Genomic DNA, 57,671 nt, shown 5'->3' on the forward strand with positions numbered 1-57,671 from the left:
CTAGTTTTTTTAAAAGCTCGTTATCTTCATAGCTTTTTTCTAATTCCCGCCATTTAGCTCTTAAAAGATATATAGTTTCTATATCCATAGCTTGTGATAATCTATGTTGAGTAATTTGAGCTAATTCTTTAATTTTTTTGTCTTTGCTTATACCAAGCTGATGTATGATAAGCTCAAGCAATGCATATACATCTTCATATTTTCTACTAACTTGCCTATTAAGCCTAGAAACTAGATACATTAAAAACTCATCAATCGTACGGATACTTTTTCTTTTTAATTCTTGTCTATAAGAATCATCTAATAAATTAGTATATTTTTCTATTCTAGTCTTGTTAAAACTTGCCACTCCAGCTTTTTTAGCACATTCTTCAAAAACTTCACTATAATTTTCAGGAGTTGGATATAGCTTGCGTTCTTTTAATTTTATTAATGTTTCTTTAGCAATTTCACTAATATGACTTGCCATTTTATCTATAACCCCTAATAGCTATAATAGAAACAAATTCATCAAATGCTTCGCTTGAAGCGTTTTTAATTGCTTCAAATCTAGCTTGATCACTAATGATAGAGTTTGGATTAATATCAAAATTATAACTTCCTCTTGTATTTATAATTTCTTCTTTTCCATTTTTATAACGCAAAATAAATTCCAAATAAAGCTGTGCTTTATAATTAATTACATAACCATTTTTATCATAGACCATAGGATGAAAATCTAGTTTTTTCATTGTAACAATAATAGAACTATCTGCATTATACTCATCTGTTATTTTCCTACCAAGCTTGTTAAGCATTGTTTCTCTTAAAATATCTGTGATATATACACTATTTTCAGGATCTTGCTTGCTAATGTTAATTTTTAAAAATACATTTTCGCCCAAAACCTTACTTGCCATCTGCGAAGATGGAATATATCCACAAGCTATGATGAAAAACGCAAAAAAAGATACTAAATATTTTTTCATTTAATCACCAAATTTACCAATTTATTATCAATGTAAATTTCTTTTACTATAGTCTTTCCTTCTAGCCATTTACAAACACTTTCTTTTGCCAAATTTAAAACTTGTTCTTTGTTAGCATCTGAAGATATTTCTATTTGTGCTCTTTTTTTACCATTGACACTAATAGCTATAGTAAAACTATCTTTAACAAAAACTTCATCTTTTAATTTTAGCACTTTAAAATTCTCACACTTAAACAAATATTCACTAAGTTCAAAACACACATGAGGGATAATTGGTTCTAAAATATTTAAAATAATATAAAAAGCCTCTCTTGAAACTTCTTTATGACTTATAGCATTTAAGGCATTTAAAGCTTCCATACATGCAGCTATCAAAGTATTAAAAGCAAAACTTTCTTCATAAACTTCAAAAGATTTTTTCAAAGCTTCATATACTTTTAATCTAGCATATTTTTCTTCTTTATTTAAGCTTTGGTGGTCAATTTCTTTTAATTCTCCACTTTCTAAACTCATAGCCTTTTCATAAAGCCTATTGATAAATTTAAACGCACCCTCTAGTGCACTATCGTTCCATTCAAGTTCTTTAGCAGGTGGTGCTGCAAAAAGTATAAACAATCTTGCACTATCTGCCCCATATTTTTCTATAATATAATCAGGATCAACCACATTCCCCTTAGACTTACTCATCTTAGCACCATCTTTAGTGACCATTCCTTGGGTTAAAAGTCTATTAAAAGGTTCATCGTCTTTTAAATACCCCAAATCTCTAAGTGCTTTTTGGAAAAATCTAGCATAAAGTAAATGTAAAATTGCATGTTCAATCCCGCCAATATATTCATCAACATTCATCCAATAATTTACACTTTTTTCATCTATTGCTTTTTCTTTCCAAGTTTTATCATTACTTGCAAAACGCGCAAAATACCAAGAACTTTCAAAGAAAGTATCTAAAGTATCACTTTCTTTTTGTGCATTTTTTCCACATTTTGGACAAATACATTCTTTCCATATCTCATGCTTATCAAGTGGATTTCCCTCTCCATTTATCACCACATCTTCAGGCAAAGTAATAGGTAAATTTTCTATTTTTTGAGGAACTATGCCACAAGAGTTACACTTAATCATTGGTATAGGGGCACCCCAATACCTTTGTCTAGAAACACCCCAATCACGAATTTTAAAATTTGTAATCCTTTTACCAATTCCTAAAGATTCAAATTTTAAACTAATTTTTTCTCTAGCTTCATCACATTCTAGTTGATCAAATTCACCGCTATTAACCAAAACACCTTCTTTTAAAGTATAACATTGTGTATCATTTTCATCTTTATAAACTACTTTTTTTATAGCTAAACTATAAGTTTTTGCAAACTCATAATCTCTTTCATCATGAGCAGGCACGCTCATAATAGCACCGCTACCATAATCACTTAAAACAAAATTTGCTATCCATAAAGGAATTTTCTCACCATTTAATGGATGAATTGCATAAAGATTTAAAAAATATCCTTCTTTACTAGCAACTTGTCTTTGGCGTGGTGTTTGATTTTGTATGTTTTGAATTTTTGTTATAACATCTTGATCTAGCAATTTTTTATCAATTAATTCATTTACTATTTCATGATCAGGTGCTAAAGCTATATATGATACCCCATAAATAGTCTCAGCTCTTGTAGTAAATACATTAATTTTTTTTGCACTTACTTTATCATTTTCTTCTAAATCAAAATCAAAGCTAAGTCCTATACTTTTACCAATCCAATTTTCTTGCATAGTTAAAACTTGACTTGGCCACTTTCCTTCTAGTTTTTTAAGATCTTGTAATAACTCATCTGCATAAGCAGTGATTTTAACATAATATCCTGGCATTTTTTTTCTAACAACTTCATGTCCACAACGCCAACATTTACCATCTTCAACTTGCTCATTTGCTAAAACAGTTTTATCATTCTCACACCAATTAACTTCAGCTTCTTTTGTGTAAATCAAATCTTTTTCATACATTTTGATAAAAAATTCTTGCTCAAATTTAGTATATAAAGGATCAGAAGTAGCAAACATTCTTTTTTTAGAAAAAGAAAAACCTAAAGATGCAAGTTCATTTTGCATATAATCAATGTTTTCATAAGTCCATTTTTTAGGATGGATACCATGTTTAATTGCAGCATTTTCAGCAGGCATACCAAAACTATCAAAACCTATAGGATGTAAGACATTAAAACCTTTTTTTCTATAATATCTAGCCATAGCATCGCCTATGCTATAATTTCTCACATGTCCCATATGAATTCTACCGCTTGGATATGGAAACATAGATAAAATATATTTTTTAGGTAAAGAAAAATCATCTTTTGGTTCAAAATACTCTTTATCTTGCCAAATTTTTTGCCATTTTTTTTCTATTTTACCTGCTTCATATGCCATTTTTTGCTCCTAATTTTCTTCTTGATTTTTCACTGAATCTACTATAACTAAAATCATTGAAAAAATATTAGCTATTAAGGCTCCTATAGCTAAAGTATAAACCATCACATTGGCACTAGGATTAATTTGGATTAAAACAAAAGCTGGAATTAAATGCAAATCAGCAACCAAAGAACTTGCAAATAATTCTGCTGCTAAGAAATTTCTAACTCCAATTTTTAATAAAGTAGAAACTAAATTCACACAAGCTGCAACAAACAACGCAACTTCATTTTGATCATATAAAAAACCTGCGGTTGTTGTTAAACTCATTAAAGCAAAAAATATATATATAACCTTACCCCAGTTCATTTTTACACCGTTCCTTTTTCATACATGGATCTTAATTTTTCTTTTTCTTGTTTCTTTTTTAATTTTTCTAATTCTTTTTGACGATAGTTCATAACACTAAATTTAAACCATAAAAGTGCTGGACTTGCCACAAATATAGAACTTGCAGTACCTGCTACAATACCTACTATCATTGTTAATGCAAAACCTTCTATCATAGATCCACCAAAGAAATAAAGCACAACAACAGTGATTAAAGTTAAACCTGTAGTTAAAGTAGTTCTTGATAAGGTTGCCGAGACAGATTCGTTAATAATTAAATCAAGCTTTGAATTTTTGCTTGTTTTAACACCTTCTCTAATTCTATCAAAAATAATAATTGTATCATTTAAAGAATACCCAAGCACAGTTAAAACAGCCGCTAAAATATCTAAATTTACATCTATTTCAAATAAAGCAATAGCACCTAAAGTGATAACTATATCATGAATTTCACACACAATAGAAGCCATAGCAAAACGCCATTCAAATCTTACTGCCAAATAAATCAAAATAGCAATTAAAGAAATTCCTACTGCCATAAGTCCTTTATTACGCAGCTCATCTCCTACTTTTGGACCTACCACATCCACACGACGCACTTCAAATTTACCTGTATCTTTTAATAAATTCGCAACACTTTGTCCAATATCACTTCCTAAACTATCACTACTTCCTGAAAAACGAACAATCACTTCATTTGCACTACCAAACTCAGTTACACTAGCACCTTTTAAATTTTCATTGACAGCTAAAGCTTTACGAATTTCAGCTAAAGGAGCCTTTTGCTCATATTGAAGTTGCACTAAGGTTCCACCGGTAAAATCAATACCAAAATTTAAACCTTTGGTAAAAAGGATAAAAATAGAACCAAAAAATAAAATAAAAGATAAAGAGATGGCTGCAAATCTCATTCTCATAAAATCATAAACATGTTTTTGACTAAAAAATTGCATCAAGGTCTCCTATATCCAAACCATAATCTTGTATTATTACTTTTTTCCATACGATTCATAAACATTTCAAACATACCATGCGTTCCCACAATGGCAGTAATCATTGAAACTAAAATTCCTATACTTAAAGTTACTGCAAAACCTTTTACTGCACCTGTTCCATAAGCATAAAGAACTATTGAAGTAATAAGTGAAGTAATATTTGAATCCAAAATTGCACTCATTGCGTGTTTATAACCACTTTCGACACTTTGTCTTATACTAGCACCTTCTCGCAATAATTCTCTAATTCTTTCATTAATAATAACATTTGCATCAACTGCCATACCTACAGTTAAGACAAGTCCTGCCATACCTGGTAAAGTTAATGTGGCTCCAAACATAGCCATTACAGCAATGATTACTAAAATATTTGCAACCAAAGCAATATTGGCAAAAATTCCTGCTATACCATAATATATCACCATAAAAGCAATAACCAATATAGAAGCACCTGCTAAAGCTATCATACTCATTTTAATACTATCAGCACCTAAAGATGGACCAACACTTCTTTTTTCAAGCATTTTAACTGGCGCCAAAAGCGCTCCACTTCTTAGAGCAATAGCCACATCATGAGCTTCTTCAACACTAAAACTACCGCTAATTTGACCACTACCTCCGCCTATTCTTTCATTGATTCTTGGAGCTGAATATACTTTATTATCTAAAACTATAGCTAAGCGTTTTCCTACATTATTTCCTGTGTAATCTCCAAATTTTTTCGCACCTTCTGAATTTAAAGTAAAATTAATCACTGGAAGATTATTACTTTGTGCAAAACCTACTTTAGCATCTGTTAGCATAGAACCATCAAGAATAGGTATGGATTTTACAAGATATTTAATTTGAGGATTTTTAGCATCTTCTAAAATCAAATCTCCGTATTCAGCCGCTTGGCTTGGAGTAAGATTATTTACTTGATCCATTCTAACATCATCAACTTCCATTAATTGCAAATGCGCAGCTTTTGCAATAAGCTCTCTAGCTCTAGCCTCATCTGCGGCAGTTTTTATACCTGGAAGTTCCACAAGAATTTTATCTTCACCAGATCTTGCAACATTTGGCTCTGCAAGACCAAATTGATCAAGTCTATTTCTAATAGTTTCTACAGCTTGCAAAATAGCTTGTTCATGAGTTTGTTTGATTTCTTCTTGGGTTAAAGAAAGCATGTAGTGTAAATTTTCATGTGTAATAGCTAAACCTTTAATATCTTTTAATAATAAATCGACTTTAGCCATATCATTTTCATCTAATAAGGTAAATTCAATACTAGTATCATTTACTTTGATTTTATCGACAATAATATCTTCTTTATTAATTGAATAACTAAGAGAAGAAGCTATAGATTTAACCTTTGATTTAACAGCCTCTTCCACTTCTACACCCAATAACATATGCAAACCGCCTTGCAAGTCAAGCCCTAAATTGATCTTAGCACCACTTTGGGTTTGCATAAAAGAAGGTATAGAAAAAACAAGTCCTATAAGAAAAACTACAAAGAAAATAATACTTCTGTAAGTAATTTTTCCACTACGCATCAATTTTCTTTGCTATAAAATCTCTAGAAATTTTTACAACTACATTTTCATCGTTAAGCTTAACTTTGATAAAATCTTCTTCTGGTTTTACCACCTCGCAAATTATCCCACCATTTGTGATGATTTTATCTCCTTTTTCTAAAGATAAAACCATTAATTTATGGTCTTTTGCTTGTTTTTGTTGTGGTCTAATAACCAAAAAATAAAAAATCGCAAAAAGCACAATGAGAGGCAACAATGAAGTCCAAATATTTCCGTTTTCTGCCATTTCTTCCCCTTTTTTTTAAATTCATAAATTCTAATTCTACCATTTTTAAAATAATAAAAGCCTTTTTTTCTGCACTTTTATTATCAAATTTTATTTATTTTTCTTTTTTTGAAAATTTATTTTTTGAATTTATATCACCTTTTTTAAGTATTTATGGTTTAGTTTTACTATTAAGAAACAAAAGCATAATTGGATATTTTTATACTGGATTTTTTATAGGAATTTTGTGGTTTTGGTGGATAGGTCTATCTTCAATTTACTTTAATCTAGTTTATTTAATCCCTTTAGAAATTTTATTAATTGGTGTTATTTATGGAATTTTATTTTTAATATGTTTTTTTCTTAAATATGATTTTTTAAGACTTTGTGGAATTTTCTTGCTTAGTTTTGTTCATCCTTTTGGCTTTGATTGGTTAAATTGGGGTGTTTTAAGTGTATATGGGATCTTTGATGCAAGTTATCAAGGTATTATAACTATGTTTTTAATTGCTTATTTTTATTATGAAAAATATATTTCAAGATATTACAAAATAGCAATCATTCTAATTCTTATTCTAATCGGCGTACAATACAATCAAAAACAACCACAAACACTAAATTTAGACTATAAATTAATCCAAACTACTATCTCTCAAGATCAAAAATTTATACAAGAAAATTTACAAGCCCATTCTAAAGAAATTTTTTATCAAATAAATCAAGCTATAAAAGAAGATAAAGAAGTGATTGTTTTTCCAGAAACTGCCTTTGCATTTGCCCTAAATAAAGCACCAAGCTATTTACAAAGTCTAAAAGAACTATCAAAACAAATTATTATCATCACGGGCGCTATTAGTGCCGCGCCTAATCATCTTTATAATAGCACTTATGTTTTCAATAATGGAAAAATAGAAGTTTTCAACAAACATTATCTTGTGCCTTTTGGAGAAGAAATTCCTATATTTAAAAACTTTTTTAAAAAATACCTTTTAAACATTGATGAATTTTCAAAAGGAAAGGAATTAAATCAATACAATCTAAACAATCAACTCATCACCAATGCTATTTGTTTTGAAGCCACCAAAGAAAAACTTTACAAACACTCAAAAATCATCATAGCTATTTCGAATAATGCTTGGTTTAATTTTTCAAGTGAATACAAATTACAAAATTTTCTAATGCGTTTTTATGCAAATAATTACAATGTCAGTATATATCATGCGGTTAATGGAAAAGAAAATGCAGTAATAAAATCTAAAGAAATGTTGGTTGTGAAAATAAAAGAAAAATTTTTAAAGAAAAATGAAGCTTAAAAGCTTCATTTTATAGTGTTTTAAATTCATCAACCGCATCTAATTTTTCCCAAGGATAATCAGCCTGCCCCACTTGACCACGAGCAGCTACATCAGCATACATAAAAGTATCTTTACTAGGTTTATCAAGATTAAATTTATTTTTAATCCAATTTGGTGTCAAAGGGAAAGTTTTCATTACAAAATCACTTAAAATATCATCATTTAATCTTGTATTTGTTCCCATACAATCCACACTCACAGAAGTTGGCTTGGCCACACCTATAGCATAGGAAAGTTGTACTATACATTTTTTAGCAAGACCTGCTGCTACTATATTTTTTGCAAGCCATCTTGCAGCATAAAGTCCGCTCCTATCTACTTTTGTGTAATCTTTAGAAGATTGTGCACCACCGCCTATTGGAGCATAACCTCCAAAACTATCCACTATAAGCTTTCTTCCTGTTAAACCACTATCGTGTAACGAGCTATGATTTACATATTTTCCAGTAGGATTAATCAAAATTCTTGTTTTTTCTGGACAAAAAAGTTCTTTTGGCAAATTTGAATCTAAAATTAATTCCATCACTAAAGCTCTTAAATCTTCAATCTTCATATTTTCAACACAAGGAGCTGAAACTACAATAGTATGAATTCTTTGTGGTTTGCAATTTTCAAAATTTTCTTTATTTGTATAATCAATTGTAACTTGAGTTTTAATATCTACCCCAAGTTTATCGGGATTGTTTTTTGCAAACTCATAAACTTTATCACAAAGCATTCTCGCATAAGAAATAGCAGCCGGCATATATTCTTTTGCTTCATTACTTGCAAAACCAAACATTATCCCTTGATCACCTGCTCCAATTTCTCCATCTTCTTGATCAACACCTTGATTAATATCAGGACTTTGTTCATTTAAAAACACCAATACATCCAAATCATCAGGATGTAAGCATTGTTTTTTGTTAAAATGGGGATGTCCATCATAACCAATGTCTGCTAGAGCCTTTTTTACGATATTTTCATAATCTTGTTTTTCTAGCTTATGTTTTGATTTAATCTCACCACCAATTACTACTTTATTTCCTGCTACAAAAACCTCGCTAGCAACTCTTGAATCTTTATCATGAGTTAAAAACTCATCTACTATACTATCAGCTATAATATCAGCACATTTATCAGGATGTCCTGCACTTACAACTTCAGAAGTAAATAAATACATAATCTTTACATTCCTTAATTAATAAAATATTTATAGTATCTTATCACAAGCTAGCTTAAAAATCAAAAAGCTTATTTAAGCTTTACTTTGTTAGAATAAATTAAAATTTAATCACTACAAAAAAGGTAAAAAATGAATATATTTTCTTGTGCAATTAAACGCTATAAAGATGGAAATCTTATTTTGCAAATTTGCATAGGTATTATTTTAGGAATTTTAATAGGTGTATTTTCTAAAGACTTAGCTATTTTTGCAAATATCTTTGGTGCTTTATTTACAGGTGCATTAAAAGCTATAGCACCAATTTTAGTTTTTATTTTGGTATTAACAACTATATGCACAAAAGAATTTAACCACGGAAGTGAAAAAATCAAACATATTATTTTTTTATATATATTTGGAACTTTTTTAGCTTCTTTAAGTGCGGTTACCATAAGTTTTATTTTTCCTATAGAGCTTGTATTAACCGATATTGAAAAAGCTTCTTCTACAAGCCCAACACATATAGGTGAAGTATTTAAAACATTATTATTTCAAATAGTTGATAATCCCATTCATGCTTTATCTTCAGGAAATTATTTAAGTATTTTAGCTTGGGCTATAGGTGGAGGTTTTGCTCTAAGACATTGTTCAAATGATGCAAAACAACTTTTTACTGATATCAATGAAGGTGTTTTAAAAATTGTTAAATTCATAGTCAAACTTGCTCCTTTTGGAATTTTTGGACTTGTAGCAAATTCAGTTGCTCAAACAGGAGCAGCAGGGCTTTTAAGCTATATGAAATTATTGATAATTTTAGTTTTAACTATGTTTTTTGTAGCATTTGTAATTAACGCTTTAATCGTATTTGCATATACAAAAAAAAATCCCTATCCTTTAATTTTTATATGTTTAAAACATAGTGCTGTTTTTGCATTTTTCACAAGAAGTTCTGCTGCAAATATCCCTGTAAATATGGCTCTTTGTTCTAAGTTAAATATCAATAATAATCTATATAGTATTTCCATTCCGCTAGGAGCCACAATTAATATGGCAGGAGCAGCTGTAACTATAGCTATACTAAGTCTTGCAGCAGCTCATACGGTAGGTATTGAAATAAATTTTTTACAAGCTATGCTTTTAAGTGTTTTAGCTGCCTTTGCAGCTTGTGGAGCCAGTGGTGTTGCTGGAGGTTCACTTTTACTCATTCCTTTAGCTTGCTCTTTGTTTAATATTGATTATGATATAGCTATGCAGGTAGTTGCGGTTGGTTTTATCATAGGAGTTATCCAAGATAGTGTTGAAACTGCATTAAATAGCTCTACCGATGTTTTATTTAGTGCAATTTGTTCAGATAATGAGCTTAATTTAAAAATTTAAGGAGGACTTATGAGGCATTTAATTACTACGAAAGATTTTAGCAATGATGAAATTTTGGCTTTATTTAAAGAAGCAAAAGAATTTTTAGATGAAAAACCACGCACATTTTTAGAAGGAAAAAGTGTTACAACTATATTTTTCGAAAATTCAACTCGCACTCAATCAAGCTTTGAGACAGCTGCAAGAAGACTAGGTGCTAGAGTTTTAAAACTAGATGTTTCAAGAAGTAGCTCTAGCAAAGGCGAAACACTTTTTGATACTGCTGCAAATTTAGATGCGATGGCACCAAATGCTATTGTAGTCAGACATAAAAATTCAGGCGTTCCTCATACTTTAGCAAATTATACTCATTGTCCTATAGTTAATGGAGGTGATGGTAAACATGCTCATCCTACTCAAGCTTTACTTGATCTTTTTACTATAATGGAGCATTTTGACTATAATATTAAAGGTAAAAAAATAGCAATAGTAGGAGATATTAAAAACTCACGCGTTGCTGCTTCAAATTTAGAATTATTACCTCGTTTTGGTATAGATATTACCCTAGTAGCCCCACCTCATTTTATGCCAAATTATCCTATTAATAAAACAAATAAATTAAAAGAAGTTATTGAAGATATAGATATCATTATGAGCCTTAGAACGCAAACCGAAAGACACAATATACCAACCTATGCATCGCTTAAAGATTATGCAAATGATTTTTGTATTAGCAAAAACTTAATTAAAGATAAAAATCTCATCATCTTGCATCCTGGCCCTGTCCATAGAAATATTGATATTAGTGATGAAGTAATGGCTGATAAAAGATGCAAGGTTTTAACCCAAGTTAAAAACGGCGTTGCTATTAGAATGGCTGTATTAAAAAAACTCATTTTAGAAAGTTAAACCATGCAAAATTGGAATTTAAGTGTATTATTTAAAGATGAACAAGATTTAAATCTTTTTTTACAAAAAACTCAAAAAAAAGCTTATGAATTTAAAAAACAATATGAAAATAATCTTCATAGTTTAGACAATGAACAATTTTTACAAGCTTTAAAAGGCTATGAGGAGTTAATCTTAAAACTTTCTCACATACTAACTTATGTATATTTAAACTTTGCTCAAGATACTACCAAAGGTGCTTTTTATGCAAAATATGAAAATTTAAGCAAAAAGATAGAAGAAAATCTTTTATTTTTTGAGCTTGAATTTTGTGAGCTTGAAGAAAATAAAAGTAAAAGTTTTATAAAATTTTGCAAAGATTATGAGTTTTATCTAAACAATCTTATCAAACATAAAAAACACAATCTTTCTAAAAAAGAAGAAAGAGTTATACTTATTTTATCAAGCACAGGTTCTAATGCTTTTGCAAGATTGTTTGATGAAACTTTTAGTACTTTAAAATTTAATCTCGAAGGACAAAAGCTAAGCGAAGAAGAAATTCTAAGCAAACTTTATGATAAAGATAGAAGTATTAGAAAAAAAGCTTCAAAATGTTTTAGCAAAACTTTAAAAAAACAAAACAAGCTTTTAGTATATATTTTCAATATGATTAAAAGTGAGCTTGCTAGCATTTGCGAGTTAAGATCCTATGAAGATCCAGAAACTCCAAGACATATAAGAAATCAAATTTCTAAAAAAAGCGTCAATGCCTTAATTAATGCTAGTGAAAATAGTTTTGATATAGTCTCTAAATTTTATAATGCAAAGAAAAAAATTCTAGGCTATAAAAAGTTAAAAGATTATGATCGTTATGCGCCCATTGGCAAAGAAATGCAAGTTGATTTTAATGAGGCAAAAAATATAGTTTTAAAAGCTTTTGAAAAATTTTCTAAAGACTTTTATATGATAGCAAAAGAAGCTTTTGAGAACAATTGGATTGATGTTTATCCTAAAGAATTTAAACAAAATGGTGCTTTCTCTCATTCAAGTACTCCACTAAGTCATCCTTTCATACTTTTAAACTACACTAATCAAAGACGCGATCTTTTTACTCTAGCACATGAGTTAGGACATACTATACACCAAAAGCTTTCTTATAAAGTAAGTTTTTTAAATCAAGATACACCTTTAACCACAGCTGAAACTGCTTCGGTATTTGCTGAAATGTTAATTTTTGATTATATTAAAGAAAATTTAGACAAAGAAGAACTTTTGTCTTTATATGCTGCAAAAATTGAAGATATTTTTGCTACTCTTTATAGACAAATTAATTTTACTACTTTTGAGCGTAGATTTCACGCTAAAAAAGAAGAATTAAGTGCTCAAGAAATAAGTGAAATTTGGCTTGAAGAATCAAGAAAAATGTTTCAAGATAGTGTAGCTTTAACCAAAAATTATGCTCTTTGGTATTCTTATATTCCACATTTTATACATTCTCCATTTTATTGTTATGCTTATGCTTATGCACAACTTTTAGTTTTAGCACTTTATGGATTATACAAAAGTGGCAAATGTCCTAATTTTACTCAAATTTACATTGAGTTTTTAAGTAGTGGTGGAAGCAAAAGCCCAAAAGAACTTGTAGCTATGTTTGGTTTTGATATAGAAAATGATGAGTTTTGGAATATAGGCTTAAAGCAAGTTAGAATATTAGTTAATGAATTTTTAAGGCTAAGCAATGATTGATAAAATTTTAAATAATAAAAGTTTTATAAGTTTAATGCAAAAAAGTATTTATGAATGTTTGCAAATTTTAATCCAAGAAGATGTTGAATTTAACATTATAGTCAATACCAAATTTGTTACACTTGAACCTCCTTTGCCACCAGAATTAGATGTAGTAAGCAAAAATCCTTACTGCATTTTTGCACTTGGAGGCTATACTTTTAAATCTATAGTTTTAACAAATGAACATATGGAATTTCATGCGGGTTTTGGTCCTGATGATTTTGCAACTTTTGTTAGAGTAGATTTAGGCGCAATTACTCAAATTCAAGTTGAAGATAATATCATTTTTGTAAATTTTTCAAACTATTTTAAAAAGCAAAATGATCAAAAATTAAAAGAAAAATCCATGAACGCTTTTTTAAATAATCCTAATAACAAAGACTTGCTAAAAAGATGAGTTTTTTTGAAGATTTAAACGATAGCCAAAAAGAAGCTATTATGCACATTGATGGGGCTATGCTTATACTAGCAGGTGCAGGCAGTGGAAAAACTAAAACCATTACCACTAGACTTGCTTATTTGATTGATCATGTGGGCATTCCTGCGCAAAATACCCTTACACTAACCTTTACAAACAAAGCTGCTAATGTAATGAAGACAAGAGCCTTGGCTCTTTTACAAAATCAAAGTTTGCATAATCCGCTTTTATGTACTTTTCACAAATTTGGCTTATTGTTTTTAAGATTATATAGTGAAAGAATTTCAAGGGCAAATAATTTTGTCATTATTGATACAGATGATAAAAAGAAAATTTTAAAAGATTTAGCTAGTGAAAATTTAAAAAGCTCATTAGCTAGTATCGGAGCTTATATTTCAAATTTTAAAAATCAAAGTAAAAGTGCTGAAGAAATTCGCAAAGAATTAGACTTTTTAAAAGATGAAAAAAATAAAAATTATGAAGAAATCATTCATATTTATGAGCAATATGAACATTTTTTAAAGCAAAATAATTTTATGGATTTTGATGATTTACTAATGCTTACTAATAAAATTTTAGAAGATGAAAATTTTGCCAAAGAGCAAAGCCAAAAATATAATTACATTACAGTAGATGAGTATCAAGATACTAATACTTTGCAATATCAAATTCTAAAAAAACTTTGCTCAGCTCATGAAAATATCTGCGTAGTGGGTGATGATGATCAAAGCATTTATGGATGGCGTGGGGCTAAGATAGAAAATATCTTAAATTTTAAAGAGCAATTTCATAATGTAAAACTAGTCAAACTAGAGCAAAATTACCGCTCAACAAGCGCTATTTTGCAAGCTGCAAATGAACTTATAGAGCATAATAGAAAAAGATTAGGAAAAACTTTAATCTGCACCAAAGATAAGGGTGAAGAAATAACAATTTTACAAAATGATGATGAAAAAATTGAAAGTTTTAAGGTTGCTAGAGAGGTTTCAAAGCTTTTAAATTCAGGAATTAATCCTGGTGAAATAGCCATACTTTATAGAGTAAATGCACTATCTCGCGCTCTTGAAGAAGCTTTTAGTAAAGAAAAAATTCCTTTTAAGTTACTAAGCGGAATTCGTTTTTATGAAAGAGCTGAAATTAAAGATATTATTTCATATTTAAGATTGCTTTCAAATTTAAATGATGATTATTCTTTTAAACGCATCATTAATCGTCCTAAAAGAAATTTTGGCAACGCGAGTTTAGAAAAATTAGAAAACTACGCTAAAGAAAACCATTTATCTTTATTTGAAAGCTTATGTGTTTTACAAGGAAGTGGATTTTTTAGCAAAAAAACAGATAATGAAATAGAAAAATTTATATTAAGTATGCATAAAATCAAAGAAAAAAATAATTTACTTGCAATGATTTTAGCTTTAGAAGATGAGTTTAAAATAAAAGAATTCTATAAAGACAATCCAGAAGGCGAAGATAAGCTTTTAAACATAGATGAACTTTATGCAAATTTAAAAGATAAAATTTCCCATGGAAACTATAATAGTTTAGACGATATTTTGAATGAAATTTCATTATTAAACGAACAAGATGGACTTGATAAAGAAAGTATTTGCATTATGAGTATTCACGCTAGCAAAGGACTTGAATTTGATCATGTTTTTATTATAGGCTTAGAAGAAGGATTTTTTCCATTAACTAGCGACACAAGCAATATAGAAGAAGAACGCAGACTTGCTTATGTAGCTATTACAAGAGCAAAGAAAAAGCTTTATTTAAGTTATGCAAATTCTAGATTTTATAAAGGGAGTCGCACAAGATTAGAAAAAAGTAGATTTTTTGGCGAAAGCAATGTAATGAAAAAAGAACTAACACTAGATTATCAAAGAAATTCTTACAAAAAAGGGGATTTAATTAAACATAAAATTTTTGGTATAGGCAGGGTTACTAGTGTAAGTAAAATAGGAAATGAAGAAAAACTCACCATTAATTTTGGAGGCATAGAGAGAATGATAATGTCAAGTTTTGTGGAAAAAGCTATATGAATAAACTCTTTGTAGCTTACAAACCAAGCGGTATGAGTTCTAATACTTTCCTAAGCAAACTCAAAAAAAAATATAAAAATAAAAAAGCAGGTTTTTCAGGAACACTTGATCCTTTTGCAAAAGGAGTTTTGTTAATAGCATTTGGACAATATACAAAATTATTCCGTTTTTTTGATAAAAATCCAAAAATTTACAAAGCAACACTTTGGTTTGGTGTGCATTCTTTAAGCCTTGATAATCAAAATATCAAAGAAATTACTCTCACATATACTTTTGATAAAGAAAAACTAGAACAAATCAAAAATGAGCTTTTAGGAAAAATTACCTACACACCACCCGCATATTGTGCAAAAAAAATAGATGGCATAAGATCTTATGAATTAGCTAAAAAAGGATATGAAGTAAATTTAAAGCCATGCATTATGGAAGTTTTTTATACCAAAATTTTACACTATAATCATCCATTTTTAACTATAGAAATTGCAGTAAGCGAAGGCTCTTACATACGCTCATATTGTGAATTATTTGCTAGAAAACTTGGTATTAATGCAACTTTAAGCTCACTAGAGCGTTTAAGCGAGGGAAAGTTTTTTTATGAAAACGAAAAAAAATTAAATCCTTTAGCTTTTTTAAATATTAAAAAAAATACGATAAAATATCCCTATAAATTATACAATGGACAAAAAATATTTTTGGACGATTTAGAATTCCAAGAAGAAGGTAGCTATATTTTAGAAGAAAAAGATTTTTTTTCTATCATTTCTATCCAAGATAATCAAGTGCAATATTATTTAAACAAGGTATTAAAATGTTAATTTTATCAAGAAAAGAAAATGAAAGTATAAAAATCGGAGATGATATAGAAATAAAAGTAGTTCAAACGGGTAAAGGTTATGCTAAAATAGGTATTGAAGCCCCAAAGTCTTTGATGATACTACGCAAAGAACTTATCGAGCAAGTAAAAAGTGAAAATTTACATGCAATTAGCGATGAAACGATAAAACTTGATGATCTGAGTAAAAAGCTTAAAAAATGAAAGCTTACGCAAAAGCTAATATTTTTTTAAAAATCACAGGGATTGATTCAAGATCTTATCATTTACTACAATCGCGTTTTGTTTTATTAAAAAATATTTTTGATGAATTAGAATTTAGCAGTGAAAAAACTAAAGATGGTTTTGAAATTATAGGAAATTTTACACAAGATACCATCATACACAAAACTTATAAAGAATTAGAAATTTTAGGATTTTCAAATGAGTTAAATGAGTTTTTTAAAAACAAAAGCTTAAAACTTATTAAAAATATCCCTATAGGCGGAGGGCTTGGGGGAAGCAGTACCGATGCAGTGGCGTTTTTGCTTATGATAAATGAGACTTTAAATTTAAAATTATCAAAAAAGCAACTTGAGCAAATTTGCCAAAAACTTGGCTCTGATTTAATCTTTTTTTTAAGTGGATATGGTAGTGCAAATGTTAGCGGTTGTGGTGAAATAGTTGAAAATTTTGAAGATGATTTTAATGAATTAAAATTTATTTTTCCAAATTTTGAATGCTCAAGCGCTAAAGTTTATCAAGCATTTGATAGGAGTAAATACGATTTACAAGCTAATATAAAATTAGCCAAAACACTCAAAACACTCAAAATAAGCGAAATTTTAGAGTTCAAAAATACTGATTTAAACGACTTATTTGTTCCTTGTGTAAAAATTTATCCTAAAATGCAAACTTTTCTTGATGAGGCTTATTTTTTAAGTGGAAGTGGAAGTGGAGTTTTTAAGGTTTAATAATGAAAAAAACTATCGTAAAAAATAAAAAAGCTTTTTTTGATTATGAAATTTTAGAAAAATTTGAAGCGGGTATTGTTTTAAAAGGCTCTGAAGTAGTAGCACTAAGAGCTTTTAGAGCTAACTTAAAAGATTCTTTTATTCGTATTATCAAGGGTGAAATTTTCTTGCTTAATGCTCATATTTCTCATCTTAGTACAACGCATTCTTTTTACAAGCATGATGAAAAGGGTGCTAGAAAACTTTTAATGCATAAAAAACAAATCGATAAACTTTTTGGAAAAATCAGTATCCAAGGTTTTACTATAGTTCCTTTAGAATTTTATTTTAATGAAAAAAATAAAGTTAAAGTTTTAATAGCACTTGCTAAAGGTAAAAATTTACATGATAAAAGAGAAAGTTTAAAGAAAAAACAAGCAGATCTCGAAGCAAGAGCTGCTATAAAAAATCATTTTTAAAGGAAAATTATGAAAAAAACTACTTATTTATTTTTAACTTTTATTTTTGCACTTTTTATTAGCGCTTGTTCTAGTGAAGAAAAAATCGAAAATGATTTTATTTTTGCAGAATACAAAATGGGTGATGAAATCCTTTTAAAAAGCATAAATGGTGGAGAAAAGACATTAATTAGAACTCAAAATGGTTTTATTGTAAAAGGAGAAGAAAATAAAATTTTAATGTTTGATTTTTTTGGAACCTTTTGCACCCCGTGTCAAGAAGAAGCACCACATCTTACTAATTTATGGCAAAAAAATAAAGAAAATTTTACAATCATAGGGCTTAGTCATTTTGAAAATGTCAGCGATCAAGCTGTAAAAGATTTTGCAATAAAATATGGCGCATATTATTTTCTAAGTAATTCCAAAGAAAATGATAGGATTGTAGCACAAGCATTAAAAGATATTAATTATCAAAATATGGAACAATTGCCTTTTAAAGTGGTTTTGAAAAATGGAATTTATCAAGACTTAACAGATTTTTGGAATAAGGATTCAAAAAATTATGTGAAATATTATCTTGGAAAAATTTCTATCCAAACTATGCAAGAAGATATTGCTAGGATAATCAATGAATCTAAAAAATGAAATTTTAGAACAACAAAAATTAGCAGAACCCAAAATGTTTAAAGTTTTGCTTTTAAATGATGATATAACCACTATGGACTTTGTAATAGAAGTTTTAATGAATATATTTCATCATGATTTTGAAAAAGCAAGTATGATAATGCTTGAAATTCACCACCAAGGAAGTGGTGTTTGTGGCGTATATACAGAAGAAATTGCACTTAGCAAAAAACAACAAGTTGATATAGCTGCAAAAAACAATAATTTTCCACTCCAAACAAGGATAGAAGAACAATGAAATATAAAGAATTGATTGATTCGTTTATACCAAATGCAAGACATTTAAGCTTTATCAATCATCACGAATTTATCACTTGCGAACATTTACTTTTTGCATTAGTTAAACTAAGCAATGATTTTAAAAATTTACTTGAAGAAATCGGAGATGGAGATTTACAAGGCTTTGAAAACGATCTAAAAAACTATCTAGCAAAAAATAATGAGATTTTAAAAAAAGAAATAGAACCTATTTTTTCTGTAATCTTAGAAAATATATTACACAAATTAAATGCAAAAAAACAAACAAGTGTAGTTGATTTCATCATTGCACTTTGCAAAGAAGAAAAAGCTTATTCTTGCAATATTTTAAAAAAACATTTAATCGAAGAAGAAAAATTACAAGAATTACTACAAAGTGCAGAATTTGAAAATCTAAAAACCCACACTACCGAGCTAGTTGAACTTGCAAAAAAAGGTAAAATAGATCCTGTTATAGGTAGAAGATTTGAATTAGAAAGAATGATGCAAATTTTAAGCAGACGCAAAAAAAACAATCCTATCTTAGTAGGCGAACCAGGAGTTGGAAAAAGTGCGGTTATAGAAGGATTAGCATTAGCTATAGCAGAAGAAAAAGTTCCTAAACATTTAAAAAATTCAAAAATTTATAGTCTTGATATGGCAAGTTTGCTCTCTGGTACAAAATATAGAGGCGATTTTGAAAAAAGACTAAAAGATATTATTAAAGAGTTAGAAAATATCCCTAATGCTATTTTGTTTATAGATGAAATTCACACCATAGTAGGAACTGGTGCAAGCAATGAAAGCCATGCAGATATGTCAAATTTATTAAAACCTGCATTAAGCAATGGAAATATAAAATGCATAGGTGCAACTACTTTTATAGAGTATAAAAATACTTTTGATAAAAACAAAGCTTTAAGTAGAAGATTTGCTAAAATTGACATAGATGAACCAAGCGAAGAAGAATGTTTTTTAATCTTGCAAGGTCTAAAAAGTAAATATGAAAATTTTCATAAAATCAAACTAAATGATGAAATTTTACAAACGAGTATAAAACTTGCAAAACAATTTTTACATGATAAATTCTTACCAGATAGCGCGATTGATTTAATTGATGAACTAGGTGCAAGTTTTGCTTTAGAAGATAAAAAAAGTAAAAAAATAGTAAAAATAAAAGATTTAGAAAACACTTTAGCTAGAATGACACATTCTCATAAAATTTACGAAAGCGATCAGAGTAAAATTTTAAAAAATCTCGAACTAAACTTAAAGCAAAATATATTTGGTCAAGATGAAGCCATCAAAGCCTTGTGTTCTACCTTAAAACAAAGTTATGCAGGATTAAAAGGCAAAAATACCCCAAAAGGTGTGTTTTTATTTACTGGTTCAAGCGGCGTTGGTAAAACTGAACTTGCTAAAAATTTAGCACAAATTTTAAATTTAAATCTTGAAAGATTTGATATGAGTGAGTACTCGCAAAAACATGATGTTAGTAAGCTTATAGGAACTTCTGCTGGTTTTGTGGGTTATGAAGATGGCGGATTGTTAAGTAATAGCATTAGAAAAAATCCTTTTAGTGTAGTTTTATTTGATGAAATAGAAAAAGCTCATCCAGATTTAACTAATACATTTTTACAAATTTTTGACAATGCAAGCTTAACAGATAATAGTGGTCTAAAAGCTGATTTTAAAAATACTATCATCATTATGACTTCTAATTTAGGTTTAAAAGAAAGTAATGAACTTGGTTTTTTAAGTAACGATAAAGAAAAAAGTAACAAAGCTATAAAAGACTTCTTTGCACCTGAATTTATCAATCGTATAGATAAAATCATACATTTTAATAACTTAAATCAAGACATTTTAGAACAAATTGTTCAAAAAGAACTTGATTTAATCGCTACAAATTTAAATAATATCACCATAGAAGCAGATAAAAAAGTAAAAGAATTTCTTGCCAAAAAAACTAATAATAATGAATTTGGAGTGAGATTACTAAAACGAATTATCTCAGAAGAAATTGGTGAAAAATTAAGTGATGAGATTTTATTTGGAAAATTAAAAAATGGTGGCAAACTTAAACTAAAACTTTCTAAAAATGAAAAAATCGAATTTATATTCTAAGCTCTTAAAAAGCCCTGATGATGCACCTGTTTTTATCAGTGAAAAACTAGAGGTAGATTTTATACCTTATGCATATAGCTTAGGGCTTTTTCCATGGACAAGCAATCCTGTTACTTGGTGGTGCCCTTCTCCTAGAATGGTTCTTTTTCCAGAAGAAGTTCATATACAAAAAAGCATAAAAAAAGCTTTAAAAACTTATGAAATAAAGCTTGATTTTAATTTTAGCTCTATTATAAAACTTTGTGCTTTAAGAAAAAAAACTTGGATAAGTCAAGAATTTATACAAGTTTATACAAAGCTTTTTGAGCAAAATTTAGCTCATAGTGTTGAAATTTATGAAAACGATACGCTAATTGGCGGTTTATATGGACTCATTATAGGAAAAATGTTTTTTGGTGAAAGTATGATAAGTCTTAGAAAAGATACCTCAAAAATAGCATTAATAAAACTTTGCGAACTTTTAAAACCTTATGATTTTTTAATAGATTGTCAAGTACCTAATGAGCATTTAAAATTTATGGGTGCAAAAGAGATGTCAAAAAAAGATTTTTTAACTATATTAGAAAAGAGAATTTCTCTTGAAAGTGGCTTTGAAAATTTTAAAAATTTACTATAAAAAGATATACTTATAAATACACAAAAATACAAAATTACATAAATATTTTTGGAATAGTTTTTGCTTTTATTTTACAAAAGCTTTATTTTAAAGGAAAAATTATGATAAGCCCTTTTAAGTCAAAAGAACTTATTGTTGATGCTTTAGCAGGAAGAAACCTAAGAAGTCAAATGATTAATTCTAACCTTGCAAATGTTGATACTCCTTTTTATAAAGCAAGAGATATAGAATTTGAAACTGCTTTAGTAAATAGAGCAAATGAAATTTTCAAAAAAAAAGATACCAAAGAACTTGAGTTAGCAAGCACCAATGCAAATCATCAAAAACCATGGAAATTTCCAGATCCAAATAAATCGACTATTTATTTAAGAGATGGACATTTGGCAAGAAATGATGCAAACACGGTAGATCTTGATGTAGAAACTACTGAAATGAGCAAAAATACTATGATGATTACAGCTTTAGATGGTGTTTTAAGAAGACAAAGTAATATTTTTTCAACCATCATTGAAACAAGTTCTAAGTTAGGCTAGGAGAAAAATAATGGCTTATTTAAGTGATTTTGATATTAGTGGATATGGACTTAGCGCACAACGCTTTAGAATGAATGTAATTAGCTCAAACATAGCTAATGCAAACACCACAAGAACAGCAGAAGGTGGACCTTATAGAAGAAGAGAAGTGATTTTTAAAGCAACTGATTTTAATGAGTTATTAAATAAACAAATAGCTAAAGATAATAATTTTTTAGAATACGAGAACCCTTTAAACGATCCAGCTTCACAAAAAGATGCAAAACCTGCTATAATGAGCGTAGTGGTTGATAAAGTAGTAAGAGATGATAAAGATTTTCGTATGAAGTTTGATCCATCTCATCCTGATGCAAATGAGCAAGGTTATGTTGCATTCCCGAATATAAATCCTGTCATCGAAATGGCTGATTTAATAGAAGCAACAAGAGCTTATCAAGCAAATGTTAGTGCTTTTACAAGCACTAAAACTATAGCGCAAAGTGCGATAGATTTACTAAGAGGTTAATAATGAATACTATAAATAGTTTAAATCAACTCAATAATGTTAATAACAAAAACAATAATGCAAATAATACTAGCATAGGTAATGAGTTTTCAAGCTTATTGAAAAATTCTATTAATAATCTTAATAAAACTCAAGAAACCGCTGAAGCTGCTATGGTAGATATTGCTACAGGTGAAGTTAAAGACTTGCACCAAGCTGCAATAGCTATTAGCAAAGCAGAATCTAGTATGAAATTTATGCTTGAAGTTAGAAATAAGGCTATAAACGCATACAAAGAAATTTCAAGAACTCAAATTTAATATATGCTTTCAAACGCCATTAGAAATAGAGTTTCAAAAGTAGCTTTTGCTTTTTGTATGGCTTTATTTTTTATGGCTTTATTTTTACTTTCCACTTTTTTTCTTACTTCTAAACGCCATATACCAAACACCCAAAAAGAACAATACTATTCTGCTCTAAGAGGAAATATCATAACAAGCGATAATTTTACCATTACTTCAAGTAGGCAAATTTATAGAGCTGAAATAGATTTAAGAAGTTTAAATCCAGATAAAAAAGAATTGTTTTTAAAACTCTTTCAAATTTATAGTGGTATAAATGATGAAGAAATGCAAGATATTAAAAAAAGAATGGCTATCAAAAAGAAAAGAGGGTATAGTTTTATTTTATTGCAAAATATAAACTCTAAAGATGCAAGTTATTTAAAAGAATTAGCTAAAAAGCTTTACACACAAGGTTTTTTTAAATCTTTCACCAACAACAACGGCAGAGTAGAAACAAGAGGGCTTGACATCATAGAACACAAAGAAGATCGTGTATATATGCCTAAAGATTCACTTACGCCTATTATAGGTTATACAAGAACCTATATGGATGAACAAAGTGAAATTTTTAAAAATGTTGGTATTAAAGGCTTAGAAAAATACTACAATGAGTGTTTAAATCCTTTGCAAAATGCAAAAATTCAAGGTTTAAGAGATATAGGTGGAAATATTATCTTAAATTTGCACTCTTATGAGCAACGCAAAATAGATGGTTGTGATTTATATCTAAATATATCATTAAAACTTCAAAAAAATTTAGAAAAAGCCATTGATAAAAGAAATGAAGATTTAAAAGCTAATGAAATCATCGTGGCTGTAATGGAAAGCAAGAGCGGGAAAATCTTAGCACTTGCTAGCTCAAGAAGATATGATCCACAAAATCGTGGAAAAGATCTTTCTGTGCTTAATGCAAGTGCTATAGAATACGGCTATGAAGCGGGTTCTGTTATCAAGCCTTTTATATTCACTACTGCTTTAATGCTTGATAAAATCAAAGTCAATGAGATTATCGATACGCAAGGTGGACAATACAAACTTGGGCGTTTTACTATACGCGATGATCACAAGAAAAATAAAATGAGCATGGAAGAAGTCATAACCTATTCTTCAAATGTTGGTATGATTAAAATAGCCCAAAGACTTAGCAATCTTGAAATCATTTCAGGACTTAGAATTTTTCGTTTTGGAGAAAAAAGCGGAATAGATCTTCCTTATGAACAAAAAGGGGAAATACCAAACCCAAAAAGACTAAGAGAAGTTGAAAAATCCGTTTTAAGCTATGGATATGGTTTAAAAACTACTTTTATGCAACTTTTAGCTGCTTATAATGTTTTTAATAACGAGGGTTATTATATAACCCCACAAATTGCAAATAAAATATACCAAGATGGACGCTTGGTAAGTCTTGATGATGAATCAAAAAAAGAAAAAATTCTTTCAAGCAAAGCAGCTAAAGAAATGCAACAAATTTTAATCAATGTTATAGAAAAAGGAACTGGTAAAAAAGCACAAACTCAAGGCATAATCATAGGTGGTAAAACAGGTACAGCAAGAATTGCCGAAAGAAAAGGCTATACATCAAATCGCTACAATGCTTCATTTTTTGGCTTTGCAAATGATGAGAAAAATAACTACACCATAGGGGTTTTAGTAAGAAATCCTACCAAATCTTATAGTTATTATGCTGCACAAAGTGCTTTACCTATGTTTAAAGATACGGTAAATATACTGATTAAAGAAAACTATCTAAAACCTATCGCAAATACCAAATAAATAATTCAACTCCCCAGAGCTTACTTAATACACCCAATACACTTGTAAAAATACTAAAAAGTAAAAAAAGAATGATTTTAAATTTATTTTCTTTAAATAAAATTAGTAAAAATCCCACACACCCACCATTTTACCTCCCTAGAGCTTGCTTAACTTAACGAGTTTGCTTAATAAGGAGTTTATGTTTTTCACAAAAAGCTTTTAGGCTATTGTAGCTTAATCATTCTCTATTTATTATAAAGAATGATTGTTTTGTTACTTATAATTTGTTTTAAGCAAACTCTAGGCAAATAAAATCACACTAGCTAAATAGCTAGTGTGTATATTACCACCATAAACCTAGTTTTAAAAACATAGTATGAGAGGTAGTATTATCAAATGTAAATGCTCCTGCATAATTTAGTGATAAATCAGCATTATTAGCTATATTATAAGAAAGTCCTAATTGACCAAAGCCATAATACTTAGAAGTTTGTACTTCTGTAGTAAAATGATTAGCACCTAATCTTAAATTACCTTTAGCATCTTCATAAAGATTTACTATAGCACCTATAGTTACATTTGATCTTAATTTATCACTCCAAGGTTTATACCATTTTAAAGCAGCACTTGCATCTATAAAGTTAAATTGTTCTGCTAAATAATGCTCTCTTAGACCATCTATATGTTTTAAGCTAAAGTTTTTATTACTCATACCATAATAACTCAAACCAATTTCAGGAGTTATTCTAGCTATTTCTAAGGTATTATAATAATTAGCACCTACTTTTACATCTATCCCATAACCATAAGTTTGAGTATCACTTTCTATAGTAGCAGGTATATTTTTATAAGTTTTTTCTATGTCTGTTGTAGTATAATCAAATCTTGTACTAGCACTAATATAGTATTGATCTATACCATCTCTTGCTAATACTCCATAATAAGTTAAACCACCATAATAAGTTTTATCATCAAATTTTAATCTTTGAGTGGCTTGTTCTTTAGAAGCATCTTCATAACCTAAATAAAAACCTATAGTACCATAATCATTTGGTAATTCTCTTAAAGAACCACCTATTAAACCTGTAGTATTAGCACTTAATTGTCCTACACTATTTCCTATCTTAATAGATGAATGATTATAATAAGGAATTAAGAAAGAATGGTTTTTTGCATTTGGATTTTTATTTGGTATAAATATATCTTCTAATTCAGCTAATAAATCAGCATCATTACCATAAGCTTCACCTTTTTTAGATAATTCCATATCTAATACTTGAGAAAATTCTGTTTGGAAGTTTTTAGCTGTAGTATCTCTTAATATATTAGAAATATTTATATTTCTTAATCTAGCTGAATATACCATAGATTTAGCTAGAGTTTTACCACTTAATTCTGATACATTAACATTAGCTATATATCGACCTTCACCTAAACCTAAAAAGTCATAAATTCCTGATAAGCTATGTATGTTATTAGCATTTACACCTGCATTATTGTTTATTTTATCACCTATTACTTTACCATTTTCATCAATAAAGAAAGTATTAGCATCATAGATTGTATTTAATTTTAACTTACTTGTATTTACATAGATTTTATCTGCACTAATACCACCTATATTATTTCCACCTACTATAATGGCATTTTCTAATCTATTTGCTATATCTTCTTGAGTAGTTCCTTTGTATTCTAAATCATTAAAATACCAACCATCTATACTAACTTTACCATTGTCATTGTTTTCTATATGGTAGCCATTGTTATTTTTACCTATAAAGCCTCCATGCCAAGAAGCTTGAGTAGAACCATTTCCAGAATGAATGTGTCCATTACTAAGGATTAAAGTTCCACTATTGGTAATACCACCATGAATATTACCTGTATTAAATATATCTATATAACCACTATTATTAATACCACCATATATATGAATATCTTTATCAGTATTAGGATTGTTAATATCTCCTGAAGAATTGATAAGTTTTTCTATAGTGCCACTATTATTAATACCATAAGTAATATCTTGAGTAGCTAAAGGACTAGCTTCATTACCTATAATGCCTGTATTTACTATAGTGCCTATAGTGCCTTTTTTATATCATCTTTAGTTATTTTATTAAAGGTATTATTTATACCTGTTATAGTTCCTGCATTGTTAATAGCAGCTATAGAGCCAGTATTTTCTAAGCCTTGTTCCATAATAGCATTGTTATTATTTATAATAGCTTGCATTTGACTATTGTTTTCAAATTTGCTTAATAAATTACCATTATTATCAAAGGCATTTATAGAACTAGTTTCATCTTTAGTTATTTCCATAGTGCCTTCATTTTTTACTAAATCTACTATGGAATTGTTTTTTAAATCTAAATCAGTTTTAGCATTTTTATTGTTTGTAATAGAGCCTATTTTACTTTCATTATTTAATTTAATACCACCATTACCTATAATGCCTGAATTTTCTATAGAGCCTATAGTACTTTTATCAAGACTTATTCCTTTTTCTATAGTTCCATTATTTAAAATACTATTAATGTGAGATTGTTCTTTTAAGTCTATAGAGCCTTGAATATTTTTTTGATTGTTTATAGAGCTAATATAAGATTTATTATTTAAAGATATATTACCACCTATGGTGTTTTTATTATAAACACTTCCATAAATGAAAGATTTATCTAAAGAGATATTACCTTTGATAGTTCCTTCATTAAGTATAGCTGTGCCACTTTCATCATATTTTAGGCATCTTTTTCTTGTTTTAGGCTAGCTATGGTTGCGCCATTTTTTAAGTCAATAACATTACCATTATTTACAGAAGTTCCATTATTATTTACACCTATGGTTCCTTTATTATGTATGCCTGCTTTACCACCTGCTATGAGAGCATTAGGACCATCTAATTGAATATAGTTTTTGACTTCTTGTTTAGCTCCATTTACATATATACCTGCACCATTTTTACCTAAAATAGTGCCTTTGTTAGTAATCGTTTCTATATAAGAAATTAAACTTTTATTGTTACCAAATTCTTGTATATTTATGCCATTTTTACCACCTATGATAGAACCTTCGTTGTTGATATTCTTTACTCTACCAATTTGCCCCCACTGAGCATATGTCATAATCCCATCAGTATTACCATATATCAAACCATTGTTTTTGTTATTAATTGTTTCAATACCTTTTTTATTAGTAGAATAAACTTTTATCCCAATTCCTTTTTCACTTGTAATGGTTCCAGAGTTTGATATTGTTATAATGTCTGCACCATTATCAGTATCAATACCCGCATTATTCCCAGAAATCACTCCAGAATTTTCTATAAGTTTTGTATTATTAGTAATAAAAATTCCTCTATTACCACTATTAACAGCGCCTTTATTTATAATAGTATCTATAGCTCCTCCACCCCATAAACCTATCTCAATACCACCATTAATCACACCATTTTTATCATTGGTAATGCTTGAAATCTTCCCTCCGATTACATTTATTTTCCCATTAATAGTGCCATGATTCATTAAATTTTGAATTACACTATTCTTATGATCAATAACTACGCCCCCTATAGTTCCCTTATTATCTATAGTTTTTATCGAGCCTTGATTTTGAACTTTAATTGCACTAATAAACCCACTATTATCCAAAGTTTCAATTACATTGTTGCTACCATTAACACTTATACCATTACCTTTACCAGTTATAATTCCACTATTGGTAAGATTGTTTATAGTATTATTACTACCTTTAATTTCAATTCCATTAAAAGTACCACTATTGATACTTCCACTATTAGTTATAGTAATATTATTATTGTTATTTCCTTCTACACTAATACCATTACCACTTTGATTATTTGTATTTGTAGAATCAATAGTTCCACTATTATTAATATTTACATTAGTAGCGCTGCCATTAATTAAAACTCCACTACCATATTTATTATTATTAGTTATACTTCCCTTATCTGTAATGGTTAAAGTTCCACCATTATTACCACTTATAGTTACTCCATTATTTTGAGTGGTTTCTATAGTACAAATTGTTCCACTACAACCACCACCACTAATATCTCTTGATATATTGCTTCTAGCATTAGCAATAGTTATACTACCATTAGAAACTTTATCATTAATAGTTGTAATACTAGCATTAGCACAGGTAGCTAAAAAAGATATAGTTGCTAAAGATAAAAAAGTTTTTTTAGTAAAAGAAAGATTATTATGTGTAATATGTTTGTTTAAAACAAACGAATTAAAAGAATTAGTTAAAGATGAAGTTTGGTTTGATTTAGAATCAATACCCCCCCCCGTGAAATAAGACATATAAACTCCTTAATTAATAAATGAATTTAAAATAAAATCGAAATTATAATATCATTTATTAAATAAGTATTAAATATATCTTTTATATAGTGAAAGACTATATAGTCAATATGGGGGGGGGTATTGGTTTAGGTTTGGTTTAAAATAAACTCTACAAATTCATCACTATCGTTAGGACAAGCAATAAGCTCATAATCGCTTTTTGCTAAGTGTCTGTACTCTATTCCAAGCTCAAAAATCGTTTCAGAACAATCTATGCAAAAAGATATAGGATAAATCAAAGCTTTTTCATCTAAATTTACTAAAATATCACTTGTATTTGGTTCAAGCCATTTTACCGGACCTAGCTTTGATTGATATGCTAGTAAAATTTGATCAAATTCATTTTTAAGTTTTTCTTTTAAAATGCTTACATGTTCTTGTATATGCTTTTCATATAAATCGCCTTTTTTGATTATGGAAAGTGGCAAAGAATGTGCGGAAAAAATCAAAGTTTTATAATCATATTCTTTCTTTTTTTCTAAAATATGCTTGATAATCATTTCATTGTAAAGTTCATTTTTATAAAAAATATCAATGATCTTTATTTTAGCTGGATTTTGATTTTTTTTGAGTTCATTTTGTACTACTTCTAAAGAAGTGGTTACTGTTGTTTTAGAATGATGAGGATACAAAGGAAATAAAATTATCTCATCATTTTTTTTAAAGCTGTATTTTGCAAAAACTTCATTAGCAAAAGGCGGAACATATAAACTGATAAAATCAAATTTACATTCTCTGGTTTTAGAATTTAATTTATCACACAAACTTTGTGTGATTTCAGTAAGAGGAGATTTTCCACCCATTCTTTCATAGTTTTGTTTCATAACTTTTAGTCTTGATTTTCTTATCATAAAGGCTACAAATTTTCTTAAAAAAACATTTTTTATCCCTAAAATATAAGGATCATTAAACATATTTTTTAAAAAAACTTCACACTCATCAAGCTCATTTACCCCGCCCATATTTAAAAAAAAGACATATTTCATTACTCAAGTACCTTCTAAAATTTCTTGGACTCTTAAGGCATCTTCAATGCTAGCTAAATTTTTGCAAACCCCTTTTTGCAAAAGCTCAAAAAATGCTTCATGTTCAGCAAATAAAGGGGAATTTTCATATAAATTTGAAATTTTTTGCATATTAATGAAAAGTTCAAAATTTTTAAGATCAAGCTCATAGGTATGATTTTTACCTAAAATTTTAATATTTCTAATAATATGTTTTGCATTCCAACTATCATGGATATTTACTAAAATATTTTCTAGCTTTAAGCTTATCATTACCTCATCTTCAAATTTGTCATGATAATAAGCTTTGTTTATATTTGCTTTTGAAATTTGTTTTTGACTTAAAAATCTTACCAAATCAATATCATGCACACTAAGATCACTCAAAACCCCAACATCATTAATCCTTTGAGGGTAAGGTGAAATCCTTTGTATATTGATACTGATTATCTCATCTTTTTTGAGCTTTTCTTTTAGAGTTAAAACTGCAGGATTAAATCTCTCACAAAACCCTACCCCTACTCTGACTTTATTTTCTCTAGCTTTTTGTTCTAAAGTTAAAATTTCATCTAAATTTAAAGCTAGAGGTTTTTCAATTAAGACATTTTTCACCTTAGAAAAAAGTTTTAAAGCTATTTCTAAATGCGTACATGTAGGTGTAGCTATGATAACCCCATCTAGCTTTTGCTCTAAAAAACTTTCGAAATTTTTATGTAAAAAATGGTTAAAATTATCCTTGCAAAAAGGATCATAAAGATGAATTTCTTTTACTTTTAAATTACGCTCAAGTTCTCTTAAATGGTTTTTACCCATTTTACCAAGGCCTATAAGCCCTATCTTCATTTAAAAGCCTCAATCACTCTTATCTGGTGTTCTTCTTTTAAAAATGCACTCATAGGTAAGGACAAAATTTCATCACTTAAAAGCTCTGTGTTTGGTAAATCACCTCTCTTATAAGCAAGATAATCAAAAGCTTCTTGTAAATGAAGCCCTAAAGGATAATGCACTGCAGTAGGTATGCCTTGCTCTTGTAATTTTTGCATAAATTTTTCCCTATTTTTTACACGCACGCTATATTGAGCCTGGGCACTCACAAAATCATTTTTTCTTGGCGGTAAAATACAATTTTTTAAATTTTCATCATAAATTTTAGCTATTTGTTCTCTTTTGCTAATCTCTTTATCTAAATATTTTAATTTCACATTTAAAACAGCTGCTTGTATAGTATCAAGCCTCCCATTTATACCTATATATTTGTGTTTATACCTTTGAATTTGTCCATGATTTAAATAAATTTTTATTTTTTGTGCTAGTTCATCATCTTGAGTAAAAATCGCCCCACCATCTCCATAAGCACCTAAAGGTTTAGATGGAAAAAAGCTTGTGCAAGATATATCGGCTATAGCACATGATTTTACGCCTTTTTGACTAGCACCAAAACTTTGTGCGCCATCTTCTATCAAAGCAATGTTGTGATTTTTACAAAGTTCTTTTAAAGCAAACATATCAGGCATAAGACCAAAAATACTCACAGCAATTACTGCTTTAGTTTTAGGTGTGATAGCTTTTTGAATTTTTTGCAAATCAAGATTATAGTCTTTAAAATCAATATCCACAAAAACAGGCTTAGCACCTATCAAAGCCACCATTTCAGCTGTAGCTATAAAAGTAAAACTTGGCACTACAACCTCATCATCTTTACCTACTCCTAAAGCCATCAAAGCTAAAAAAAGCGCACTTGTACCACTTGAACAACCCATAGCATGTTTTATACCTACATATTTGGCTAAATTTGATTCAAATTCTTCAAGCTTTACACCACCTATAAAAGAAGAATTTTGTATAACTTCACTTATGGCTTCATCAATTTCTATTTTATAAGCATTATATTGAGCATTTAAGTCTATAAAAGGAATTTTCATCTTAGTAACCTTGTAAATTAAAATTGTGATTATAAGATAGTTTTACTTAATTTAAAGTATTTTTGGTATTATTTTAAGCAAAAAAATCAGCTAGGAAAACCTATGGATATAAGAAAAGAATATTTAGAATTTTTTAAATCAAAAGGACACGAAATTACACCTTCAAGTCCTTTGGTTCCTGATGATGCGAGTTTGCTTTTTACTAATGCGGGTATGGTGCCTTTTAAAAGCATATTTACAGGTGAGATACCACGCCCAAACCCTCCTCGCAAAACAAGTTGCCAAACTTGTATAAGAGCTGGTGGTAAGCATAATGACTTAGATAATGTAGGCTACACAGCACGCCATCACACATTTTTTGAAATGCTTGGGAATTTTAGTTTTGGAGATTACTTTAAAGAAGAAGCTATTGCTTATGCTTGGGAATTTGTAACTGAAATTTTAAAACTTCCTAAAGATAGACTTTATGTAACCGTCCATGAAAATGACGATGAGGCTTATAAGCTGTGGCAAAAACATATAGAAAAAGAAAGAATTTATAAATTTGGTGATAAAGATAATTTTTGGCAAATGGGCGATACTGGACCATGTGGGCCTTGTAGTGAAATTTTTTACGATCAAGGAAGTGAGCATTTTAATTCTAGTGAAGATTATATGGGTGGTGATGGAGATAGGTTTTTAGAAATTTGGAATCTAGTTTTTATGCAGTATGAAAGAAGCACAGATGGCACACTAAGTCCTTTACCAAAGCCAAGCATTGATACAGGTATGGGACTTGAAAGAGTTAGTGCTATAAAAGAAGGAAAATTTAGTAATTTTGATAGTTCTTTATTTATGCCTATCATAGAAAAAATAGCAAAACTTTGTGGTAAAACTTATACCTATGAAAGTGGAGCTAGCTTTAGAGTAATAGCTGATCATATAAGATCGAGTGTATTTTTACTAGCTCAAGGGGTTGGCTTTGATAAAGAAGGTAGAGGTTATGTTTTAAGAAGAATTTTACGCCGTGCATTAAGACATGGGTATTTACTAGGATTTAAAAAACCTTTTATGTATGAGCTTGTAGATGTGGTTTGTGAATTAATGGGCGAACATTATACCTACTTAAACGAAAAAAAAGAATTTATTAAAGAGCAAATCAAACTAGAAGAAGAAAGATTTTTAAGTACTATTGAAAATGGCATAGAAATTTTTAACGAAGAGCTTAAAAACACTAAAGATATTTTTAGCGGTGAAGTAGCTTTTAAGCTTTATGATACCTATGGTTTTCCACTTGATTTAACTGCTGATATGCTAAGAGAAAAAAATATCAGTGTAGATGAGGCTAAATTTAATACTTTAATGCAAGAACAAAAAGATAGAGCCAAAGCTTCTTGGAAAGGAAGCGGAGATAAGGCAATTAGTGGGGATTTTAAAATTTTACTTGAAAAATTTGGCAAAAATACCTTTAGTGGATATGAAAACTATAAAGAAAAAACTAAAATTCTAGCAATTTTAGATGAAAATTTTAAAACTATACCTGAAGCTAAAAATGGAAAAATAGTATGGCTAATGCTTGAAAAAACTCCATTTTATGCAACAAGTGGTGGGCAAAGTGCTGATATAGGATTTATCAACGAGAGTGAAGTTTTAGATACGCAAAAATTCTTTGATATTAATCTAAGCCAGGTTAAACTAAAACAAGATATAAAAACCAACGATGAAATTATAGCTTATATAGATACAAAAAAAAGAGAGCAAATCGCAAGACACCATAGTGCAACACATTTATTGCATCATGCTCTAAGAGAAATTCTTGGCTCGCATATAAGTCAAGCAGGCTCTTTAGTAGAATACAATAAACTAAGATTTGATTTTACTCATCCAAAAGCCCTAAACAAAGAAGAATTAAACAAAATAGAAACTTTAGTAAATACTTACATTATGGAAGCAAATGAAGCTAAGATTGAAATTTTAGATTTAGAAGAAGCTAAAAAAAGCGGTGCTATAGCTTTATTTAGTGAAAAATATCAAGATAAGGTAAGAGTTTTAACACTAGGAGCTAGCAAAGAACTTTGCGGTGGAACTCATGTAAAAAATAGTTCAGAGATTGGCAGTTTTTACATAGTAAAAGAAAGCGGTGTTAGTGCTGGAGTTAGAAGAATAGAAGCAGTAGTTAGCAAAGCTGCTCTTGATTATGTTAATGAAAATCTAAAAGAACTTAATCAAGCTAAAGAAGAATTAAAAACTCATGATATTTTAAGCTATGTTGCAAAATTAAAAAATGAAATCACAAATTTAAAAAATGAGTTAAAAAACTCCAGCAAAGCAGACTTAAATTCAAAAGAACTCAACGGAACTATCTATTGTGTGCAAAAAATAGATAGTGGCGATATAAAAACTATGATTGATGAGTTTAAAAACAAATCTAACAAGGCAGTGATTTTGCTTTTACAAGAAAAAGAAGGCAAAATCACCATAGCAGCAGGAGTAAAAGAAGCTCCATTAAAAGCAGGAAATTTAGTAAAAGAAATTGCTCAAATCTTAGGTGGAAATGGTGGTGGAAGAGATGATTTTGCTACTGCAGGTGGTAAAGACATAAGCAAAATAGATCAAGCATTAAATCATGCTAAAAAAATCATAGAAGAAAGTCTTGCTTAATGCTTTATCTAGCTTCAAGTTCGCCATCACGAGCTACTTTACTAAAAGAAGCAAACATAGCTTTTAAACAAATTATAATCAACTATGATGAAAACTTGGTTAAAAAAGAAAAACCTAGCTCTTATGTGCAAAAAATCGTTTTAGAAAAAGAAAAGCAGTTTTTTGCGCAATATCCTAATTTTAAAAATGTTTTACTTGCTGATAGTATAGTTTGTGTTGAAAATGAAATTCTAACAAAAGCTAAAGATGATGAAGAAGCATTTAGAATGTTAAATATGCAAAATGGAAAAAACATTAGTGTTTTAAGTGCTATGATTTTAATTTTAGAGAATAAAAAAATTTACAATCTCAGCAAGTGTGATTTAATCTTAGATAAATTTAACTCAAAAGATATGCAAGAATACATAGATTCAAAACTTTATAAAGGCAAAGCTGGAGCAGTAATGTGTGAGGGATTTCATAAAAAATACATCAAAAAAATCATAGGCCACCAAAGCACTGCTTTTGGGCTTAACATAGAACTTTTGAAAGCTTTCTTATGATGAAGATATTAAAAATATTTTTTTCTTTTTGTATAGTTTGTGCGATAGGGATTTTTATCTTTATTGCTTATTTGTTTTCAGATTCAGATCTAAATCAATATACTTTTAAGGATTATAAACCACCTTTAACCACACAAATTTTTGATAAAAATGGAAAGCTTATAGCAAATGTTTTTGAACAACATCGCTTTTATGCACCTTATGAAGAACTTCCACCAAGGCTTATAGAAGCTTTGGTAGCTATAGAAGATACGAGTTTTTTTGAGCATAATGGGGTTAATGTAGATGCTATTTTTAGAGCAGCTATTAAAATCATAAGAAGCGGTGGAAAAACTATGGAAGGAGCTTCTACTCTTACACAACAATTTATCAAAAACACCGAACTTACTCCAGAAAGAACACTAAATAGAAAATTTAAAGAAGCTTTACTTGCTTATAAATTAGAAAATACATTAAGCAAAGAACAAATTTTAGAAAGATATTTAAACTTTATCTTCTTTGGTCATGGGTATTATGGAGTTAAAACTGCTGCACTTGGGTATTTTAGAAAAAATTTAGATGAACTTAGTTTAAAAGAAATAGCTATTTTAGTAGGTATGCCAAAAGCTCCAAGCACTTATGATCCAACTAGACATTTAGATCTTTCTTTAGCAAGAGCAAATAGTGTTATACAAAGAATGTATAATCTTGGCTGGATTTCTAATGAAGAATATCAAAATGCTTTAAAAGAAGTTCCAAAAGTTTATGATGATACTCTAACGCAAAATACAGCCCCTTATGTAACTCAAGAAGTTTTAAAACAATTAAGTGGTATAAAAGATCTAAAAACAGGTGGATACAAAATAGAACTTAGCATTGATCTTGATGTGCAAAATATCGCAAAAGATGCTTTAAAATTTGGTTATGATGAAATTATAAAAAGAGATAAAGATGCAAATTTAAGCACATTAAATGGAGCTATGATAGTAGCAAATCATCAAAATGGTGATATTTTAGCCTTAGTTGGTGGGGTAAATTACACAAAAAGTAATTTTAATCGTGCTACACAAAGCTTAAGACAACCTGGAAGTTCTTTTAAACCATTCTTATATCAAATAGCCATTGATTTAGGCTACTCGCCTATGAGTAAAATCGCTGACATATCTAGAATTTTTGAAAGTACTAAAGAAGATGAAAAAGATTGGAAACCAAAAAATTTTGGTGGAAAATTTTTAGGAATTATTAGCTTAAAAGAAGCTCTAACTGGCTCAAGAAACCTAGCTACTATAAATCTAGCACTTGCTTTAGGACTTGATGTAATCCATGATAAACTTCAATTTATGGGATTTAAAAATATCCCTATAGATTTATCTATAGTTTTGGGTAGTTTTGGAATTTCTATTTATGACTATGCTAAACTTTACACTGTTTTTGGAAATTATGGAATTCAGAAAGATTTAATATTAATTAAAAAAGTAATTAATAAGGATGGAAAAACTTTAGTAGAATTTAAATCTGGAGAGAGAAAAATTAGCGAACCCGCACAAGCTTTTTTGGTTAATGATATGATGCAAAATGTCGTTCAAAAAGGAACTGGACGCAATGCCAGGGTTGAAGGAATAGAAATAGCTGGCAAAACAGGAACTTCCAATAAAAGCATAGATGCTTGGTTTTGCGGATTAACCCCAGAAATTGAAGCTATTATTTGGTATGGAAATGATGATAATAAACCTATGAAGCAAATCGAAGGCGGAGCAAGAACTGCTGCACCAGTATTTAAGGAATTTTTAACAAAATATTTAGAACTTTATCCTGATAGTGCAAGAAAATTTAATATCCCTAAAGGAGTTTATCAAGGAATTTATGAAAAACAAAAAGAATATTATACCAATACTTCACCTTTTCCAAAAAATAATCCCAGCCTTTCTGAAAATAATGAGATAATTTTTTAAAATATTTTTTATAAAATAATAAAAATTATCCTTTTATTTTCCTTTATATGTTTTAATATCAAAAATCATAATAAAGGAAATTTTATGAATATAACTCATGAAGATTTATACAAAAAAAGACGCCATTTTTTAAAATTAGGCGCTGGAGCATTAGTTAGTTCAGCTCTAGTTCAATCTGAATTAATGGCGCTAAATTTTTTTCCTGATACAAACAATGAAAAATTAAAACTTAGTGATGAAAATATTGCAACTAATTATGTTAATTTTTACGAATTTTCAACAGATAAAAAAAGAGCTGTAGAGCTTGCTAAAAATTTCAATACAAAGGGTTGGAAAATAGAAGTCAGTGGAGAAATCGAAGAGCCTTTAACTTTAACTATGGAAGATTTACTATCTTTTCCTTTAGAAGAAAGGATTTATAGATTTCGTTGTGTTGAAACTTGGTCTATGGTAGTGCCTTGGATAGGTTTTGAACTTCGTGCTTTAATAGAAAAATGCAAAGTTAAAAGTGATGCTAAATTTATAAAATTTACTACTCTTTTTGATAAAAATCAATTTGCCGATCAAGCTTCATTCTTTCCAACTCTTGATTATCCTTATGTAGAAGGTTTGAGAATGGATGAAGCTATGCATCCGCTAACACTTATGGCAGTGGGTATGTATAAAAAGCCTTTACTTGGACAAAATGGAGCGCCAATTCGCCTAGTAGTTCCATGGAAATATGGCTTTAAAAGCATAAAATCTATCGTGAAAATAGAATTCACTAAAGAACAGCCAAAAACCACCTGGGAGCTTGCAAATCCTAGAGAATATGGTTTTTATGCAAATGTAAATCCAAATGTTTCACATCCTAGATGGTCTCAAGCAAATGAGCGTCCTTTGGGAGATTTTTTCACCAAACCTACACAAATGTTTAATGGCTATGAGAAAGAAGTAGCATATTTATATAAAGATATGGATTTAAAGGTCAATTTTTAATGAGTAAAAAAATTTACAATATTGGCGGATTTTTAGCTTTTACTTTAAGTATTATTTTCAGCATTTATCAAATCACACAAGAGTTTGATATTGTAAAATCTGTGTATTTTTATAGTGGTATATTTGGCTTAATCTTTTTTGGATTAAGTCTGTTTTTTTCACTTTTAAAATATAAACACACAAAAGATTATCCTAAATTTTTAGGTTTTTATGCATTTTTTTGGGCCTTGATTCATTTTTTAAATTATTTTGCTTTTGGAAAAAATTTAGACTTAATGCTTTTTTTTAAAGATACTTTTAGTAAAAATTTAGAATTTAGTGGTTTTATAAGCTTTTTTATACTCACGCTAATGTTTATAAGCTCTTTTAAATTTTTTACAAAACTCAGTAAAATTAGAAAACTAGGCTATATCTGCTTTTTGATGACTTCTTGGCATTATTTTTTATCTGCAAAAGTTCCGCAAATTCCACATATTTTTGTTTTAAGTATTGCTATAATTTTTTTATCTTTAAAACTATGGAAAAATTATAAAAAGAGAAAAAAGGTAACTTATTATTAAATTTTATAGCATATAAAAGTTAATTTAAGAATAAAAGTATAAAAGCTTCCTTAAAATAAGAGTTAATATATCTTATTTTAAGGACAATCATGCAAAGAAGAGACTTTTTAAATGGAATGGCTTTAACTATACTTGCAGGAATGACTCCTTTGCAAGTTTTATATGGTAAAGAAGCTAAGATCGAAGACTTCACTAAAGAATACTACCCACCTAAATGGCTTGGACTAAGAGGAAGCAATAATGCAAGCTATGAATTTGCACATATGTTAAGAGATGGTGAAAAATTTGACTTTAGTGCTATTAAACCTAAACAAGAATATGACTTAGTTATAGTTGGAGCTGGTATTAGTGGATTAGCAGCTGCCTGTTTTTATCAAAATAAATTTGGAAAAGATAAAAAAATTTTAATTCTTGATAATCATGATGATTTTGGCGGACATGCTAGAAGAAATGAAATAGAACTAGAAGATGGAATTATTTTAAGCTATGGGGGTAGTGAAACTTTTCAATCTCCCAAAGCATTATATTCTAAAGAAGTAGTAGGATTGTTATCTTCTTTAGGAGTAGATATTGATGAATTAGCTAAACGCTTTGATATAAATTTTTACCCTGATTTAAAACTTAGTAGAGGTGTGTATTTTTCTAAAGCTGAATTTGGAGTAGATAAAGTTGTAAATGGAAATCCTAGAAAAGTAATTTGTGATGATATTCCAGAAGAAAAGAACAATGGCAAAAGTATAGAAGATTTTATAAAAGATTTTCCGCTAAATGAAAAAGACAAAAAAGATTTAATCGCTTTATTCAAAAGCGAAAAAGATTATCTAAAAGGTATGAATAAAAAACAAAGAGATGAGTATATAGCCAAGACAAGCTATAAAAAATTTTTAGAAGAAAAGGTTAAACTCTCACCTCAAGCTATAAAATTCTTTGAAGGTATGACAGATGACTTTTTAGCGTTGGGAATTGATGCTGTTTCTTGTGAAGATGCTAGAATTTCTTTTTTACCTGGATTTGATAAACTAGGTCTTGATCCTATTGAAGGTGACGCACTAGCTGAAATGGAAGAACCATATATCCACCACTGTGCTGATGGAAATGCAACTGTTGCTAGATTGATGGTTAAAAGATTGATTCCTGAAGTATCTAAAAAAGGCAAAGACATGGATGATATTACTTTAGCCCATTTTGATTATTCTAAACTCGATCTTGCTAAAAACAAAGTTCGCTTAAGATTAAATAGCACAGTAATAAATGTAGAAAATATAAAAGATGGAGCTTTAATAACTTATGTTAATAAAGGCAAAAATTATAGAATAAAAGCAAAAAAAGTAGTAATGGCAAATTACAATAGTATGATTCCATATATCATACCAAGTTTGCCACAAGAACAAAAAGATGCTTTGAGTAAAAATGTAAAAACATCGCTTTTACACACTAAAGTCATTATAAGCAATTGGGAACCATTTATAAAACTTGGTGTTCATGAAATTTACTCACCTAAAATGCCTTATGCTAGAACAAAACTTGATTATCCTGTGGATATGGGAGGCTATCATCACCCAAGAGATCCTAAAAAGCCTATTTGCGTTCATATGGTTTGCTCTCCTTTGGCTTTTGCAAATATTCAAGGAATTGATCTTGATGGAATGGATGCAAGAGATAGAGCTAGAGTGGGTAGAAATTTATTATTTACCATGAGTTTTGAAGAGCACGAAAAAATCATTCGTGATCAACTTCAAGGTATGTTAGGCTCAGCTGGATTTAATCACGAAAAAGATATTAAAGCTATAGTTGTAAATCGTTGGGGGCATTGTTATTCATATACTGAAAATAGTCTTTTTGATGATAGAGAAGAAGCTCAAAAAACAATAGAACTTGCAAGAAAACCTTTTGGAAATATCGTTATAGCAAATTCAGACTCTGATTGGTCAGCCTATATGCATTCAGCAATTGATCAAGCATATCGTGCCATTAATGAATTATAATATCAAACTCCTTTTTAGGAGTTTGATAAATCAATCATCATTTTTGATACCAATATAAATTAAAGCTAAAAGCATATAATTTACTAATCTAGTAGCATCAGGCAAGCCATTCCAAATTTTACTCATCAACATATTAAACAATTCTACAGCCACAATTTTAAAACCAAAGCAAGCAGTGATAAGTTGATGTAATAATTTTAAATTTTGGCTTCATAGGAAACTTTTTAAATCTCAATCTCTAGCTTTAAACATATCTAAAACACCTTTTATAGCTAACACGCTATGAAAGTTAAAATATAAGCTATATGATATATAATAGTGAAGTAATAGCCCTTAAAGCATTTGCATAAATAAGCAAGTAGCGTCCATACTCATACGCTTTTAACCAAGAATTTAATTCTAGTCTATAACATTTTCAAAAACAATAATGATCTGCTAAAGAAACAACATTTTATAAAATTATGATTTTGAAAACCTAATCATATTAATCATAGAAAAACAATTACAATCAACTAGAATCAATTCTCTATCCTAAATAATTTTATATTTGTTGTTATAATTTATTAATTACTTAAAACCTTAACAATCTTAAAGAATTTAATACAACTGTTATCGAACTAAAACACATTACTAAAGCTGCCAAATGCGGACTAAGAGTTATAAATGGCACAAAACCTGCTGCAATAGGAATACACAATATATTATAAATGAAAGCCCAAAAAAGATTAAGTTTGATGATATCTTTGGCTCTTTTAGAAAGCTCAAAACAATAAGATATTAAAGATAAATCATCTTTTATCAAAATCAAATCTCCACTCTTTTTAGCAAGCTCACTTGCTTTGGAAAAACTTATACTAGCACTAGCTAAATTCAAAGCAGGCGCATCATTAATACCATCTCCTACAAAAAGAACTTTTTCTTTTTTTGTTTTTTCTTTTATAAATTCAAGCTTTTGTTCAGGCTTTAATCCAAAATAATACTCATCAATATTTAACTCTTTTGCAATTTTTGAAACACTTTTTTCATTATCTCCGCTTAAAATAATGCTTTTTACACCTTTTTGTTTTAAATTTGCTATTAAATCTTTAGCTTCTTTTTTAAGCTCGTTTTTTAAACAAACTCCACCAAGACAAATTCCATTTTTTGCAAAATATAGCGATACAGGTGCTTGATCTTCAAATTCTTGCAAAAATCTCTTACTTTTTTGTATATTAATGTCATTTTCAAACATTAACTTTTCATTGCCTATTAAATACATATCTTCATTTTCTTGATAAAGCAAACCACTACCTATTAAAGCACTTAATTTTCCTTGCAAATTTAAATTTGCATTAAAATCTTTAGCAAAAGCCTTTGCGATAGGATGTGAACTTAAATTTTCAATCTGTGCGAGTTTTTGAAAGTCTTCTTGAATTAGATTATGCTTATAAATACTTAAATTATCTTGACTCAAAGTGCCTGTTTTATCAAAAATAGCAAGTTTTATACTAGATAAATTCTCTAGCACTGCAGGATTTTTCACTAAGATAAAATTCCTTGCACCATTTGCTAAAGCACTTACTATAGCTATAGGAGTTGCTAAACCCAAAGCACAAGGACAAGAAATTAAAAGTGTAGCACAAGCGTGTAAAAATGCTAAATTTATACCTTCTTTAAAATACCAAAAGGCAAATACAAAAAGTGATAAAATGATAATACAAGCTACAAAATATGCTGAAATTTTATTAGCTAAATCAGCCAAAGGTGTTTTAATATTTCCGGCTTTAAAAATAAGATCTTTGATTTGCTCTAATGAACTTTCAATAGCCTTTTTATTTGCCTTTATTTTCAAATTTCCATTAATAAGCACACTTCCTGCTAAAATTTCATCATCTTGTTTTTTAAAAAGTGGTAAAAACTCCCCTGTTAAAAAACTCACATCTACTTCAGCTTCACCACTTATAATCACTCCATCAGCAACAACACTCTCACCCTCTTTTACCAAAACCACATCATCTTTTTTCACAAAAACACTAGGTATGCTTTTTATACTTCCATCTTCTAAAAGTATATTGGCTTTTTTTATATCTATACTTTTTAATTTATTTTGATATTCTAGAGATTTAAATTTAGCCTTTTCTTCCAAGTATTTGCCTAATAAAACAAAGCTTATAATCATCGCTCCACCACTAAAATACAAATAATCATCTTTACTAAATACTTGAAAATACACAAAAAAAGAATACAAAAATGAAGTAAAAGCACCTAAGGATATCAAAGTATTCATATCTAAATTTTTATGTCTTAATCCTTTAAAAGCATGGATAAAAAAATCTTTCCCACAATAAAAAACCACTATTATAGATAAAAACATTTGAATTAAAGCAGAAACATTTCCTTGAATAAACATTTCAAAATACATCACAATAGAGCTTAAAATTATGCTTATAATAAGCTTTGTTTTCATATTTTTAAGCTCTTGGAGTTTAAACTCATATAAATTTTGCTCTTCTTGTAATATTTCAAAGCCTAAAGCTTGTATTTTTTCCTTAATTTTTGTTTCTAAAGATAAATCTTTAAGTAAAAATACTCCGCTAGAATTTACATAAGAAACACTTGCATCTTCCACACCATCAATCTTAGAACAAACTTTTTCTATAGCATTAGAGCAATTAACACAAGTCATATTACCTATTTTTAATTTTAACTCATTCATTATCTAGTTCAAAACCTAAATCTTGCAATTGTCTTTTAAAATCTTGTTCCTGTTCTGGCTTTAGATCAATCTCAATGCTTTTATCTTCAAGGTTTATTTGCATAATGCCAAATTCATCTTCCAATGAAGTCTTAATTAAATTTACACAACTTTGACAATTAATATTTTTTGTCTTAATTTTCATTATTTTTCCTTTACTGGTTGAATAGTGCAATGACCTATTTCGAAATCATTGTATAATTTTTTTGCAATATTTTTATACAAAATATCAAATTCTTCTATAGTTTTAATATCAACCCTAATATGCATTGAAACTACAAACATTTTATTTGTTATTTGAGTTATATGCAAATCAACTATCTCAAGAACTTCTCGATGTTCCAAGATAATATTATGAACTTTTGTTATATCAACTGGAGAAGCTTCAAGTAAAATATTACCACTTTGTTTTAATAAAACAACCGCCCATCTAATCAACAATAAAGATAAAATCAAAGCTAAAATTGTATCAATATATACTATATTTGTAAAATAAATTACTACTCCTCCCACAACAACAATCATGGAACCTAATAAATCACTTATCATATGTAAAAAAGCTGATTTCATATTTACATTATCTAAATTTGCACCTTTAAACATCATAAAACCATTAATTGCATTCACAATTAATCCTAAAAATGCAATTATTATCATTGTTTTAACATCAATTTCACTAGGAGTAATTAGTTTTTCTATCGCTTCATAAATTATAAAAAAAGCTGATAAAATAATCGTTAAAGCATTAACAAAAGCAACAAGAATTTCCAGACGAAAATATCCAAATGTTTTTTGGCAATCCTGCCATTTTTCTACAGCTATAATAGCTAAAAAACTTAATGTCAGAGCAAAAACATCTGAAAACATATGCAAAGTATCACTTAATAAAGCTAAAGAATTAGAAATAATTGAATACACAAATTGAACAAGCATCATAGAAAAAGTCATTAAAAGAGAAATTTTTAAAATTCTTTTATCCATCGCTCTAGCATCAGTATGAGTATGAGTATGATGATTGCAAGAATGATGATGAGAGTGCTTTTTCAATATAGGTTGATGAGATAAATAATCATGCATTATTTTTCCTTATAATTTAAAAATTAAAACCTAAGTATTTAAAAGAATTACTGCCAATATAACTATAAAAATTCCCACAATACCGGTTTTATTTAATCTTTCTTTATATAAAACCCATCCACCAAAACAAGTACCTATAATGCCAATGGCACCCCAAGTAGAATATGCAATACTCAATGGAATATATTCTAAACTAAAAGACAACAAAAAGAATGCTAATATTGCACAAAAAATTGCACTAATTCCCCAAAATTTATATTTAAAACCTTCAGATTTTTTTAAAAGCAAATTAGCAATGATATCCAAAACTGCAGATATAACAATGACTAATAAATATAGCTTCATTTTTCTTTTACCTCTCCTAAATTAATCATTATTATTCCTATTATAGATAAAACGATTCCTAGAATTTGAAAATTTGTCAATTCTTCTCTAAACAATACAAAAGAAACTAAAAGAATTAATACCATTCCTAAGAGTTCCCATACAGCATAGGCTATACCTATTTGAATTTTTCTTATAGCCAAACCCATAAGAAAATAGGAAAACGCAATAAACAAAGCCATAAAAATATATCCAAAAACTTTATTTTCCATTTTTAAAAAACTTGTTCCTACTACTTCAAACACAATAGCACCTATTAAAAAAAACCATGCAATTAAAATATCTTTTTTGATTCCCATAATTTTGCCTGCTTATTTGATTTATATAGTTGTAAAATAGTAATTCTAAGAATTTAGATATTCTATCACAGCATTCTTTAAAATCAAATTTAGAGTTCTTAGTTTATACTTTTAACTTTAAAACAATAACAAGAAAGAGAGATTTTATGGGAAGAGCGTTTGAATACCGCAGAGCCTCCAAAGAAGCAAGATGGGATAAAATGAGCAAACTTTTTCCAAAACTTGCAAAGGCTATACAAGTAGCAGCAAAAGAAGGTGGAGTTGATCCTGATATGAATCCAAAACTTCGTAGTGCTATAGCTACTGCAAAAGCTAATAATATGCCAAAAGACAACATAGACGCGGCTATCAAAAGAGCAAATGGCAAAGATAGTGCAGATATTAAAAACATTCACTATGAAGGAAAAGCAGCACACGGAGCTTTAATTATCGTTGAATGTATGAGTGATAATCCTACACGTACAGTAGCTAATGTAAAAGCAATTTTTAGCAAAAATGGTGGAGAAATTTTACAAAATGGCTCTTTGACCTTTATGTTTTCACACAAAGCTGTATTTCATCTTGAAAAATATAATGGTGATTTGGAAGAACTTGAACTAGAACTCATTGATGCAGGGCTTGAAGAGCTTGAGCAAAATGAAGAAGAGTTGCTAGTTGTAGGTGATTATACTGCTTTTGGTGAGCTTAGTAATGCTATAGAAAAAAAGGGTTTAGTGCTTAAAAAAGCAGGGCTTGAGTATCTTGCAAACAACCCTGTAAGTTTTAGTGAAGAACAACTTCTTGATATTGAAAAATTGCTTGATAAATTAGAAGATGATGATGATGTTCAAGCGGTTTATACTAATATAGAATAGGAGCAAATATGCTTAAAAAAATTGATACAAAAGATGCTAAAAAATATAATTTTGCTATTATAAGCACCGAAAAAGGCGATATAAAATTAGAATTATTTCCCGATGAAGCACCACAAACTGTGTGTAATTTTGCAAATTTAGCTAATGATGGTTTTTATGATGATCTTATCTTTCATCGCGTAATACCAAATTTTGTTATACAAGGTGGTTGTCCTTATGGTATAGGTTCAGGCGGTCCTGGTTATGAAATAGAATGTGAATGTGATGGACAAAAACACAAACATTTAAGAGGTAGCTTATCTATGGCTCATGCTGGTAGGGATACTGGTGGATCGCAATTTTTCATCTGTCATAGTTCTCAACCTCATTTAGATGGGGTGCATACTATCTTTGGACAAATCAATCCTGAAGATAAAGAAAGCTTGGAAGTACTAGATAATATTAGAGCAGGTGATAAAATTAAAACAATCCAAATTTTAGAAAAAATTTAATTCCATATCTCCTTAAAAATGTGCTATGATTTTTAAGGAGATTAAGTATGTATTTTATTTTTCTTTGTATTCATATTATCTGTGCTATATTTTTTATAGCTTATGTGTTTTTTGATGTTTGCATATATCGTTTTGCTTATAAACACGAAAACAAAGAAGATTGTGATAAAATCAAAAAAGCCTATACCAAATCAAGTATTATTATCTTTGCTAGTATTTTTATATTGCTTTTATCTAGTGGATTTTATTTGCTAAGTTTTTATGAATTTGTGTCCTTTTGGGATATTTTTAAAAGTAATCTTGGAATATTTTTATTTATTAAACTTACTTTATTGATAGCTATGCTTGGTTTAACCTTGTATTCTTTATTTTTTATAAAAATATTAAAAAGAAAAGATCCTTTAAAATCTCACTTGATTGCATTAATCTTGTGCATTTTAATAGTCATTTGTGCAAAAGCTATGCTGTATTTTTAAAACATTAAAACTAAACCTATATCATTAACTTAAAAAATAAAGGTTATTTATGCTTAGTGATGTTATTGACTTTTTACTTACTCTTGCCAAAGATTGGGGTTATTGGGGGATTATTTTTCTTATGTTTATTGAAAGTTCCTTTTTTCCTTTTCCTAGTGAAGTGGTTATGATACCAGCTGGATATTTGGCTCATCAAAATGACCTTAATTTTTGGTTATGTTTGCTTTGCGGGACTTTTGGAGCACTTTTAGGGGCTTTACTCAATTATTATTTGTGTTATTTTTTAGGACGCAATGTTGTTTTAAAAATATGCAAATATTTTGGAGTCAATGAAGCAAAATTTACTCAATTTGAGACATTTTTTAACAAACACGGAGAAATCTCTACTTTTAGTGGAAGATTAATCCCTGGCTTGCGTCAATACATTTCCCTACCTGCTGGACTTGCAAGAATGGATTTAAAAAAATTTATATTTTATACTGGTTTAGGAGCTGGCATTTGGTGTTTGATTTTACTTGTATTAGGCTATGTTTTAGGAAAAAATGAAGATTTAATTAAAGAATATCTACATTTAGTCATTATTGCTTGTATTGTTTTTGCAGGTATTATTTTGACCATATATATCTATGTTCAAAAAAGGAAAACTCATAAATCAAGCTAAGTTTTATATTTTGAATAATTTTATTTAATATATTTTAGATTTATATTTTATTAAATACAAATATATCAATTAAGCTTTTGTTTTTATTTTTTTGCAAAAATTTTAATTTTATAAGATTTTATATTTTAAATTTGATAAAATCTTATAAAAACTATTTTCAAAGAATGTTTATGAAAAAACCATCTATTCAGAATTTAACAAATTTTTTGATCGAATATATCAGCATTTTTTTAAGTGCAGGAACTTACACAGCTAGAGTAGCAAAATGTGTCGGAAGAATAGCTAATGCTTATGGTTATGAAATTAATATGAATTTCTTCTTTCATCATACTACATTAAATATTTTTGATAAAGAAGATAACTCTATACAAAGAACCTATATCATACCCAATAAACACAATCATATTAATTTTAAACTTATTTTGGAGCTAAGTGCTTTAAGCTGGCAAATTCATGATCGTAAATACAACCTAGAAGAAGCCAAGCTTTATCTTTTAAAGCTCACGCAAATTAAAAAAGCTCCATTTTTAGCTAATTTGATTTTAGTATCTATAGCAAATTCTGCATTTTGCAGACTTTTTGGTGGAGATTTTTATGGATGTGTATTCGTATTTTTAGCTACTTTGGTAGGATTTAGTTTAAGAATTTTTCTAACTAAAATAAAAATTGATTTACGAATTCAATATATTTTATGTTCTTTTTTGTCTTCTTTGATCGTGTTTTTTGGAGTAGATTTAAAACTTATTCAAGAGGCAAATATTGCCTTGGGTTCTAGTATATTGTATTTAATACCTGGAGTTTATTTTATAAATTCTATTATTGATATTTTAAAAGATCATATACTTATGGGACTTAGTCGCATTATTAGCGTAGCTATACTTGTATGTTGTATTGCCATTGGAATTTACACTACACTTAGCATTAATGATTTTGGAATTTTAAGATGATTGATTATTCTTCTATATTATGGGATATGTTTTTTGCAGCTCTTACTGGTTTTGGCTTTGCTTATGTGTGCAATCCACCTTTTAAAACACTTATATTATCAGCTATATTAGCCGCTATAGCTCATGGCATACGCTTTACATTAATAGGATATTTAGGTTTTCAAACCTTAGCTATTGCTACTTTTATAGCCTCTTTTAGCATAGGTTGCCTTGGCTTATTTTTAGCAAAAATCTTTAAAACTCCTGCTGAAATCATAGCTTTTCCTGCTCTCATACCTATGATACCAGGAATTTATGCTTATAAAGCAATCTTATATCTAATTTCTTTTATACGCTCTGAAAATACAAGCGAACAAACTAGTTATTTGATTCAATTTTTTAATCATTTTTTTACTACACTTTCGGTAACTTTAGCACTAGCTGTTGGAGTAAGTGTAACCTTGCTTTTGTTTTTTGAACAAAGCTTTATGATGACAAGAAATATTAAAAAAGATAAAAACCACGATTAAATCAATCGTGGTTCATTTTATTTTTAGCTTCAATACCCATAAGAGAAAAAGCGGTTTTAATACTCAAAGCACATACTGCAAAAAGTTTTAAAAGTTCATCTTCATTTTCTGAACCTACCACTTTATTTTCATTGTAAAATTTGTGAAACAAAGAAGCTAAATTTTTTAAATAATCAGGTATTTTTTGCAAAGCTCTTGATTCAAATGCATCATTTAGCACAGCTTTTAAATTCAAGCTTTCAAACAAAAGATTCATACCATCTTCATTTAAACTATCAAAACTAGCATAAATAACATCATTTATATCTTTACCTGCTTTAGCAAAAACTTGATGAATTCTTGCATGAGCATAGTTAATATAATACACAGGATTTGAACTATCTTCTTTTTTAAATTCATCTACATCAAATTCTAAATGTGTATCACATTTTTTGCTAATAAATATATATCTTAAAACATCACTACCAAGCTCTTCTAAAACATCACCCATTAAGATGAAATTTCCAGCCCTTTTACTCATCTTATAAGGTTCGCCATTTTTTAAAAGTGATACCATTTGTGCTAGGATAATTTCAAGTTTTTGACTATCATAACCTAAAAAATCCATAGCAGCTTTCATTCTAGCTATATAGCCATGATGGTCAGCCCCCCATATATTAATACACTTATCATAACCTCGACTCATTTTATCTTTATGATAAACTATATCAGCAGCTAAATATGTTCCTTTACCATCGTCTTTAATAATTACGCGATCTTTTTCATCGCCTTTAGCACTTGATGCAAGCCAAATTTTACTTTCTTTCTCATAAATTCCACCATGCTCTTTTAAAGCATTTAAGGTATTTTCTAATTCATTATAATAGCTTGTCTCACTCACATAAGCATCAATAAATATCTTTGCATCAGCTAAATTCTGTTTGATAATTTTTAGCATCTTATCCTTAGCCCAAATAGCTAATTGCGGGATATTTTTTTCTATAAAAAAACCTTTTTCAAATTCAACAAAAGCTTCTTTTGCAATATCGCTAATATATTCACCTTTATAATACTCTTCAGGATATTTTACTTGCTCTTTTAAACAATGCTCTTTCACTGCAAGTAAAATAGAAAGTCCTAAAAGATAAATTTGATTACCTGCATCATTAACATAATATTCTGTATCAAATTTATAACCTAAATGTCTTGCTACTCTAGTTAAAGTATCACCAAAAATAGCACCCCTAGCATGACCTATATGCAAAGGACCAGTTGGATTTGCACTAACATACTCGAGCAAGAAACTTTCATTTTTTTGTTTATCTTTTGCAAAATTTTCTCTATTTTCTAAAGCTTGAGTTGCTAAAGAATTTAAAAAAGATCTTGAAAGTTTAAAATTTACATAGCCATTAAGTGCTTCAACACTTTCAAAACACTCACAATCTTTCACCTTAATAACAATATCATTGGCGATTATCATGGGATTTTGCTTTAATTCTTTAGCCAAAGAAAAAGCCAAAGGTGTAGCAAAATGTGCTAAATTTTTATTTTTAGGATTTTCTAAAATAAAATCTTTTCCTAGTTTTTCTTTAATTTCTTTATAAACTAAAGTTTTCAATGTTTTACCTTAAGCTTTTTTTGCTTCTTCATTGTTTTCTTTTGCAAGAACATCTTTTTCATTGATTTTTTCAATTTTTTGTGTATCATCTCGCACTATTTTCTTATCATCTTCAGTATTCATTTCATCTTTAAAAGTTTTAATACCTTTTCCCAAACCCTTAGCAAGTTCTGGAATTTTTTTTGCACCAAAAAGCAACACTACAATAAGTAATATAATCAACCATTGGGTTCCGCTTGGCATATGCATTTTATTCTCCTTTGTTCCATTGAATTTGAATTTGTTTTAAATCATATTTTTTGCTTTTTAATTTTGAAGCCTCAAAAATTGCTTCCAATTGTCTATAGCTTTTTTCAAGATCATCGTTTATGATTAAAAAATCGTATTGATCTAAATAAGCCATTTCGTCACTAGCATTCTCTAATCTTTTGCTAATATCTTCTATTTTATCAGTATTTCGCTTAATTAATCTTTTTTCAAGTTCTTTTTTATTTTTAGTGGTAATAAATACAGAAGTTATATAATCTGACATTTTTTCTTTAGCTATACAAAAACCTTGTACATCTATATCAAAAATAATACTTTTACCTTCTTGCAATGCTTTTTTTACGGGTATTAAAGAGGTGCCATAGTAATTTTTATGCACCAAAGCCCATTCTAAAAATTCGCCCTTTTCTATGCCTTGTTTAAATTCCTTTTCACTAATAAAAAAATAATCTACTCCATTTTTTTCACTTTCTCTTGGAGCTCTTGTTGTGCTTGAAATAGAAAAATAAATATTATCTTTTTCTTTAAAAAGTCTTTGAAGCAAAGTGCTTTTACCTGCTCCACTTGGTCCTGAAATAACTAAAATTTGACCACTCAATGTTTATCCTCATCAAAACTTATATTAATATTTATATTCATTTTCATACCTTTTAAAGCCGCCTTTAGAGTATCATCTGTAATGCTTGAGGTAATGGTTTGTGCTATACTCTTACTAAGCTCATTAACCATTTCATCTTCTTGTGTATTGACCATCTTATCATCTTTTGTTGCAATCTCATCTTGTGTTTTTGAAACTGGCTTATTAGTTGTTACTTTTTCACCCAAAGCCATCATAACATCATCTTCACTTAAAGTTACAAATTCATCTTGCTCTATATTTAAATTTTCGCCCATATTTTCCTCTATATTTTCCTCTATATTTTCCTCTATATTTTCCTCTATATTTTCCTCTATATTTTCCTCTATATTTTCCTCTATATTTTCCTCTATATTTTCCTCTATATTTTCCTCTATATTTTCCTCTATATTTTCCTCTATATTTTCAAAATTCATCTCATTTTCATCTGTTTTACTAGGTATATTATCATCAAGTATTTCCGATATATCTTTTTTTGAAGAAAAAGATTCTAATAAATTTTCTAGTTTATCTTTTTCGTTTATTATTACAAGATCTTCATTGTCAAATTCTTGCATTTGCAATTCATCAACATCACCAAATTCTTCATCAAGTTCATCAATAGCAGCAAGCTCTTCTTTGATTTTATCTTGTGTGCTTAATTCATCTTCTACTTGAAAATCAACACTCTCTTCCTCTTCTAATATTTCTTCCACTACTGGTTCATTTTCCTCTATAACATTTTCATTTGATTTTTCATCACCGATAAACTGAGCATCTTGTGGCAAATCATCGAAATTTATTTCTTTTTCATCTACTTCTTCAACCATAGGTAAGCCATTAAAAAAATCGGCAGTGGTATTTTCTTCTATATTTTCTTCTATATTTTCTTCTATATTTTCTTCTATATTTTCTTCTATATTTTCTTCTATATTTTCTTCTATATTTTCTTCTATATTTTCTTCTATATTTTCTTCTATATTTTCTTCTATATTTTCTTCTATATTTTCTTCTATATTTTCCTCACTAGATAAACTTTTTTCTGATAAATCTTCCTCTGTTTTTTCTTCTAGCAAATCCAAATTATCATCAAAACTCAAATCTTCTTCTAATTGGTTTTCAAAAAAATCTTCTTGTAGCTTCATTTCTTCATCTTGTTTTTCATCAAGCTCTGATAAATCAATATTATCAAGTAATTCACCACCATTCAAAGGTATATCTTTATCAAGCAAAACATCATCATCAAAACTCAGCAATTCTTCATCAAGCTTTTCATCTTCTTTATTACTTAAACTTGAAAAAGAAATCTTATCTCCACTTAAAAATTCTATAAAATCTGTAGGTAAAAATGGTTTATATAAGCACTCTATATCTTCTTTTTTTTCTTGATTTCTGGGTAATAAATAAATCAGTCTATTGCAGTTACTTTTTAACTCATCTAAACCAACATCACTATCGTGATCTAATATGATAATATCATAAAAATCTTTTATTTCTTCAATATTTGATACTTCTTCAAAATCATAACCTAATTTTTGCACACCTAGGCTAACTAATTTAGATACAGCGGTATTTGAGTTTACCAACAAAACCTTCATTTGCATCTCCCGATATAAAAATACATTATTTTAAAACATTTTTAATTATTTATTGCTTATATATTAAAAAATAACAACTCCATATGTTCAAAACTTTTTATCATCAAATTTTTAAAATATTGCATCATGATAAGCAAAATGGCAATAAGCACTGCAAAAGATAAAAATATCTTGATAGGATAACCCACCACCAAAAGATTAAATTGTGGCATAGTTTTCATAAGCATTCCAAAAATCACATCTGACAATAAAGAAATAGCCAAAATTGGAAAAGCTATAGAGAAACCTAAAACAAATATATTAACCATGGCTTTATTCAAATAAAGCATCAAATTTTCATGTGGATAAAATCCTCCCAAACTGATATACTCTAATGAATTTGATATAAAAAGTAAAATTAAATGATGTCCATCAAAAGCTAGAAAAACAAGTAAAGCTAGTAAATTTAAAATTTGAGAAATTACTGGTGAATTTACTCCGGTAGTTGGATCCATAACACTAGCCATAGAAAAACCCATAGTAAAAGATACTTGCTCACCAGCCATTTGCAAGATAGCAAATACCATTTGCAAAACTAATCCCGCGATCATCCCAAACAATACTTCACTTAAAAGATATAAAATAAAAAAAGAATCAGGAGTATCTCCTTCAAGTTTTGCTAAAGGATATAAAAACATTGTTAAAAATAAAGCAAAGGTTGTTTTTACAACCAAAGGAATATTATTATGGGAAAAAAATGGAAAAAAAACAATCAATCCACTCATTCTAGCAAACAAAAGCATGAAAATTACAACATTTTCATCGCCTAAATACTTAACAAATTCCATGATTATTTAAATGATAAATTTTATCACACTTCTTTGCAAGTTCTTGATCATGGGTAACAAATACTAAAGCTGCGTTGTTTTCTTTAGCATAACTAATCAAAATATCTATAACATTTAAAGCATTTTTAAAATCCAAATTTCCTGTAGCTTCATCAGCAAAAATAATCTTTGGTTTTTTACTTAAAACCCTAGCTATACTTACTCTTTGTTGTTGTCCACCGCTTAATCTTGTGATCTTTTGGTTCATTAAATCAGCAATATCAAGCTTTTTTAATAATTCATAGTCTATATTTTGATTACTTAAAATACTCGCAAGTTCTATATTTTCGAAAGCCAAAAAACCTTTGAATAAATAGTGCATTTGAAAAATAATACCAAAATCTTTTCTTCTAATTTTTAATAATATTTCATCTTTTAAAGAATATAAGTCTTGGTTATTATAAAAAACTTTTCCTGATTGAGGTTTTAACAAAGTTGATAAGATATGCAAAAGAGTAGATTTACCACATCCACTACTGCCTTGTATTGCTATACAATCTTTTGCATTTAAAGATAAATTTAAATTATTAAAAAGCGGAATATCAAAACCATGACTTAAATTTTCCGCTTTTAAAAGTTCCATTATTAACCAATTTGTGCAGCAACTTCAGCAGCAAAATCTTCGGTTTTCTTTTCTAGACCTTCACCCACTTCAAAGCGAATGAATTCTACTATTTTAATAGTACCACCAAGCTCTTTTTCTTTATCAGCGATTACTTGTTCGATAGTTTTTTTATCATCCATTACATAAAACTGACCCATTAAAGTAAGTCTGCTATCAAGTTGAGAATTATCTGCTATAAAACTATTTAATTTGCCTGGAATAATATTAGGCCAAATTTTTTCAGGTTTTCCTTGAGCTTGAAGTTCGGCTTTAATAGCTTCTTCAGCTGCTTGTATTACTTCTTGAGTAAGTTGTTTTCTACTTGCATATTTAGGAATTTTGTGCTCTGGTTTATTAGGATCTTTTAATCTTCTTCTTTCTTCGTTTTCTTTTTCTAATTCTGCAACTAAAGCTTTGTATTCATTTTCTACAAAATCCATATCAAGATCTTCATAAGATAAATAACTCGGCTTCATTGCAGCAATATGCATACATACATGTTTTAAAAAATCTCCACACTTGCTAGCAGTAACTTCACTATCACAAGCTGCAGCAATAACCACACCAACACGACCATTAGTGTGAATATATCCATTAACTATACCATTGGTACCCGCTTTTAAAGTAGCAAATCTTCTTACAACTAAGTTTTCTCCAATAGTTGCAATTTGACTTTTTAAATACTCTTCAAATTTAACACCATTAATTTCACTTGAATGTAATTCTTCAACATTCTCAAGACTCTTAGCTTGGATATGTGCAGTTGTATCTTTTGTAAGAGCAATAAACTGCTCATTTTTAGCAACAAAATCAGTTTCTGAGTTAATCTCACTAACCGTTGCACTTTTAAAGTCATCGCTTACTTTTACACTTACCAAACCTTCAGCAGCTAAACGATCAGCTTTTTTATCAGCTTTACCAAGGCCTTTTTCTCTTAAAAGTTGCACTGCTTTTTCAAAATCACCATCTGTATCTTTTAAAGCATTTTTACAATCCATCATACCTGCACCAGTACTCTCGCGCAGTTCTTTTACCATTTGTGCAGTGATTTCAGCCATTACTCTTTATCTCCTTCAAAATCTTCTTCACTCATAGCTTCTTCTAAAACTTCTTTTTTTTCTTCTTCTGAAATTGGTTGTTCTTCATTTGCTTCTCCATCTTGCTCTCTTAAAGCTTTACCCTCATTTATAGCTTCAGCCATTTCTTGACAGAAAAGTTGAACCGAACGAATTGCATCATCGTTTCCTGGAATTGGGAAATCAACTAAGTCAGGATCACAATTTGTATCAAGTGGAGCAACTACAGGAATTTTTAATCTATTAGCTTCCTGAACTGCTATTTTTTCTTTTACAGTATCAATAACAAAAATCATATCAGGTTGAGTTTTCATATATCTAATACCACCAAGATATGCTAATAATTTTTCTTTTTTTCTTGTAAGCATTAAAGCTTCTTTTTTAGTTAAAAGCTTAATACTTCCATCTTCTTCCATTTTTTCTATAACTTCTAATTTTCTAATTGATTGGCGGATAGTTCCAAAATTTGTCATCATACCACCAAGCCATCTATGATTTACATAAGGCATACCGCATTTTTCAGCATATTCTTTAATTGCTCCACCTGCTTGTTTTTTAGTACCTACAAATAAAATTGTTTTACCTTCAGCAGCAGCATCACGAACAATGTTATATGTATATCTAAAATATCTAAGTGTTTTTTGCAAATCAATTACATAGATACCTTTTCTTTCTCCAAAAATAAATTTTTTCATTTTTGGATTCCATCTTCTTGTTTGGTGTCCAAAATGCACACCACACTCTAATAAATCTCTCATGCTAACCATGAATTCTCCTTAAAAAAATAATTAGGTTTATTCCTCCACATTCTTTAACCCATAAGCAACCTAACAAGGAAATTAATGTGTGCGAAATGAAAATATATTATAACAAATTTTAGTTTATTTTTAGCTTATTACAAAAGAAAAGAACGCTGAAAGCGTTCTTAATGTAGATTAATGTAATTTAGACCAAACAGATCTTTTCCAACCAATAGCAAAAATACTCAAAATCGCAAAAAACACCATAATATAAATACCAGTTTGTTCTCTTTCTTCTTTTTTACTATCGCCAACTTTTTCAAGATAACTAATAACTTGAGTTTGTGCTTTTTCATTTAAACCAACTCTTGGCATAGCAGTTCCATAAAGTTTCTTTTGTGGTTCGTTTATGAAAATTTCAAGATAATGCTCACCCTTAGAACGAATCATCATTGATAAATCTGGAGGATTTGAACCAAGATAATTTTTCAAATCATTTATATTTGAACTTGAAGTAAAATTATCATATTTTACATCATGACATCTTCCACAAGCATTTATAAAAGTATTTTTATCTTTAGCAAATTCAAATTCTTTAGCAATTAAAGCTGATTTTTGCTGCTGTGTTAATTCTTGATTTTTAGCATATTTTTCCTCTAACTCAGCTTTTAATTTTACATCAAATTCTTTTTCATACTCATTAGCCGTATTTTTAAAAAATGCAATTAAATCCGCTAAATCTTGGTTATCTTGCACCTCATCACCACTTAAAGGATAAGCAGGCATCAAAAAAGGTTTTTCATCGTTAAATTTGTGTGAAATTTGTAATGCTTTAACTGGATCAATAATTAATGCGGCTAAAAATTTTTCATCATAAATAGCACCAGCATCGCTTAAATCAGGCGGAGTAACACCCAAAGAAGAATCTGTAATAGTAGCAGGAATTCCAGCAGCTTCAATACCATGACAAGCGATACAATTTCCTTCGAAAAGCTCTTTGCCTTTTTTGGCATTTCCTTTTGCAAAATCAATTTTTGCTATTTTTTCCCATATCTGTTTAGTAGCTTCTTCTTGATTTTTAGCAAGTTCTAGTGCTTTTTGTGCGTTAATGATAGCTTTTTCACCTCCAGAAACATTTGCATCTAATAAAGCTTTTTCTTTTAAAGCAACTTCATTTTTTATAAATTCTTCATCAGCTTTTGCAAAATCAAAATTAACTGGAGTTGAAGGAGGATTCATTACCGAATGAGCATATGGCTCAACTCCCCAATACACCAAACCTGTGAAAAAGACAACTACAAAAAATATTTTTAATTCTCTCATTATTAGCCCCTTTTTCTTTCCATGATAGTAATAACTGGTAACACTACTAACAATAATAATAAAAATACCATAGAAGCATAA

The 57,671-nt window shown here is 28.8% G+C and carries 60 protein-coding genes and 1 pseudogene (2 of these 61 only partly in view); 31 read left to right on the forward strand and 30 right to left on the reverse strand.

Going from position 1 to position 57,671, the window contains the following annotated elements:
• The 7 genes in view from CARM_RS05365 to yajC are tightly spaced (at most 9 nt apart) and all read right to left on the reverse strand, a layout consistent with a single transcriptional unit that may run on beyond the window.
• Positions 1–469: the start of a hypothetical protein gene (locus tag CARM_RS05365; RefSeq protein WP_139425805.1), read on the reverse strand. Its footprint begins 899 nt before the window's first position; 469 of the gene's 1,368 nt are visible here — the first part of the coding sequence; it begins with the start codon at positions 467–469; its stop codon lies off the left edge, out of view.
• A 1-nt stretch (position 470) separates the two neighbouring features.
• A complete protein-coding gene (gene lptE, locus CARM_RS05370; protein ID WP_139425803.1) occupies positions 471–968 on the reverse strand; it encodes an LPS assembly lipoprotein LptE in 498 nt (165 codons plus the stop codon).
• Positions 965–3,394 (reverse strand): leucine--tRNA ligase, encoded by a 2,430-nt coding sequence (gene leuS, locus CARM_RS05375; protein ID WP_139425801.1) that lies wholly within the window; start codon positions 3,392–3,394, stop codon positions 965–967. The genes lptE and leuS overlap by 4 nt, the downstream gene beginning before the upstream one ends.
• A gap of 9 nt (positions 3,395–3,403) precedes the next feature.
• Complete coding sequence (locus CARM_RS05380) at positions 3,404–3,745, reverse strand: DUF6394 family protein (protein WP_139425800.1); 342 nt, start codon at positions 3,743–3,745, stop codon at positions 3,404–3,406.
• Positions 3,746–3,747: 2 nt separating this feature from the next.
• The gene (gene secF / locus CARM_RS05385; RefSeq protein ID WP_139425798.1) at positions 3,748–4,719 is read right to left on the reverse strand and encodes a protein translocase subunit SecF; all 972 of its coding nucleotides are present in this window, start codon (positions 4,717–4,719) and stop codon (positions 3,748–3,750) included.
• Positions 4,719–6,299, reverse strand: a complete 1,581-nt coding sequence (secD, locus tag CARM_RS05390) for a protein translocase subunit SecD (protein WP_139425796.1) — start codon at positions 6,297–6,299, stop codon at positions 4,719–4,721. The genes secF and secD overlap by 1 nt, the downstream gene beginning before the upstream one ends.
• The gene (yajC, locus tag CARM_RS05395) at positions 6,292–6,567 is read right to left on the reverse strand and encodes a preprotein translocase subunit YajC (protein WP_012661754.1); all 276 of its coding nucleotides are present in this window, start codon (positions 6,565–6,567) and stop codon (positions 6,292–6,294) included. The genes secD and yajC overlap by 8 nt, the downstream gene beginning before the upstream one ends.
• Between yajC and CARM_RS05400 the strand changes: the two genes are divergently transcribed.
• Entirely contained in the window at positions 6,537–7,859 is a 1,323-nt protein-coding gene (locus CARM_RS05400; protein ID WP_139425794.1) for an apolipoprotein N-acyltransferase, read from the forward strand. The two genes, yajC and CARM_RS05400, sit on opposite strands and share 31 nt — an antisense overlap.
• 10 nt (positions 7,860–7,869) lie before the next feature.
• Here CARM_RS05400 and metK read toward each other — a convergent pair whose 3' ends face one another.
• Complete coding sequence (gene metK, locus CARM_RS05405; RefSeq protein ID WP_139425793.1) at positions 7,870–9,063, reverse strand: methionine adenosyltransferase; 1,194 nt, start codon at positions 9,061–9,063, stop codon at positions 7,870–7,872.
• Between the two features lie 132 nt (positions 9,064–9,195).
• Between metK and sstT the strand changes: the two genes are divergently transcribed.
• The 17 genes from sstT to CARM_RS05490 all read left to right on the forward strand — a co-directional run bounded on the left by sstT (position 9,196) and on the right by CARM_RS05490 (position 24,557).
• Positions 9,196–10,422 carry a serine/threonine transporter SstT gene (sstT, locus tag CARM_RS05410; RefSeq protein ID WP_412842198.1) on the forward strand — a complete coding sequence of 409 codons (1,227 nt, stop codon included), beginning with the start codon at positions 9,196–9,198 and terminating at the stop codon, positions 10,420–10,422.
• A gap of 9 nt (positions 10,423–10,431) precedes the next feature.
• Positions 10,432–11,310, forward strand: coding sequence for an aspartate carbamoyltransferase catalytic subunit (locus CARM_RS05415; RefSeq protein WP_139425791.1), 879 nt, complete (start codon positions 10,432–10,434; stop codon positions 11,308–11,310).
• Between the two features lie 3 nt (positions 11,311–11,313).
• Entirely contained in the window at positions 11,314–13,035 is a 1,722-nt protein-coding gene (locus tag CARM_RS05420; protein WP_139425789.1) for a M3 family oligoendopeptidase, read from the forward strand.
• Positions 13,028–13,474: a hypothetical protein gene (locus tag CARM_RS05425; protein ID WP_139425787.1), complete on the forward strand. Its 447-nt coding sequence runs from the start codon at positions 13,028–13,030 to the stop codon at positions 13,472–13,474. Before CARM_RS05420 ends, CARM_RS05425 begins: the two co-directional genes overlap by 8 nt.
• On the forward strand, positions 13,471–15,534 hold the full coding sequence (locus CARM_RS05430) for an ATP-dependent helicase (RefSeq protein ID WP_139425785.1): 2,064 nt from the start codon (positions 13,471–13,473) through the stop codon (positions 15,532–15,534). Before CARM_RS05425 ends, CARM_RS05430 begins: the two co-directional genes overlap by 4 nt.
• Positions 15,531–16,349: a tRNA pseudouridine(55) synthase TruB gene (gene truB / locus CARM_RS05435; protein ID WP_139425783.1), complete on the forward strand. Its 819-nt coding sequence runs from the start codon at positions 15,531–15,533 to the stop codon at positions 16,347–16,349. The genes CARM_RS05430 and truB overlap by 4 nt, the downstream gene beginning before the upstream one ends.
• Entirely contained in the window at positions 16,343–16,570 is a 228-nt protein-coding gene (gene csrA, locus CARM_RS05440; protein ID WP_012661763.1) for a carbon storage regulator CsrA, read from the forward strand. Before truB ends, csrA begins: the two co-directional genes overlap by 7 nt.
• Complete coding sequence (locus CARM_RS05445) at positions 16,567–17,319, forward strand: 4-(cytidine 5'-diphospho)-2-C-methyl-D-erythritol kinase (RefSeq protein ID WP_139425781.1); 753 nt, start codon at positions 16,567–16,569, stop codon at positions 17,317–17,319. The genes csrA and CARM_RS05445 overlap by 4 nt, the downstream gene beginning before the upstream one ends.
• 2 nt (positions 17,320–17,321) lie before the next feature.
• On the forward strand, positions 17,322–17,777 hold the full coding sequence (gene smpB, locus CARM_RS05450; protein WP_139425779.1) for an SsrA-binding protein SmpB: 456 nt from the start codon (positions 17,322–17,324) through the stop codon (positions 17,775–17,777).
• Between the two features lie 9 nt (positions 17,778–17,786).
• Positions 17,787–18,404 carry a TlpA disulfide reductase family protein gene (locus tag CARM_RS05455; RefSeq protein WP_139425777.1) on the forward strand — a complete coding sequence of 206 codons (618 nt, stop codon included), beginning with the start codon at positions 17,787–17,789 and terminating at the stop codon, positions 18,402–18,404.
• The gene (locus CARM_RS05460) at positions 18,388–18,681 is read left to right on the forward strand and encodes an ATP-dependent Clp protease adaptor ClpS (RefSeq protein ID WP_139425775.1); all 294 of its coding nucleotides are present in this window, start codon (positions 18,388–18,390) and stop codon (positions 18,679–18,681) included. Before CARM_RS05455 ends, CARM_RS05460 begins: the two co-directional genes overlap by 17 nt.
• Complete coding sequence (locus CARM_RS05465) at positions 18,678–20,807, forward strand: AAA family ATPase (RefSeq protein ID WP_139425773.1); 2,130 nt, start codon at positions 18,678–18,680, stop codon at positions 20,805–20,807. The genes CARM_RS05460 and CARM_RS05465 overlap by 4 nt, the downstream gene beginning before the upstream one ends.
• A complete protein-coding gene (aat, locus tag CARM_RS05470) occupies positions 20,782–21,423 on the forward strand; it encodes a leucyl/phenylalanyl-tRNA--protein transferase (RefSeq protein ID WP_139425771.1) in 642 nt (213 codons plus the stop codon). The genes CARM_RS05465 and aat overlap by 26 nt, the downstream gene beginning before the upstream one ends.
• Positions 21,424–21,524: 101 nt before the next feature.
• A complete protein-coding gene (flgB, locus tag CARM_RS05475) occupies positions 21,525–21,956 on the forward strand; it encodes a flagellar basal body rod protein FlgB (protein WP_039668590.1) in 432 nt (143 codons plus the stop codon).
• A gap of 10 nt (positions 21,957–21,966) precedes the next feature.
• On the forward strand, positions 21,967–22,461 hold the full coding sequence (gene flgC / locus CARM_RS05480) for a flagellar basal body rod protein FlgC (protein WP_039618718.1): 495 nt from the start codon (positions 21,967–21,969) through the stop codon (positions 22,459–22,461).
• Between the two features lie 2 nt (positions 22,462–22,463).
• Positions 22,464–22,760 (forward strand): flagellar hook-basal body complex protein FliE, encoded by a 297-nt coding sequence (gene fliE, locus CARM_RS05485; protein WP_139425769.1) that lies wholly within the window; start codon positions 22,464–22,466, stop codon positions 22,758–22,760.
• Between the two features lie 3 nt (positions 22,761–22,763).
• Positions 22,764–24,557 carry a peptidoglycan D,D-transpeptidase FtsI family protein gene (locus CARM_RS05490; RefSeq protein WP_139425767.1) on the forward strand — a complete coding sequence of 598 codons (1,794 nt, stop codon included), beginning with the start codon at positions 22,764–22,766 and terminating at the stop codon, positions 24,555–24,557.
• A gap of 325 nt (positions 24,558–24,882) precedes the next feature.
• Here the strand turns inward: CARM_RS05490 and CARM_RS05495 are convergent, their stop codons facing one another.
• Both CARM_RS05495 and CARM_RS05500 read right to left on the reverse strand, forming a co-directional pair.
• A complete protein-coding gene (locus CARM_RS05495; protein WP_176301003.1) occupies positions 24,883–25,905 on the reverse strand; it encodes an autotransporter outer membrane beta-barrel domain-containing protein in 1,023 nt (340 codons plus the stop codon).
• Between the two features lie 716 nt (positions 25,906–26,621).
• Positions 26,622–26,861, reverse strand: a complete 240-nt coding sequence (locus CARM_RS05500) for a hypothetical protein (RefSeq protein WP_176301004.1) — start codon at positions 26,859–26,861, stop codon at positions 26,622–26,624.
• A gap of 28 nt (positions 26,862–26,889) precedes the next feature.
• Between CARM_RS05500 and CARM_RS05505 the strand changes: the two genes are divergently transcribed.
• Positions 26,890–27,081, forward strand: coding sequence for a hypothetical protein (locus CARM_RS05505; RefSeq protein WP_176300975.1), 192 nt, complete (start codon positions 26,890–26,892; stop codon positions 27,079–27,081).
• 199 nt (positions 27,082–27,280) lie between these two features.
• Here the strand turns inward: CARM_RS05505 and CARM_RS05510 are convergent, their stop codons facing one another.
• The 4 genes from CARM_RS05510 to CARM_RS05525 form a co-directional block, all read right to left on the reverse strand.
• Positions 27,281–28,867, reverse strand: coding sequence for a beta strand repeat-containing protein (locus CARM_RS05510; protein ID WP_176301005.1), 1,587 nt, complete (start codon positions 28,865–28,867; stop codon positions 27,281–27,283).
• Positions 28,868–28,995: 128 nt separating this feature from the next.
• The gene (hemH, locus tag CARM_RS05515; protein ID WP_139427119.1) at positions 28,996–29,895 is read right to left on the reverse strand and encodes a ferrochelatase; all 900 of its coding nucleotides are present in this window, start codon (positions 29,893–29,895) and stop codon (positions 28,996–28,998) included.
• A 3-nt stretch (positions 29,896–29,898) separates the two neighbouring features.
• The gene (locus CARM_RS05520) at positions 29,899–30,756 is read right to left on the reverse strand and encodes a Gfo/Idh/MocA family protein (protein ID WP_139427121.1); all 858 of its coding nucleotides are present in this window, start codon (positions 30,754–30,756) and stop codon (positions 29,899–29,901) included.
• On the reverse strand, positions 30,753–31,829 hold the full coding sequence (locus CARM_RS05525; protein WP_236103578.1) for a DegT/DnrJ/EryC1/StrS family aminotransferase: 1,077 nt from the start codon (positions 31,827–31,829) through the stop codon (positions 30,753–30,755). The genes CARM_RS05520 and CARM_RS05525 overlap by 4 nt, the downstream gene beginning before the upstream one ends.
• A gap of 108 nt (positions 31,830–31,937) precedes the next feature.
• Here CARM_RS05525 and alaS point away from each other — a divergent pair, with 108 nt between their 5' ends.
• From alaS to CARM_RS05555, 6 genes are all read left to right on the forward strand, one after another.
• Positions 31,938–34,475, forward strand: a complete 2,538-nt coding sequence (alaS, locus tag CARM_RS05530; RefSeq protein ID WP_139427125.1) for an alanine--tRNA ligase — start codon at positions 31,938–31,940, stop codon at positions 34,473–34,475.
• Positions 34,475–35,017 carry a septum formation inhibitor Maf gene (gene maf / locus CARM_RS05535; protein WP_139427127.1) on the forward strand — a complete coding sequence of 181 codons (543 nt, stop codon included), beginning with the start codon at positions 34,475–34,477 and terminating at the stop codon, positions 35,015–35,017. The genes alaS and maf overlap by 1 nt, the downstream gene beginning before the upstream one ends.
• Positions 35,017–36,948, forward strand: coding sequence for a penicillin-binding protein 1A (locus tag CARM_RS05540; RefSeq protein ID WP_139427163.1), 1,932 nt, complete (start codon positions 35,017–35,019; stop codon positions 36,946–36,948). The genes maf and CARM_RS05540 overlap by 1 nt, the downstream gene beginning before the upstream one ends.
• Positions 36,949–37,005: 57 nt before the next feature.
• Positions 37,006–37,926, forward strand: coding sequence for a protein-methionine-sulfoxide reductase catalytic subunit MsrP (gene msrP, locus CARM_RS05545; protein WP_268904558.1), 921 nt, complete (start codon positions 37,006–37,008; stop codon positions 37,924–37,926).
• Complete coding sequence (locus tag CARM_RS05550; RefSeq protein ID WP_139427131.1) at positions 37,926–38,486, forward strand: sulfite oxidase heme-binding subunit YedZ; 561 nt, start codon at positions 37,926–37,928, stop codon at positions 38,484–38,486. Before msrP ends, CARM_RS05550 begins: the two co-directional genes overlap by 1 nt.
• Before the next feature lie 89 nt (positions 38,487–38,575).
• Positions 38,576–40,471 carry an NAD(P)/FAD-dependent oxidoreductase gene (locus CARM_RS05555; protein WP_139427133.1) on the forward strand — a complete coding sequence of 632 codons (1,896 nt, stop codon included), beginning with the start codon at positions 38,576–38,578 and terminating at the stop codon, positions 40,469–40,471.
• Positions 40,472–40,501: 30 nt separating this feature from the next.
• On the opposite strand, the pseudogene CARM_RS05560 reads toward CARM_RS05555, so the two are convergent.
• The 6 genes and pseudogenes from CARM_RS05560 to CARM_RS05585 form a co-directional block, all read right to left on the reverse strand.
• Positions 40,502–40,657 (reverse strand): annotated as a pseudogene (locus CARM_RS05560) (DUF2165 family protein); the annotation flags it as partial.
• A 385-nt stretch (positions 40,658–41,042) separates the two neighbouring features.
• Positions 41,043–43,166, reverse strand: a complete 2,124-nt coding sequence (locus CARM_RS05565; protein ID WP_139427135.1) for a heavy metal translocating P-type ATPase — start codon at positions 43,164–43,166, stop codon at positions 41,043–41,045.
• On the reverse strand, positions 43,159–43,350 hold the full coding sequence (locus tag CARM_RS05570) for a heavy-metal-associated domain-containing protein (RefSeq protein ID WP_139427137.1): 192 nt from the start codon (positions 43,348–43,350) through the stop codon (positions 43,159–43,161). Before CARM_RS05570 ends, CARM_RS05565 begins: the two co-directional genes overlap by 8 nt.
• Entirely contained in the window at positions 43,350–44,282 is a 933-nt protein-coding gene (locus CARM_RS05575) for a cation diffusion facilitator family transporter (protein WP_139427139.1), read from the reverse strand. The genes CARM_RS05570 and CARM_RS05575 overlap by 1 nt, the downstream gene beginning before the upstream one ends.
• Positions 44,283–44,312: 30 nt before the next feature.
• A complete protein-coding gene (locus tag CARM_RS05580) occupies positions 44,313–44,627 on the reverse strand; it encodes a DMT family transporter (protein WP_139427140.1) in 315 nt (104 codons plus the stop codon).
• A complete protein-coding gene (locus tag CARM_RS05585; protein ID WP_139427142.1) occupies positions 44,624–44,965 on the reverse strand; it encodes a DMT family transporter in 342 nt (113 codons plus the stop codon). The genes CARM_RS05580 and CARM_RS05585 overlap by 4 nt, the downstream gene beginning before the upstream one ends.
• 146 nt (positions 44,966–45,111) lie before the next feature.
• Here CARM_RS05585 and CARM_RS05590 point away from each other — a divergent pair, with 146 nt between their 5' ends.
• The 6 genes from CARM_RS05590 to CARM_RS05615 all read left to right on the forward strand — a co-directional run bounded on the left by CARM_RS05590 (position 45,112) and on the right by CARM_RS05615 (position 48,903).
• The gene (locus CARM_RS05590; RefSeq protein ID WP_139427144.1) at positions 45,112–45,819 is read left to right on the forward strand and encodes a YebC/PmpR family DNA-binding transcriptional regulator; all 708 of its coding nucleotides are present in this window, start codon (positions 45,112–45,114) and stop codon (positions 45,817–45,819) included.
• An 8-nt stretch (positions 45,820–45,827) separates the two neighbouring features.
• A complete protein-coding gene (locus CARM_RS05595; RefSeq protein WP_139427146.1) occupies positions 45,828–46,310 on the forward strand; it encodes a peptidylprolyl isomerase in 483 nt (160 codons plus the stop codon).
• 47 nt (positions 46,311–46,357) lie between these two features.
• Positions 46,358–46,786, forward strand: coding sequence for a trehalose-6-phosphate synthase (locus CARM_RS05600; protein ID WP_139427148.1), 429 nt, complete (start codon positions 46,358–46,360; stop codon positions 46,784–46,786).
• A 49-nt stretch (positions 46,787–46,835) separates the two neighbouring features.
• Positions 46,836–47,447, forward strand: coding sequence for a DedA family protein (locus CARM_RS05605; protein WP_139427149.1), 612 nt, complete (start codon positions 46,836–46,838; stop codon positions 47,445–47,447).
• Between the two features lie 170 nt (positions 47,448–47,617).
• The gene (locus CARM_RS05610) at positions 47,618–48,394 is read left to right on the forward strand and encodes a threonine/serine exporter family protein (RefSeq protein ID WP_139427151.1); all 777 of its coding nucleotides are present in this window, start codon (positions 47,618–47,620) and stop codon (positions 48,392–48,394) included.
• Entirely contained in the window at positions 48,391–48,903 is a 513-nt protein-coding gene (locus tag CARM_RS05615) for a threonine/serine exporter family protein (RefSeq protein WP_139427153.1), read from the forward strand. The genes CARM_RS05610 and CARM_RS05615 overlap by 4 nt, the downstream gene beginning before the upstream one ends.
• Position 48,904: 1 nt before the next feature.
• Here the strand turns inward: CARM_RS05615 and argS are convergent, their stop codons facing one another.
• The 10 genes from argS to CARM_RS05665 all read right to left on the reverse strand — a co-directional run.
• Positions 48,905–50,500, reverse strand: a complete 1,596-nt coding sequence (argS, locus tag CARM_RS05620) for an arginine--tRNA ligase (protein WP_139427155.1) — start codon at positions 50,498–50,500, stop codon at positions 48,905–48,907.
• A gap of 9 nt (positions 50,501–50,509) precedes the next feature.
• A complete protein-coding gene (locus CARM_RS05625) occupies positions 50,510–50,749 on the reverse strand; it encodes a twin-arginine translocase TatA/TatE family subunit (RefSeq protein ID WP_139427157.1) in 240 nt (79 codons plus the stop codon).
• Position 50,750: 1 nt separating this feature from the next.
• Complete coding sequence (gene gmk / locus CARM_RS05630) at positions 50,751–51,365, reverse strand: guanylate kinase (protein ID WP_139427159.1); 615 nt, start codon at positions 51,363–51,365, stop codon at positions 50,751–50,753.
• Positions 51,362–52,981 carry a hypothetical protein gene (locus CARM_RS05635; RefSeq protein ID WP_176301006.1) on the reverse strand — a complete coding sequence of 540 codons (1,620 nt, stop codon included), beginning with the start codon at positions 52,979–52,981 and terminating at the stop codon, positions 51,362–51,364. The genes gmk and CARM_RS05635 overlap by 4 nt, the downstream gene beginning before the upstream one ends.
• Before the next feature lie 56 nt (positions 52,982–53,037).
• The gene (fliR, locus tag CARM_RS05640; RefSeq protein WP_139427274.1) at positions 53,038–53,808 is read right to left on the reverse strand and encodes a flagellar biosynthetic protein FliR; all 771 of its coding nucleotides are present in this window, start codon (positions 53,806–53,808) and stop codon (positions 53,038–53,040) included.
• Complete coding sequence (locus tag CARM_RS05645) at positions 53,795–54,430, reverse strand: ABC transporter ATP-binding protein (RefSeq protein ID WP_139427276.1); 636 nt, start codon at positions 54,428–54,430, stop codon at positions 53,795–53,797. Before CARM_RS05645 ends, fliR begins: the two co-directional genes overlap by 14 nt.
• Before the next feature lie 2 nt (positions 54,431–54,432).
• A complete protein-coding gene (gene tsf / locus CARM_RS05650) occupies positions 54,433–55,509 on the reverse strand; it encodes a translation elongation factor Ts (RefSeq protein ID WP_139427278.1) in 1,077 nt (358 codons plus the stop codon).
• Positions 55,509–56,294: a 30S ribosomal protein S2 gene (rpsB, locus tag CARM_RS05655; protein ID WP_012661799.1), complete on the reverse strand. Its 786-nt coding sequence runs from the start codon at positions 56,292–56,294 to the stop codon at positions 55,509–55,511. The genes tsf and rpsB overlap by 1 nt, the downstream gene beginning before the upstream one ends.
• A 168-nt stretch (positions 56,295–56,462) precedes the next feature.
• The gene (locus CARM_RS05660) at positions 56,463–57,590 is read right to left on the reverse strand and encodes a c-type cytochrome (protein ID WP_139427280.1); all 1,128 of its coding nucleotides are present in this window, start codon (positions 57,588–57,590) and stop codon (positions 56,463–56,465) included.
• A gap of 2 nt (positions 57,591–57,592) precedes the next feature.
• Positions 57,593–57,671, reverse strand: the 3' portion of a protein-coding gene (locus tag CARM_RS05665; protein ID WP_139427282.1) for a cytochrome b. It continues 1,166 nt past the right edge of the window; the window shows 79 of its 1,245 coding nt (coding positions 1,167–1,245); its start codon lies off the right edge, out of view; the stop codon is at positions 57,593–57,595.

Source organism: Campylobacter armoricus, from assembly GCF_013372105.1.
GTDB lineage: Bacteria > Campylobacterota > Campylobacteria > Campylobacterales > Campylobacteraceae > Campylobacter_D > Campylobacter_D armoricus.

Excerpts from the sequence above, each read along its gene's own strand:
- lptE (WP_139425803.1), bottom strand. The coding sequence starts at position 968 with ATGAAAAAATATTTAGTATCTTTTTTTGCGTTTTTCATCATAGCTTGT.
- leuS (WP_139425801.1), bottom strand. The coding sequence starts at position 3,394 with ATGGCATATGAAGCAGGTAAAATAGAAAAAAAATGGCAAAAAATTTGG.
- CARM_RS05380 (WP_139425800.1), bottom strand. The coding sequence starts at position 3,745 with ATGAACTGGGGTAAGGTTATATATATATTTTTTGCTTTAATGAGTTTA.
- secF (WP_139425798.1), bottom strand. The coding sequence starts at position 4,719 with ATGCAATTTTTTAGTCAAAAACATGTTTATGATTTTATGAGAATGAGA.
- secD (WP_139425796.1), bottom strand. The coding sequence starts at position 6,299 with ATGCGTAGTGGAAAAATTACTTACAGAAGTATTATTTTCTTTGTAGTT.
- CARM_RS05400 (WP_139425794.1), top strand. The coding sequence starts at position 6,537 with ATGAAGTCCAAATATTTCCGTTTTCTGCCATTTCTTCCCCTTTTTTTT.
- yajC (WP_012661754.1), bottom strand. The coding sequence starts at position 6,567 with ATGGCAGAAAACGGAAATATTTGGACTTCATTGTTGCCTCTCATTGTG.
- metK (WP_139425793.1), bottom strand. The coding sequence starts at position 9,063 with ATGTATTTATTTACTTCTGAAGTTGTAAGTGCAGGACATCCTGATAAA.
- sstT (WP_412842198.1), top strand. The coding sequence starts at position 9,196 with ATGAATATATTTTCTTGTGCAATTAAACGCTATAAAGATGGAAATCTT.
- CARM_RS05415 (WP_139425791.1), top strand. The coding sequence starts at position 10,432 with ATGAGGCATTTAATTACTACGAAAGATTTTAGCAATGATGAAATTTTG.
- CARM_RS05420 (WP_139425789.1), top strand. The coding sequence starts at position 11,314 with ATGCAAAATTGGAATTTAAGTGTATTATTTAAAGATGAACAAGATTTA.
- CARM_RS05425 (WP_139425787.1), top strand. The coding sequence starts at position 13,028 with ATGATTGATAAAATTTTAAATAATAAAAGTTTTATAAGTTTAATGCAA.
- CARM_RS05430 (WP_139425785.1), top strand. The coding sequence starts at position 13,471 with ATGAGTTTTTTTGAAGATTTAAACGATAGCCAAAAAGAAGCTATTATG.
- truB (WP_139425783.1), top strand. The coding sequence starts at position 15,531 with ATGAATAAACTCTTTGTAGCTTACAAACCAAGCGGTATGAGTTCTAAT.
- csrA (WP_012661763.1), top strand. The coding sequence starts at position 16,343 with ATGTTAATTTTATCAAGAAAAGAAAATGAAAGTATAAAAATCGGAGAT.
- CARM_RS05445 (WP_139425781.1), top strand. The coding sequence starts at position 16,567 with ATGAAAGCTTACGCAAAAGCTAATATTTTTTTAAAAATCACAGGGATT.
- smpB (WP_139425779.1), top strand. The coding sequence starts at position 17,322 with ATGAAAAAAACTATCGTAAAAAATAAAAAAGCTTTTTTTGATTATGAA.
- CARM_RS05455 (WP_139425777.1), top strand. The coding sequence starts at position 17,787 with ATGAAAAAAACTACTTATTTATTTTTAACTTTTATTTTTGCACTTTTT.
- CARM_RS05460 (WP_139425775.1), top strand. The coding sequence starts at position 18,388 with ATGAATCTAAAAAATGAAATTTTAGAACAACAAAAATTAGCAGAACCC.
- CARM_RS05465 (WP_139425773.1), top strand. The coding sequence starts at position 18,678 with ATGAAATATAAAGAATTGATTGATTCGTTTATACCAAATGCAAGACAT.
- aat (WP_139425771.1), top strand. The coding sequence starts at position 20,782 with ATGAAAAAATCGAATTTATATTCTAAGCTCTTAAAAAGCCCTGATGAT.
- flgB (WP_039668590.1), top strand. The coding sequence starts at position 21,525 with ATGATAAGCCCTTTTAAGTCAAAAGAACTTATTGTTGATGCTTTAGCA.
- flgC (WP_039618718.1), top strand. The coding sequence starts at position 21,967 with ATGGCTTATTTAAGTGATTTTGATATTAGTGGATATGGACTTAGCGCA.
- fliE (WP_139425769.1), top strand. The coding sequence starts at position 22,464 with ATGAATACTATAAATAGTTTAAATCAACTCAATAATGTTAATAACAAA.
- CARM_RS05490 (WP_139425767.1), top strand. The coding sequence starts at position 22,764 with ATGCTTTCAAACGCCATTAGAAATAGAGTTTCAAAAGTAGCTTTTGCT.
- CARM_RS05495 (WP_176301003.1), bottom strand. The coding sequence starts at position 25,905 with ATGGTATATTCAGCTAGATTAAGAAATATAAATATTTCTAATATATTA.
- CARM_RS05500 (WP_176301004.1), bottom strand. The coding sequence starts at position 26,861 with ATGGAAATAACTAAAGATGAAACTAGTTCTATAAATGCCTTTGATAAT.
- CARM_RS05505 (WP_176300975.1), top strand. The coding sequence starts at position 26,890 with ATGGAATTGTTTTTTAAATCTAAATCAGTTTTAGCATTTTTATTGTTT.
- CARM_RS05510 (WP_176301005.1), bottom strand. The coding sequence starts at position 28,867 with ATGTCTTATTTCACGGGGGGGGGTATTGATTCTAAATCAAACCAAACT.
- hemH (WP_139427119.1), bottom strand. The coding sequence starts at position 29,895 with ATGAAATATGTCTTTTTTTTAAATATGGGCGGGGTAAATGAGCTTGAT.
- CARM_RS05520 (WP_139427121.1), bottom strand. The coding sequence starts at position 30,756 with ATGAAGATAGGGCTTATAGGCCTTGGTAAAATGGGTAAAAACCATTTA.
- alaS (WP_139427125.1), top strand. The coding sequence starts at position 31,938 with ATGGATATAAGAAAAGAATATTTAGAATTTTTTAAATCAAAAGGACAC.
- maf (WP_139427127.1), top strand. The coding sequence starts at position 34,475 with ATGCTTTATCTAGCTTCAAGTTCGCCATCACGAGCTACTTTACTAAAA.
- CARM_RS05540 (WP_139427163.1), top strand. The coding sequence starts at position 35,017 with ATGAAGATATTAAAAATATTTTTTTCTTTTTGTATAGTTTGTGCGATA.
- CARM_RS05550 (WP_139427131.1), top strand. The coding sequence starts at position 37,926 with ATGAGTAAAAAAATTTACAATATTGGCGGATTTTTAGCTTTTACTTTA.
- CARM_RS05555 (WP_139427133.1), top strand. The coding sequence starts at position 38,576 with ATGCAAAGAAGAGACTTTTTAAATGGAATGGCTTTAACTATACTTGCA.
- CARM_RS05565 (WP_139427135.1), bottom strand. The coding sequence starts at position 43,166 with ATGAATGAGTTAAAATTAAAAATAGGTAATATGACTTGTGTTAATTGC.
- CARM_RS05570 (WP_139427137.1), bottom strand. The coding sequence starts at position 43,350 with ATGAAAATTAAGACAAAAAATATTAATTGTCAAAGTTGTGTAAATTTA.
- CARM_RS05575 (WP_139427139.1), bottom strand. The coding sequence starts at position 44,282 with ATGCATGATTATTTATCTCATCAACCTATATTGAAAAAGCACTCTCAT.
- CARM_RS05580 (WP_139427140.1), bottom strand. The coding sequence starts at position 44,627 with ATGAAGCTATATTTATTAGTCATTGTTATATCTGCAGTTTTGGATATC.
- CARM_RS05585 (WP_139427142.1), bottom strand. The coding sequence starts at position 44,965 with ATGGGAATCAAAAAAGATATTTTAATTGCATGGTTTTTTTTAATAGGT.
- CARM_RS05590 (WP_139427144.1), top strand. The coding sequence starts at position 45,112 with ATGGGAAGAGCGTTTGAATACCGCAGAGCCTCCAAAGAAGCAAGATGG.
- CARM_RS05595 (WP_139427146.1), top strand. The coding sequence starts at position 45,828 with ATGCTTAAAAAAATTGATACAAAAGATGCTAAAAAATATAATTTTGCT.
- CARM_RS05600 (WP_139427148.1), top strand. The coding sequence starts at position 46,358 with ATGTATTTTATTTTTCTTTGTATTCATATTATCTGTGCTATATTTTTT.
- CARM_RS05605 (WP_139427149.1), top strand. The coding sequence starts at position 46,836 with ATGCTTAGTGATGTTATTGACTTTTTACTTACTCTTGCCAAAGATTGG.
- CARM_RS05610 (WP_139427151.1), top strand. The coding sequence starts at position 47,618 with ATGAAAAAACCATCTATTCAGAATTTAACAAATTTTTTGATCGAATAT.
- CARM_RS05615 (WP_139427153.1), top strand. The coding sequence starts at position 48,391 with ATGATTGATTATTCTTCTATATTATGGGATATGTTTTTTGCAGCTCTT.
- CARM_RS05625 (WP_139427157.1), bottom strand. The coding sequence starts at position 50,749 with ATGCATATGCCAAGCGGAACCCAATGGTTGATTATATTACTTATTGTA.
- CARM_RS05635 (WP_176301006.1), bottom strand. The coding sequence starts at position 52,981 with ATGAAGGTTTTGTTGGTAAACTCAAATACCGCTGTATCTAAATTAGTT.
- fliR (WP_139427274.1), bottom strand. The coding sequence starts at position 53,808 with ATGGAATTTGTTAAGTATTTAGGCGATGAAAATGTTGTAATTTTCATG.
- CARM_RS05645 (WP_139427276.1), bottom strand. The coding sequence starts at position 54,430 with ATGGAACTTTTAAAAGCGGAAAATTTAAGTCATGGTTTTGATATTCCG.
- tsf (WP_139427278.1), bottom strand. The coding sequence starts at position 55,509 with ATGGCTGAAATCACTGCACAAATGGTAAAAGAACTGCGCGAGAGTACT.
- rpsB (WP_012661799.1), bottom strand. The coding sequence starts at position 56,294 with ATGGTTAGCATGAGAGATTTATTAGAGTGTGGTGTGCATTTTGGACAC.
- CARM_RS05660 (WP_139427280.1), bottom strand. The coding sequence starts at position 57,590 with ATGAGAGAATTAAAAATATTTTTTGTAGTTGTCTTTTTCACAGGTTTG.